The 46,344-nt window shown below is 74.6% G+C and carries 23 protein-coding genes and 1 tRNA gene; 14 read left to right on the forward strand and 10 right to left on the reverse strand.

Annotation, left to right across the window (positions count from 1 at the left end):
- Positions 1 to 37: 37 nt before the first annotated feature.
- Positions 38 to 108 (reverse strand) — tRNA-Lys (locus AB0P17_RS37525).
- Positions 109 to 127: 19 nt separating this feature from the next.
- Here AB0P17_RS37525 and AB0P17_RS37530 point away from each other — a divergent pair.
- The 11 genes from AB0P17_RS37530 (at position 128) to AB0P17_RS37580 (ending at position 32,425) form a co-directional block, all read left to right on the forward strand.
- Positions 128 to 1,156, forward strand: coding sequence for an ATP-binding cassette domain-containing protein (locus AB0P17_RS37530; RefSeq protein ID WP_365818538.1), 1,029 nt, complete (start codon positions 128 to 130; stop codon positions 1,154 to 1,156).
- Positions 1,153 to 2,025: an ABC transporter permease gene (locus tag AB0P17_RS37535; protein ID WP_365818494.1), complete on the forward strand. Its 873-nt coding sequence runs from the start codon at positions 1,153 to 1,155 to the stop codon at positions 2,023 to 2,025. The genes AB0P17_RS37530 and AB0P17_RS37535 overlap by 4 nt, the downstream gene beginning before the upstream one ends.
- A 286-nt stretch (positions 2,026 to 2,311) precedes the next feature.
- Entirely contained in the window at positions 2,312 to 2,608 is a 297-nt protein-coding gene (locus AB0P17_RS37540) for an acyl carrier protein (protein WP_365818496.1), read from the forward strand.
- On the forward strand, positions 2,605 to 3,714 hold the full coding sequence (locus tag AB0P17_RS37545; RefSeq protein ID WP_365818498.1) for an acyl-CoA dehydrogenase family protein: 1,110 nt from the start codon (positions 2,605 to 2,607) through the stop codon (positions 3,712 to 3,714). Before AB0P17_RS37540 ends, AB0P17_RS37545 begins: the two co-directional genes overlap by 4 nt.
- Positions 3,711 to 4,724: a 3-oxoacyl-ACP synthase gene (locus AB0P17_RS37550; protein WP_365818500.1), complete on the forward strand. Its 1,014-nt coding sequence runs from the start codon at positions 3,711 to 3,713 to the stop codon at positions 4,722 to 4,724. Before AB0P17_RS37545 ends, AB0P17_RS37550 begins: the two co-directional genes overlap by 4 nt.
- Positions 4,721 to 5,752 (forward strand): HAD-IIIC family phosphatase, encoded by a 1,032-nt coding sequence (locus AB0P17_RS37555; RefSeq protein ID WP_365818502.1) that lies wholly within the window; start codon positions 4,721 to 4,723, stop codon positions 5,750 to 5,752. Before AB0P17_RS37550 ends, AB0P17_RS37555 begins: the two co-directional genes overlap by 4 nt.
- The gene (locus AB0P17_RS37560; RefSeq protein ID WP_365818504.1) at positions 5,749 to 7,698 is read left to right on the forward strand and encodes a non-ribosomal peptide synthetase; all 1,950 of its coding nucleotides are present in this window, start codon (positions 5,749 to 5,751) and stop codon (positions 7,696 to 7,698) included. The genes AB0P17_RS37555 and AB0P17_RS37560 overlap by 4 nt, the downstream gene beginning before the upstream one ends.
- Positions 7,699 to 7,737: 39 nt before the next feature.
- Positions 7,738 to 12,324 (forward strand): condensation domain-containing protein, encoded by a 4,587-nt coding sequence (locus tag AB0P17_RS37565; RefSeq protein ID WP_365818506.1) that lies wholly within the window; start codon positions 7,738 to 7,740, stop codon positions 12,322 to 12,324.
- Entirely contained in the window at positions 12,321 to 13,190 is an 870-nt protein-coding gene (locus AB0P17_RS37570; RefSeq protein ID WP_365818508.1) for a 3-hydroxyacyl-CoA dehydrogenase family protein, read from the forward strand. The genes AB0P17_RS37565 and AB0P17_RS37570 overlap by 4 nt, the downstream gene beginning before the upstream one ends.
- Entirely contained in the window at positions 13,177 to 21,510 is an 8,334-nt protein-coding gene (locus AB0P17_RS37575; RefSeq protein ID WP_365818510.1) for an amino acid adenylation domain-containing protein, read from the forward strand. The genes AB0P17_RS37570 and AB0P17_RS37575 overlap by 14 nt, the downstream gene beginning before the upstream one ends.
- A 94-nt stretch (positions 21,511 to 21,604) precedes the next feature.
- Positions 21,605 to 32,425, forward strand: coding sequence for an amino acid adenylation domain-containing protein (locus AB0P17_RS37580; RefSeq protein ID WP_365818512.1), 10,821 nt, complete (start codon positions 21,605 to 21,607; stop codon positions 32,423 to 32,425).
- An 85-nt stretch (positions 32,426 to 32,510) separates the two neighbouring features.
- Here AB0P17_RS37580 and AB0P17_RS37585 read toward each other — a convergent pair whose 3' ends face one another.
- The 3 genes from AB0P17_RS37585 to AB0P17_RS37595 form a co-directional block, all read right to left on the reverse strand.
- The gene (locus AB0P17_RS37585; RefSeq protein WP_365818514.1) at positions 32,511 to 33,509 is read right to left on the reverse strand and encodes a HEAT repeat domain-containing protein; all 999 of its coding nucleotides are present in this window, start codon (positions 33,507 to 33,509) and stop codon (positions 32,511 to 32,513) included.
- A 6-nt stretch (positions 33,510 to 33,515) separates the two neighbouring features.
- A complete protein-coding gene (locus AB0P17_RS37590; protein WP_365818516.1) occupies positions 33,516 to 34,184 on the reverse strand; it encodes a HEAT repeat domain-containing protein in 669 nt (222 codons plus the stop codon).
- A 64-nt stretch (positions 34,185 to 34,248) separates the two neighbouring features.
- Positions 34,249 to 35,211 (reverse strand): LysR family transcriptional regulator, encoded by a 963-nt coding sequence (locus tag AB0P17_RS37595; protein WP_365818518.1) that lies wholly within the window; start codon positions 35,209 to 35,211, stop codon positions 34,249 to 34,251.
- Between the two features lie 491 nt (positions 35,212 to 35,702).
- Between AB0P17_RS37595 and AB0P17_RS37600 the strand changes: the two genes are divergently transcribed.
- The gene (locus AB0P17_RS37600; RefSeq protein ID WP_365818520.1) at positions 35,703 to 36,440 is read left to right on the forward strand and encodes a hypothetical protein; all 738 of its coding nucleotides are present in this window, start codon (positions 35,703 to 35,705) and stop codon (positions 36,438 to 36,440) included.
- Positions 36,441 to 36,529: 89 nt separating this feature from the next.
- Positions 36,530 to 37,267 (forward strand): SDR family NAD(P)-dependent oxidoreductase, encoded by a 738-nt coding sequence (locus AB0P17_RS37605; protein WP_365818522.1) that lies wholly within the window; start codon positions 36,530 to 36,532, stop codon positions 37,265 to 37,267.
- 78 nt (positions 37,268 to 37,345) lie between these two features.
- On the opposite strand, the gene AB0P17_RS37610 is transcribed toward AB0P17_RS37605, so the two are convergent.
- The 6 genes from AB0P17_RS37610 to AB0P17_RS37635 form a co-directional block, all read right to left on the reverse strand.
- Complete coding sequence (locus AB0P17_RS37610) at positions 37,346 to 38,389, reverse strand: hypothetical protein (RefSeq protein WP_365818524.1); 1,044 nt, start codon at positions 38,387 to 38,389, stop codon at positions 37,346 to 37,348.
- Between the two features lie 52 nt (positions 38,390 to 38,441).
- Complete coding sequence (locus tag AB0P17_RS37615) at positions 38,442 to 39,728, reverse strand: transporter (protein WP_365818526.1); 1,287 nt, start codon at positions 39,726 to 39,728, stop codon at positions 38,442 to 38,444.
- 3 nt (positions 39,729 to 39,731) lie between these two features.
- The gene (locus tag AB0P17_RS37620; protein WP_365818528.1) at positions 39,732 to 40,325 is read right to left on the reverse strand and encodes a hypothetical protein; all 594 of its coding nucleotides are present in this window, start codon (positions 40,323 to 40,325) and stop codon (positions 39,732 to 39,734) included.
- Complete coding sequence (locus tag AB0P17_RS37625; protein ID WP_365818530.1) at positions 40,322 to 42,451, reverse strand: hydantoinase/oxoprolinase family protein; 2,130 nt, start codon at positions 42,449 to 42,451, stop codon at positions 40,322 to 40,324. The genes AB0P17_RS37620 and AB0P17_RS37625 overlap by 4 nt, the downstream gene beginning before the upstream one ends.
- A gap of 137 nt (positions 42,452 to 42,588) precedes the next feature.
- On the reverse strand, positions 42,589 to 44,199 hold the full coding sequence (locus tag AB0P17_RS37630; protein ID WP_365818532.1) for an FAD-dependent oxidoreductase: 1,611 nt from the start codon (positions 44,197 to 44,199) through the stop codon (positions 42,589 to 42,591).
- Positions 44,200 to 44,281: 82 nt separating this feature from the next.
- Positions 44,282 to 45,382, reverse strand: a complete 1,101-nt coding sequence (locus AB0P17_RS37635) for a LacI family DNA-binding transcriptional regulator (protein WP_365818534.1) — start codon at positions 45,380 to 45,382, stop codon at positions 44,282 to 44,284.
- A 275-nt stretch (positions 45,383 to 45,657) separates the two neighbouring features.
- On the opposite strand from AB0P17_RS37635, the gene AB0P17_RS37640 reads away from it, so the two are divergent.
- A complete protein-coding gene (locus tag AB0P17_RS37640; RefSeq protein WP_365818536.1) occupies positions 45,658 to 46,224 on the forward strand; it encodes a snapalysin family zinc-dependent metalloprotease in 567 nt (188 codons plus the stop codon).
- Positions 46,225 to 46,344: the final 120 nt, after the last annotated feature.

The raw sequence follows: 46,344 nt of genomic DNA on the forward strand, positions 1-46,344 counted from the left end.
GCCCCTTCACAAGCTGTGAAGGGGCTTCCACTCTGCGTGCGCCGCCAGGGACTCGAACCCCGGACCCGCTGATTAAGAGTCAGCTGCTCTAACCACCGTGACCGGCGCCCTCACCGGTCCGCACGCCATGCCCCACTCCCCCGAGCCCGAGTACGCCGTCAGCGCGCGCGGACTGGTCAAGAGCTACCCCGGCCCGCAGGGCACCACCACCCACGCCGTGCGCGGCCTGGACCTGGAGGTGCCCCAGGGCGAGACCTTCGCCTTCCTCGGCCCCAACGGTGCCGGAAAGTCCACCACCATCGCCCTGCTGTGCGCCCTGGCCCGGCCCACCGCCGGTCACGCCACGGTGGCGGGCGCCGATGTGCTCACCCAGCCCCACCAGGTCCGGCGACGGGTCGGCATGCTGTTCCAGCAGAGCGCCCTGGACCCGGATCTGACGGCGGAACAGAACCTCCACATCCACGCACGCCTCTACGGGATGCGGTCCCGTTACGCCCGCGGGCGCGCCACCGAGGTGCTGGAGACGGCCGGACTGGCCGACCGGCGGCGCTCTCCCGTCCGCACGTTGTCCGGCGGTATGCGGCGTCGCCTGGAGATCGCCCGTCAGCTGCTGCACGCTCCCGGTGTGCTGTTCCTGGACGAGCCGACCGCCGGTCTCGACCCGCACGCCCGCGCACAGATCTGGGATCATCTGCGCGCCCTGCGCGAGCGGCACGGCCGCACGGTCTTCGTCACCACCCACTATCTGGACGAGGCGGAGAACTGCGACCGCATCGCCATCATCGACCACGGCCGCGTGGTGGCACAGGGCACGCCCCTCGCGCTGAAGGCGGCGATCGGCGACGACCGGGTCGTGCTGCGCACCGGTGAGGACGCGACGGCACAACAGGTCGTCCGCCGGGTCGTGCCCCCGGAGCACTCCCTCACCGTGGACGCCGACGGGGTCTGTCTGCGGGTGCCCGACGGCAGTTCCTGGATTCCCCGCCTGTGCGCGGCGCTGGCAGGCCACGGCATCGCCGTGCACGCCGCTTCCGCGACCCCGCCCACCCTGGACGACGTCTTCTTCCACCACACCGGCCGCAGCCTGCACGCCACGCAGGCACCGGCCGGCCCCGCCGCGGGTGACACCACGGCAGCGGGCGGGGGCGGCCGATGACGACATCTCCTGGCCGTACCTCGGGTGTTGCCGGCGTCTCCGCTGCCTCCGGCGGTGGACGGCCGGCGCGTCTGCGGCACGAACTCCGCGCGGTCCACGCCCTGGTCTACCGCGATCTGCTCCGCCTGGCCGGCCAGCGCGCCCACACCGCGCTGATGCTCCTCCACCCGGTGCTCTTCCTGCTCATCCTCGGCGGCGGACTGACCGCTCTCATCCCCGACTCGTCCCTGGGGGTGGGCTATCAGACGTACCTCTTCCCCGGCATCCTGATGATGACGGTGCAGGCGCCCGCCATCATGGTCGGCATCCGTCTGATCACCGACCGGCAGAGCGGCTATCTGCGCGAACTCCTGATGGCCCCGGTCGCCCGCGCCACCCTGCTGCTGGGAAGCTGCGCCGGGGGCACCCTGGTCGCCACGGTCCAGGGGGCCGTGCTGCTCGCTCTGGCCGGTGTGGTCGGCCTGCCCTACGACCCGATCCTGCTGGTGCTGCTGCTCAGCAGCATGATCCTGGTCTCCTTCACCATCACCGCCCTCGCCCTGGCCCTGGCCGTCGGCCTCCGCCGAGCCGAGACGTTCCACACGCTCCTCGGCGTGGTGATGATGCCTCTCATGTTCCTCTCCGGAGGCTTCTTCCCCCTCCGGTCCCTGCCCGGCTGGGCCCACGCGCTGGCCGATGTCAATCCGCTCGCCTACGGGGTGGACATGCTCCGCCGCTGCATCGCCCTGCGGGCGCCGGACCAGGCGGCCGCCGGCGGCGTCGAATGGGCCGGCGGGCCGCCTCCGCTCCCCCTCGAAGCCGCCCTGCTCCTGTCCGGTGGCGCGCTGGCCCTGCTGTGGGCCGCCCGCCGCTTCAGCCGTCCGGAATAACCGGCTCCGGGCGACCTCACCAGGCCGTGGGCGCGGACCACGGAAGAGAGCCGGGTCAAACATATTTCATTCACGCCTGAATTCAGTTTTTTCTTTCGGAGCGGACCCGGAAAATGCTTTACCTCCCCGGAAATCGACAACTAGGGTTGCCATTCCGCGGGACGCACTTCGCCACGCTCCCGACGGATTTCGGAGGGGAAATACCATGACGCTTCTCTCCGACAACTACCCATGGCACTAGGCGAGTTGCTCACACCCGCTATACGGAGCGAGATGCCCAGGAGGCATGGTGAACGACATCTCCGAGGTGGCCGCACCCGGCCGGAACGACGAGCTCGTCGTCGAGCTGCGGACATACTTCAGCTCACTTACCGACACGGAACTCGGACCGGACGACGACTACTTCGCGCTCGGGCTCGTCGCCTCTCTGCAGGCGCTGCAGATCGTGACGTACGTCGAGCGGACGTACGGGATCACCGTGGAGGTGGAAGACCTGGACCTGGACAACTTCCGCACCGCCGCGAGGGTCTCCGGCTTCGTACGCCGCAAGCGCGGGGAGCGCCCCGGCGGAGGGGCGTCGTGATCGATGTCGAACCGCTCGTGAAGACCGCGGTGGCCGAGGCGGGCGCCTGGGACGAGACCGGTCTGCCCGCGGAGGCGGTCCGGCTGGCGGCCCGGCTCGGTGTGCTGGGCCTCGACCGGCCCGCCGAGGTCGGCGGGGGCGGTGCGGACGCGCACGAACTGGGTGATGTCGCCGCCCGGTTGGGCGCGGTGTGCACCTCGCTGCGCGCCCTGCTGACGGTCCAGGGGATGGTCGGCGCCGCCGTGGACCGGTGGGGCACCGCCGAGCAGCGTGCCGCGTGGCTGCCCCGCCTGGTGAGCGGTGAGCTGATCGCCGGGCTGGCCGCCACCGAGCCGGGCGCCGGGACCGACCTGTCGGCGGTGACGACCGAGTTCCGGCCGCGGGGCGGTGACCACCGGGTGTCCGGACGCAAGGTCTGGGTGACGTTCGGTCAGGTCGCCGATGTGCTCCTGGTGCTCGGCCGCGCCCCCGGCGGACTGGTGACCGGGCTGGTCGAGACCGGCCGGCGCGGGGTCACGGTCGAGCCGGTGACCGGCCAGCTCGGGATGCGCGGCGCGCGGCTCGCGCACGTCTCCTTCGACGGGGTCGTCCTGCCCGCGAGCCATCTGATCGCGCCGCCCGGGTTCGGGCTCTCGCACGTGACGGGCACCGCGCTCGACCACGGCCGGTACACGGTCGCCTGGGGCTGCGTCGGCATGGCGCGGGCCTGCCTCGACGACGCCGTGGCGCACGCAGGCCGGCGAAGACAGGGCGACACCCTGCTCGCCGGGCATGGGGCGGTACGGGCCGCGCTCGGCCGCTGCTCGGCCGAGACACTCGCGGCCGAGGCGCTGTGCGCGCGTGCGGCCGGACTGCGCCGGGACGGCTCCCCCGACGCGATCCTCGCCTCCGTGATCGCCAAGTACGCCGCCGCCAGGGCCGCCGCGTCGGTCAGCGCCCGGGCGGTGCAGCTGCTCGGCGCCGCCGGCTGCGCGCCGGACAGCCGGGCGGGCCGCTTCTTCAGGGACGCCAAGGTCATGCAGATCATCGAGGGCGCGGACGAGGTCGCCGAGGCCACCATCGGGGACCATCTGCTGGGCCGCCCGCGGGGAGGCGGTGCGCGGTGACCACGCCACGGCGCGTCATCATCGGTCCGGTCGCCACCTGGTTCCCGGAGCGGGAACTCCCCGTCGCCGGACTGCCGGAGCTGGCCGGCCTCCCGGCGGCGCGGCGGGCCCACGCCCTGTCGCTCGGCGTCGACACCGTCCGGGACGCCGCCGGAGCCTCCGAGGTGGACCTGGCGGAACACGCGGCACGCGCGGCGCTGGGCCGGGCGGGGCTCGACGCCGGCGGCCTCGACGCACTGCTGCTGGTGCAGGGCCGGGTCCCGGAGTATCTGCTGGCCTCGGAGGCGACCCGCCTCCAGCACCGGATCGGCGCGCACCGGGCGTTCACGACCGGCGTCGGCGACCTCGGCTGCGTCTCGGTCTCGGCGGCCTTCGCCCTCGGCTCGGCGCTGCTGCGCGGCGACCCCCGGTGCCGTACCGTCCTCGTCGTCACCACGGCCCGGACCCCGACCCGGGCCAGGTACCGGCCGCCGATGACACTGCTCGGCGACGGCGCCGCCGCGGTCCTGCTCACCACGTCGGGCGACGGCACCCACGAACTCGTCGACCAGACCGTCCGCAGCGACGGCGCGTACGCCGACCTGTTCCGCATCGACTACCGCGACATCCCCGAGCGGGAGTGGACCGAGGAGTGCGCGGACGAGCCGACGTACTCGTTCCGGCTCGCCGTGGAGAGCCGCAAGCGCTTCGCCGCGCTCAACGCGGAGCTGCTGGCCCGCAACGGACTGGGCCCGGACCGGATCGCCGCCCGTCTGACGCAGAACCTCGCCGCCGGGGCGTTCGCCTTCTGGCAGGAGGCGCTGGACGCGGATATCGATCCGGTCTGCCGGCGCAACCTCGCGGCGTACGGCCATCTCGGCTCCATGGACGTCCTGGTCAACCTGGCGGACGCCGCCGCCTCCCAGGCTCCGGGCGCCTACTCCCTGGTGATGAACAGCAGTCCCGTGGCGGCCTGGAGCACCTGGCTGCTGCGCCGTCTCGACGACCGGACAGGAGGGGTGATCCGTTGACGCCGACGGTGAAGTGCCTGGTGTGGGACCTGGACGACACCCTCTGGAAGGGGGTCGTGCTGGAGCGGGACGACGCCGCGCCCACACCGGAGGCGCTGCGGGCGCTCAGGACACTCGACGAACGGGGGATCCTGCACGCGGTCGCCAGCCGGGGCGAGTACGGTCCCGCCGCGGCGCATCTGCGCGAGCACGGCGTCGCGGACCTGTTCTGCGCGGTGGAGGTGGGCTGGGGGCCCAAGTCCGCGGCGGTGCGCAGGATCGCGGAAGGGCTGAACATCGGTCTGGACACGGTGGCGTTCGTGGACAACGACCCGGTGGAGCGGGCCGAGGTGGCAGCCGTCCTCCCCGAGGTGCGGTGCTATCCGGCCGACCGGCTCGCCGGACTGCCCGAGCTGCCCGAGTTCACCCCGCCCGTCGTCACCCGGGAGGCGCGGCAGCGCCGGGAGCTGTACCGCGCGGAGCGCCGACGGACCGACGCGGAGGACGGGTTCACCGGGACGGGCACCGCCTTCCTGGCATCGCTGGGCCTGGTGATGACCGTGCGGCGGGCCTCCGAGGAGGATCTGGCCCGGGCCCATGAACTGACGGTCCGTACCCATCAGCTCAACACCACGGGCCGGACGTACGGCATGGCGGAGCTGCGGCGGCTGTGCGCCTCCGACCGGCACGAGGTGCTGGTCGCCGAACTCCGGGACCGCTTCGGCGGCTACGGGACGATCGGACTCACCGTGTCGGAGTTCCGCGGCGCCGACTCCGTGCTGCTCCTGTCGCTGATGTCCTGCCGGGTGATGTCCCGCGGCGTCGGCACCGCGCTGATCGGGCATGCCGTCGGGCGTGCCCGTGCGGCGGGGCGCCGCCCGCTCGCCGAGTTCGTCCCCACCGACGTCAACCGGGTGATGCTGGTGACCCTCAGATTCGCGGGCTTCGCGGTGGCCGGCACGGACGGTGAGCGTGTGCTGCTCGCCCACGACGGCTCCGCACCGCCGCACACCGGTCATGTCACGGTCGTCGGGGAGGAGACCCTGTGACGGGGGCGACGGGCGCGACCGGGACAGTAGGCGCGACGGCGGGGGCCGGGCGCGGGGCGCTCCAGGCGCTCGTGGAGCAGTTCACGCGGGTGCCGGACCGCACCGCGATCGTGGTCGGCGCACAGGCACTCACCTACCGGGAGCTGGACGCGGCGAGCGCCGCGCTCGCCGCCCGGCTGATGGCCGCCGGTGTCCGGCCGGGCCGGACCGTCGTGCTGTACCAGCGGCAGACCGTGCGGACCGTCGTGGGGATGGTCGCGGCGGCACGGATCGGCGCGGCCTGGTGTGTCATGGCGGCCGGGCATCCGTCGCGGCTGGTACGGGCGCTGCTCGACGACATCGACTGCGGGGCCGTCGTCTTCGACCCCGAGGACCCGGCGACCCCGGCCGGCGTCGTGGCCGCGCTGGCCGATCGCGCGCGCGGGCAGGCCCCCGCGGCGCTCGAACAGGACGCGCCGGGGCCCGCGTCGCCCTTCACCGACCCCACGAGGCCCGTGCCGGGAAGCACGCCCGCGTACGTGATCACCACCTCGGGTTCGACGGGTGTGCCCAAGGCCGTGGTCGTCACCGTGGCCAACCTGGAGGCGATGCACGGCTCCCGGAACTACGCCTACGAGGAGTCGCGCCTGGTCACGTTCTCCGCGATGCGGCTGACGTGGGACGGCTCGCTGATGCAGACCCTGTGGGCGATGCGGCTGGGCGGAACGGCCGTGCTCCCCGGCGACGGGGAACTGTCCGACGCGGACGCGGCGGCCCGGCTGGCCGGTACCTGGCGGGCGTCGCACCTGGTGGCCACGCCGTCGTTCTACCGGCTCATGCTGCCCGCCCTGGCGTCCGCCGGTGTCCGCCCGCGGCTGGTCGTCCTCGGCGGCGAGACCGTGTCGACCGCGCTGGCCGAACAGCACCACGCGCTGCTGCCGGGGGCCGAGCTGCGGAACGAGTACGGGCCCACGGAGACGACCGTGAGCTGTGTGACCCACCCCGTCCGGGCGGACGACGAGCCGGTCGTGCCGATCGGCCGGCCCACCAGCGGTTCCACGGCGTACGTCCTGGACGGGCGGCTGGCACCCGTGCGGCCGGGTGAGGTGGGCGAGCTGTACATCGGCGGTCCGCAGGTGGCCGCGGGGTACGCGGCGCGCCCCGCGGAGACCTCGGCGCGGTTCGTCCCCGATCCTTTCACCGGGCGGGCGGGAGCGCGTATGTACCGCACCGGTGACCTGGCCCGGGAGAACCCGGACGGGGATCTGGAGTTCCGGGGCAGGACCGACGGCCAGCTGAAGGTCAGGGGCGCCCGGGTCGAGTGCCGGGCCGTGGAGTCCGCGCTGGAGAGCCATCCCGCCGTGGGCCGGGCGGTGGTGCTCGGCGTGCCCGACGCGCACGCGGAGATCTCGCTCGTCGCGTTCTGGACACCGGCCGGGAACGCCACGCCGCTGCCCGGCACCAAAGAGCTGCTGGCGTTCTGCGCCGAGCGGATGATCCCCGCCGCGGTGCCGGAACGCTTCGTCGCGCTCGGCGGGTTCCCGCTGGGGCCGAGCGGCAAGGCGGACGAGGCCGCGCTCCGGGCGCTGCTGCCGGGCGCCGGGGTGCAGGCCCCCCTCGCCGGGCGGCAGCGGTGGACACCGGCGCAGCGGTCGCTGGCCGAGATGTGGACGGCGGTGCTCCAGCACGACGACTTCGGCCTGCACGACAGGTTCTTCCAGGTGGGCGGGAACTCCCGCCGGGTGGTCGAGCTCCATCTGCGGATGGAGCGCGCCCGGCCCGGGGCGCTGCGGGTCGGGCAGCTCTTCGAACTGCTCACCGTGGCGGAGCAGGCCGCGGCCCTGGACGAGGCCGCGGCGGGGGCGGAGCGGGACAAAAACGACGGCAACGGCGAGTGCGACAGCGACAGCGACAGCCGCGGACGTTCCGGGACGGGCACCGGTGGGCCCGTCCTGTTCGAGATATGACGCTTTTCGGGCTTTGCGGGAGAGGACGGGGGAGCCGGGATGACCGTGCTGCGTACGGGGGCGGACCGCGAGGAGATCGCGATCGTCGGCATCGGCCTGCGGGTCCCGGGGGCGTCGAGCCTGGAGGAGTTCCGGGCCGCACTCGCCGCGGGCCGCGACTCCGTCGGTCCGATGCCGCCCGAGCGTGCCGAGGCCACCGGTCTGGATCCGGCCGGGCGCCTGCTCCCCATGGGGCACATCGAGGACATCCACACGTTCGACCACGCCTTCCACCGGCTCTCCCGGCGGGAGGCCACGCTGATCGACCCGCAGCACCGGATGGCGCTGACCCTCGCCCACCGGGCGATCGACGACGCCGGGTACTCGGCGGCGGGGCTGCGCGGCAGCGAGACCGCCGTGGTGTTCAGCGCCGCGTGGTCCGGCTACCACACCCTGACCGGCGAGGAGGGGGCGCTCGGCACCCTCGGCAACGTCCCGTTCGGGCTCCCCGCCCGGATCGCGCACACGCTCGGCCTCGCCGGACCGTGCCACGCGGTCGACACCGGCTGCAACGGCTCGCTGATCGCCGTGCACCACGCGTGCCGCGAACTCGCCTCCGGTGACGCCGAGTACGCCCTGGCGGGCGGAGTGAGTCTGCGGGTGGCGGGGCTCCCCGCCGCCGAGGCGGCCGGCTTCAGCGAACTGGTGTCGTCGAGCGGCCGGTGCCGGGCCTTCGACGCGGATGCCGACGGAACCGTCTCCGGTGAGGGAGGAGCCGTACTCCTGCTCACCACACTGCGCCGGGCCCGCGCGGACGGGGCCCCGGTCCATGCGGTGATCCGGGGCAGTGCCACACTCCACAACGGGCCCACCGCCGCCACCATCAGCGCGCCGAGCGCGGCGGCCCAGCGGCGTGTCATCGCGAAGGCGTGGGCCGCCGCGGGCGCCGATCCCGTACAGGCCGGCTATCTGGAGGCCCACGGTTCGGGGACGCGGCTCGGCGACGCCGTCGAACTGGAGGCGATCGCCGAGGCGTTCGCCGGCCGCGGGGAACCGCTGCCGATCGGCTCGGTGAAGACGAACATCGGCCACCTCGACCACGCCGCCGGGATCGCCGGACTGGTCAAGGCCGTGCTCAGCGTGGCCCACGGCGAGCTGTACCCCTCCCTCCACTTCGAACGGCCCACCGGTGGCCTCGATCTCGCCGCGGCCGGGATCGACGTGGTCACGAAGGCACGCTCCTGGTCCGCCGAGGACGGCGGGCCCCGGCTCGCCGGGGTGAGTTCGTTCAGCCTCGGCGGTGTCAACGCGCACTGCGTGGTGGCCGAGCCGCCCGCGCCGCCCCGCCCCGGCGCCCGGCGGGCGCCCGCCGGTGAGTCCCGGCTCGTCGGGGTGTCGGCCCGCGGCCCCGAGGCCCTGGCCCTGCTCTGCGGCGATCTGGCGCGGGCGCTGCGGGACGGCGAACCGGACCTGGACGACGTGGTGTTCACCCTCGGCCAGGGCCGTACGCACCACGCGTACCGCACCACGGTCACCGCCCGGAGCACCGCGGAGCTGGCCGGGCGGCTCGCCGACCGGGCGGACCGGCTGCGGGCCGGCGACGGCCGGGCGCGCGGCGGGGAACGGGCTCAGGGCGGAGACCGGGCGCACAGCGAGCGGGCGCACGGTGGCGGACGGGCGCGCGGCGGGGGACGGCCGCCGGCCGTCGCCCTGCTGCTCTCGCCGGACGCGATGCCCGCGGACATGCCGGAGGGCGAACCGCCGTCCGGCATCCCCGCGACCGGGCGGACCGGGCGGGTCCTCGCCGCGCAGCTCGCCGTGTTCCACGCGCTCCGGGACCGCGGCGTCGTCTTCGACGCCGTGCTCGGTGCCGGAGCGTCCCGGTTCGCGGCCCGGCACGCCCTCGGTCTGCTGCCCGCCCGCGTCGAGCCCGCCGAGTTCGACGCCGCGCGGACCGCTCCGGTCGACGCGGACGAACTGGTCCGCGCGGCCGGGGCCCTGCTCGCCGGCGGGCCGGTGCTCTTCCTCGAACCCAGCCCGGACGGGGCGCTCGGCCGGCTGCTCACCGAACGGCTGGCCGGGCAGGAGGGGGCGCTGGTACGGGTCGCCCACCGGTTCACGGACGCCGTCGGGGCGCTGTACGAGCACGGGATCGATGTGGACTGGGCCGCGGTGCAGCCCGCTCCCCCCGGCGCCCGGCGGGTACGGCTGCCCGGCCATCCGATGCTCGGTACGCCGTGCTGGCCCGCGCCCGTACGGTCCGCCGCCGCACGGTCCGTCCCCGTACAGCCCGCTCCGGTACGGCACGCTCCGGCGGCGGCGACCGGCCCCGCCGGGGCCGCGGAGGCCGGGGACGCGGCGGCCGGGGACGGGGTCGGCTGGCTGCGGGAGACGCTGCGGGACCTGCTGCACGCCGAGGAGCCGATCGGTCCCGAGGACGACTTCTCCGGGCTCGGCCTCAACTCCCTCATCGCCCTCCAGCTCGTCGACCGGATCCAGGCCCGGTACGGCGTACGCCCCAAGCTGATCGATGTCTACGAGCGCCCCCGGGCGGCCGATCTCGCCCGGCTGCTCGCCCCGGCCCCCACGGCGCCCGGCGTCCTGCCGCCCGTGGTCCGCGGGGACGCGGCGGTGCTCTCCTTCGGCCAGGAACGAATGTGGTTCCACCACCAGCTGGACCCCGGTACCACCCTCTACAACCTGCCGATGGTCAGCCATGTCCGCGGTCCGCTCGACGTGGCCGCGCTGCGCGGCACCTGGGAGGACCTGGCGGAGCGTCACGAGGTGCTCCGCTCCAACTTCGTCGAGCTGGACGACGGTCCGGCGCTGCGGATCCGGCCGGTGCTCGGGGACTTCTTCCGCTTCACCGACGTCTCGGACGCGCCCGACCCGGTGGCCGCCGCGCGGGCACTGGTGCGCGAGGCCGCGCAGGTCCGGTTCGACCTGGAGCGCGATCCCCTGCTGCGGGTGCTCGTCGTCCGGCTCGGCCGGGACGAGCACGTCGTGCAGGTCACGGTCCACCACGCGGTCAACGACGGCCACTCCCCCAAGGTCTTCCAGCGCGAACTCCCGGTCCTCTACGCCGCGCGCCAGGAGGGACGCCGGGCGGAGCTCGACCCGCCGCGCGTGCGCTACCGGGACTACGCCCGCTGGCAGCGCGACCTCGTGGCACGTTCGGCGCTCGACCACGAACTCGCCTACTGGACCGAGCGGTTGCGGGACGCCCCGGTGCTCGCGCTGCCCACCGACCACCCCAGGCCGCCGCGGAAGAGCTTCGTCGGCGACCTGCGCCCCTTCACCGTCCCGGCGCCGGTGGTGCGGGCGCTCCGGGAGCTGGCCCGCCGCGAGTCCGTGACCCTCTTCGTCGTCCTGCTCACCGGGCTGTACCTGCTGCTCGGCCGGTACAGCGGGCAGCGCGACCTCGTGGTCGGCACACCCACGACCGGCCGCAACCGGCCCGAGCTCGAAGGGCTCATCGGCTTCTTCAACAGCACGGTGGCGCTGCGCGCCGACCTGTCGGGCGGACCGAGCCTGCGCGAACTGCTGCGGCGGGTGCGGTCGGTGGTGCTCGGCGCCCTGGAGAACCAGGAGATCCCCTTCAACCTGGTGGTGAACGCCCTCGGTGTCGAGAAGGACCTGAGCCGCACCCCGCTGTTCGACGTGTTCTACGTGCACCAGCAACTGCCGCCGATCCAGCCGATCGGCGCCGCCGCCGGTGACTTCTTCGACCAGCGCGACACCGTGACCAACCGGTTCGGCGGCATGCCGGCCGGGACCGCCAAGTTCGATCTGACCCTGGTCACCACCGACCGGGAGGGCGAGGAGGACATGGCCGCCTGCCTGGAGTTCAGCACCGAACTGTTCGCCGAGGAGACCGCCGCGGAGCTGACCGCCGCCTACCTCGGCATCCTCGACGACCTCGCCGGGGTGACCGACACCGGCCGTCCCGTCCCCGGGCCGGGGGCCGGGGGGACACCGCGGCCGGAGCCGTACGCACGCTCCGGCCCGGGCCCCCTGCCGGAGGTCCGCGTTCCGGCCGACCGGCCGCGTCCCTCCCGGCCGGTCGACGCGTCCGCCTCGGCCACGGCGGTGGCCGGACGTCCGCTGCCCGCCGGCCAGGAGCCGGACGGTGTCCTGCTCGCCGCCTGGCTGACCCTGCTCGCCTGGTACACCGGCCAGGACGAGGTGGCCGTCCTGGTCCACGCCCCGCGCGGGCCGGCCGCGGTGCGCGCCGACCTGTCCGACGAGCCCTGTCTCACCGAGCTGACGGCCAGACTGGCCCGGGCGCCGTACGAGCCCCTCGCGCCCGGGACCGTACCGCCTCCGGTGCGGTATGCCGGGAACGGCACGGGGGCGGACCGGAGCGGGGCCGAACTCAGCCTGTCCTGGTCCGGATCCGTTTCCGGAGCCGAGTCCGGGGCCGGGGCCAGGTCCGGCGCGACCGGGCCGGCGCTCACCGTCCACTACGCGCCGGAACTCTTCGACGGGAGCACCGCGGCGGCCCTCGCCGCCGACCTGGCGCGCCTGCTGGCCGCGCTGGTGGACCGCCCAGGGGCGCCCGTGCACGAGGTGGCGCTCGACGCCATCGCCAGCTCACAGGACGACCGGTCCGACGACCCCGACAACCCGGCGGAGGCACCACGATGACCAGGAACACCCAGGACAGTGCGGCGGAGCCCACCGGACCGGTCGGCGTCGTCGGCGCCGGGACCATGGGCGTGGGCGTCTGCCACAGCCTGATCCGGGCCGGCTGTGACGTCGTGGTCGTCGAGCCGGACCGCCGCGCCGCCGACGTGGCCCGCGACCGGCTGGCCGAGTCCCTCCGGCTGGCCAGGCTGCTCGGCCGGGGGCCGACCGGGGAGACCGGCCGGGTGCGCTGGGCGACGGCGGTCGGGGAACTGGACGGCACCGGGTTCGTCGTCGAATGCGCCCCGGAGCACCTGGACCTCAAGGAGCGGCTGTTCACGGAACTCGACCGGGTCTGTCCGCCGGACGCGGTGCTCGCGTCCTGCACCTCCGCCATTCCCGTCGCGCTGCTCGCCGCCCGGACGGGACGCCCCGAACGCGTCCTCGGACTCCACTTCATGAACCCCGTGCCGCTGAAGGACACCGTCGAGGTGGTCCGCGCGAAGTCGACCTCCCCGGAGACCATGGACCGGGCGCTGGCCCTGCTGGCCCGCCTGGGCAAGCAGGGCGTCGTGGTCGCGGACGGGCCCGGCTTCGTCCTGAACCGGGTGCTGATGATGTGCGTCGCCGAGGCGGCGGCTCTCGTCGACGAGGGGTCCGTGGACGCCGCGACCGTCGACGCGGTGTTCGAGAAGTGTCTCGGCCATCCCATGGGACCGCTGCGCACGGCGGACCTGATCGGGCTGGACAACGTACTGGACACCCTGACCGTCCTCGGGGAGCAGACCGGCGACGACAGATACCGGCCGCCGTCCTCGTTCACGGATCTCGTCGCGGCCGGGCACCTGGGCCGGAAGACCGGAAGGGGCTTCCATGTCTACGCCTGAACCGGCCCGTCGCGGCGCGCCCGGCGCCGCCTCCGGGGGCGCCGTACCGTACACCGCCCAGTACGTCCGGCTGAGCGGACCGGTGCGGGAGTCCGCGCTGCTCGCCGCGGTGACCGACGCCGGAGCCGGGTGCGAGCTGGTCGACGCCACCGGCGCGGCCGACCCGGACGCCTTCGCCGAGGCGCGGATCGGGCGGGAACTCGGCTCCCCGTACGACGGGGACCGCGCGCCGGACGCCGTCCATCTCGTCTTCCGGCTGGCGGCCGAACGGTACGGATGGTTCCAGCTGCGCCGTGGCCCGTCCGCCGGTGAGGAGGCGATGGACGCGGTGCTGCGCCGGGCCGCCGACGGCTACGGCGCGCGGTGCGCCGCCCCGGCCACCGGCGTCCCGGTCACCGATGCCCCGGCGACCGGCGACCGCGCGGGCCGGGGTCCCCGCGGGGACACGCCCGGTGGCGCGGCCGGTGGCACGCCCGCGGAGGTGACCCGCTTCGACGCGTCCGCGCGGACCCGGGTCACGGCCGGCCCCGCACTGGCCGCGACCGCGCGCCGCGGCGGCGGCGGTCACGCGGCCGTACTGGTCGCCGCGCTCGCCGTCTACGCGTACCGCAGAACCGGGTCGGACGATGTGGTGGTCGGCTGGCGGACCGCCGGTACGACCGTTCCGGTCCGGCTGGCCCTGACGCCCCGCCGGACCTTCGCCGAGGTGGCCGCGGCGGCCGGGGCCCAGCTGCGCCGCGCCCGGCGGGGCGGCGTACGCACCGGGTCCGCCGGTCCGGCACCGATCCCCTCGGCTATCCCCTCGCCGGGCCCCGAGGCGGAACGGGAGGCGGGCCCCGAGCTGGTGTGCGAGCTGGTGGATCACCGCCGTACCGTCGCGTTCGGGCCCTGTGCGGCCACGGTGGTGTCGGTCTGGGCCCCGGCGGGCGGCCTCGACGTGCGGGCGGACGCCGGGGACGACGGCGCGTGGGTGATCGAGGTTCGGGCCGGCGGGGCGGGCGACCACCAGTGCCGGTTCGCGGCCCTCTTCGAGCGGATGGCGCGCGAACCCGGCCTGCCCGTCGCCCGGTTCGACCTCGCGGACGAGGCGGAACTCGGGCGTCTGCGCGAGGAGTTCAACGACACGGCGCGGCCGGTACGGGAGGACACCGTGCCCGGCGCGTTCCTGGCGCAGGCCCGCCGGGCCCCCGGCGCGGTGGCGGTCCGCCACCGGGGAGTCGAGCTGACCTACGCCGAACTCGACGAGCGGGCCGACCGGTTGTCCCGGCTGCTGGCCGAGCGGGGCGCGGCGCCGGAGCGGGTGATCGCCGTCATGATGCCCCGGACGCCGGAGATGGTGGTCGCCGTCCTGGCCGTGCTGAAGTCCGGCGCCGCCTACCTGCCGATCGACCCCGACTACCCGGACGGCCGGATCCGTTACCTCCTCGACGACGCGCGCCCGGCGGCCGTGCTCACCGCCTCCGCGCTGCTGGACCGGCTCCCCGGGACGCTCTCCGTACCCCTGATGGTGGTGGACGGCACGGCGGACGCCACGGGACCGGCGGCCCGCTCCGGCGGCGTACCGGCCCCCGTGGAGCCACGGCCGGGGAACGCCGCCTATGTCATCTACACCTCGGGTTCCACCGGGCGGCCGAAGGGCGTGGTGGTCACCCACCGGAACGTGGTGAACTTCGCCGACTGGTCGGTGGCCGCGCTGGGCGCCCCGGCGTTCGAGCGGGTGCTCGGCTCCACCTCGCTGAGCTTCGACATGTCGGTGTTCGAGATCCTGGTGCCGCTGATGACCGGTGGCGGTGTCGACCTGGTGCCGAACCTGCTGTCGCTGGTCGACACCCCCGACTGGAGCGGCACACTCGTCAACACGGTGCCCACGGTCTACCGGCGGGTGCGGGAGGCGGAGTGGGTGGCCGAGCGGGCGGCGAACTACGTCTTCTGCGGCGAGCCGCTCCCCGCCGAACTGGTGCGGGAGGTGCACCGGCACGCCCCGGACGCCCGCGTGTTCAACCTCTACGGCCCGACCGAGGTCACCGTCTACGCGACCGCCTGGCAGTGCGATCCGCGCTCCCCCGACGACCCGCCGGTCGGCCGCCCGGTGGGCAACGTGCGCTGTCATGTCCTGGACGCGGCGCTGCGCCCGGTGCCGCCCGGCGACGTGGGCGAGCTGTATCTCGCCGGGGAGTATCTGGCCCGCGGCTACGCCCACCGCCGCGGGCTGACCGCGCAGCGGTTCCTCGCCGATCCGTTCTCCGCCGAGCCCGGCGGGCGGATGTACCGGACGGGCGACCTCGCGCGCTGGTCCCCCGAGGGGCTGCTGGAGTTCGCCGGCCGGGCCGACCACCAGGTCAAGGTGCGCGGCCACCGCGTCGAACTCGGTGAGGTCGAGGCCACCCTGCTGCGGCAGCCGGGAGTCGCCCGGGCCGTCGTGGTCGCCACCGGCGACGGTGCGGGCGACCGCCGGCTCACCGCCTTCGTCGTACCGGGGGACGGCGGTTGTCTCCCGGACGCGCTCGAAGGGGCGCTGCGCTCCGAACTGCCCGAGCCGCTGGTGCCGTCCGGGATCCGGACGCTGGACGCGCTGCCGCTGAACCCCAACGGCAAGGCCGATCGGCTCGCGCTGGCCGACTTGGCCGCCGCGGCGGAGCCGGTGCCGCTGCCCGCGCGGGCCGCCGACGGTCCGGTCGAGGTGCTGTGCGGGGTGTTCGCCGCGGTCGTGGGCCGCGCCGAGGTGGGCCCGGACGAGAGTTTCTTCGCGGTGGGCGGCGACAGCATCGCCTCCATCAGGCTGGTGCGCCGGGCCCGCCAGGCCGGTCTGGTCGTCTCCCTCCAGGACGTGTTCGAGCGGGGTACGCCCCGTCTCCTCGCCGAGGTGGCCGTGGAGCTCGCGTCGGTCCCGGAGCCGCCGGCCGGGTCCGGGGAGCGGGCGCTGGTGGAACTGGACACCGCGGAGCGCGCCTGGCTGGCCGAGGCCTGTCCTGGGGTGGAGGAGGTCCTGCCGCTCTCCCCCGTCCAGGAGGGGCTGCTCTTCCACAGCCACCACGACCAGCGCGACCAGGACGTCTATGTCATGCAGGCGGCCCTGGACTTCGCCGGCCCGTTCGATCCCGACGCCCTGCGGCGTGCCGCCGCGCTGCTCTGCCGTCGGCACAGCGGGCTCAGGGCGGGCTTCCTCCGGCTGCCCTCCGGCCGGGCCGTGCAGGTGGTCCGCGCCGACGCGGAACCTCCCCTCACCGTGGTCGATCTGACCGGTGTTCCGGAGGAGCGACAGGAGGCGGAGGCCGAGCGGTTGACCGCGGAGGACCGCACCGCGCCGCTGGACCCGGGCCGGCCGCCGCTGCTCCGGCTGACCCTGATCCGCCGGGCGGGGCGGCGGTTCCGGCTGCTGATCACCACGCACCACATCCTGCTCGACGGCTGGTCGGTGCAGATCGTCGCCCGTGAGCTGTTCCAGCTGTACGCCCGTCCGGAAGCGTCGGCCGCCCTCGGTGACGCGCCGCGGCACCGCGATGTCCTGGCCTGGCTCGCGGAGCGGGACCAGGAGGAGTCCGTACGGGCATGGCGCCGGGCGCTGGAGCCCGTCCGGCCGACCCTGCTCGCCCCCGCGGGGCTGCGCCGCAGCTCCGCCTGGCCCGCGCGGATCCAGCACGAGCTGAGCGCGGAGCGGGTGGCCGGGCTGACCGGGCTGGCGGGCCGGCTCGGTGTCACGGTCAACACGCTGTTCCAGGTCTGCTGGGGGCTGTTGCTGGCGCAGTGGACGGGCCGGAGCGACGCGGTGTTCGGGGTGGCCGTGTCCGGCCGCTCGCCGGAGGTGGCCCGTGTCGAGTCGGTCGTCGGCTTCCTGGTCAACACCGTCCCGATGCGGGTCACCGTGTCCCCGGCCGAGTCGCTGGCCGAGCTGGTGCGCCGGGTGCAGGACGAGCAGGGGCGCCTGCTGCCGCACCATCACCTCGGCCTCACCCGGATCCAGCACGCCGTCGGTGTGGACGCGCTCTTCGACACCGCCATGGTGTTCGAGAACTTCCCGGTCGACCGGGATCCGTGGGCGGACGTCCCCGAACTGTCGTTCCTCGCCGCGCGCAACGAGACCGCGGGGCACTACCCGCTGACCCTGATGGCCGTTCCGCGGTCCACCGGCGGGATGCTGCTGAACCTGCTGCACCGTGCGGACGTCTTCGACCGCGCGACGGCGGAGCGTTTCCTCTCCCGGGCGCTCCGGCTGCTGGACCTGCTGGTCGAGGCGCCCGGGACGCCGCTGTCCGGGGTGGATCTGCTCGACGACGCCGAGCGGGCGGCGCTCGCCTCGTACGGCAGCGGCAGCGGCAGCGACGGCGAGAACGACGAGGTGACGCCGCGTACGGTCACCGCGCTCTTCGCCGCGCAGGCGGCGGCGACGCCCGGCGCGACGGCCGTCCGGAGCGCCGGGGGCGAGGGCGCGGACCTCACGTACGCCGAGCTGTCCGCCGGGGCGAACCGGGTGGCCAGGGAGCTGATCGCCCGTGGCGTCGGTCCCGAGGCGGCGGTGGCACTCGTGCTGCCCCGTTCGGCGCGGACGGTGACGGCGCTGTTCGGGGTGCTCGCGGCGGGCGCCGCGGTGATGCTCGTCGACCCGGACCATCCGGAGGAGCGGCTGCGGCTCGTCCTGGGGGACGTCCGGCCCGCCGTCGTGGTCACCGACCGCGCCCACGCCGTCCGTCCGGAACTGGGCGAGGACCTCCTCGTCCTCGACGATCCGGACACCGCCCGGCGGATCGCCGGGCGCGACAACGGGCCCGTGACCGACGCGGAGCGGACCCGTCCGCTGCTGCCCTCGCACGCCGCCTACATCATCCACACCTCGGGCTCGACCGGGCGGCCCAAGGGCGTTCTCGTCCAGCACACGGGGGTGGCGGGGGTGCTGAGCACCACCGTCGTACGGTCCCGGCTCGGCCCGGGCGCCCGCGTCCTCCAGTTCGCCGCGCCCGCCTTCGACGCCGCGCTGCTGGAGATGTTCGAGGCGCTGTGCAGCGGTTCGGCGCTGGTCGTCGCCGCCCCGGACCGGCTGATGCCGGGCCGGGGGCTCGAACGCCTCGCCCACGAGGAGCGGATCACCGCGCTCACCCTGCCGCCGTCCGCGCTGGCCGTGCTCGATCCCGGCGCGGGACTGCCCGAGGGCTGTGTGATCCGGGTGGCGGGCGAGGCGCTGCCCGCCGAGCTGGTGGCCCGCTGGGCCGCCCGCCATCCGCTGATCAACGCGTACGGGCCGACCGAGGCCACGGTCTGCGCGACCGTCAGCGACGAGCTGACGGGCACCAGGACCACCATCGGCCGGCCCGTCGCCCCCACCCGGATCCATCTGCTGGACGGGGCGCTGCGCCCGGTACCGCCCGGTCTGGAGGGCGAGGTCTACCTGTCGGGCCCCGCCGTGGCCCGCGGGTACATCGGGCAGCCGGCGCGCACCGCGGAGCGCTTCGTGGCCGACCCGTTCGGCGCGCCGGGCCGGCGCATGTACCGCACGGGCGATCTCGCCCGGTGGAACTCCGGCGGTGAGCTGGAGTTCACCGGCCGCTCCGACCGCCAGATCAAGATCCGCGGATTCCGGATCGAGCCCGGCGAGGTGGAGTCGGCGCTGCTGGCGCACGGGTCGGTGGCGCAGGCCGCGGTGCGCGCGTGGACGGGCGGCGCCGGCGGGTCCCGGCTCGTCGCCTACGTCGTGCCCGAGGTGTCCGCCGGGCTCGGCACGGTCACGGAGGAGGATGTGCTCGCCGAGTGGGCGGCGGTGCACGACCGTGTCTACGACATCGAGGCCGGGGCGTACCGGAAGAACCCGGACAGCGCCCCGTTCGGCGACTCCTTCGCCGGGTGGAACAGTTCGTACGACGGTTCGCCGCTGCCCCGCGAGGCGCTGCGGGAGTGGCGGGACGCCGTGGTCGCGCGCGTCCGGGAGCCGGCTCCGCGCCGGGTGCTGGAGATCGGCGCGGGCACCGGGGCGGTCCTCGCCGAGCTGGCCCCGCACTGCGTGAGCTACCACGCGACCGACCTCTCCGCCGTCGCGGTCGAGACCCTCCGCGGGCAGGTGGCGCGGGTGCCCGCGCTGCGCGACAGGGTCACGTTCTCCCACCGGGCGGCCGACGACTTCTCGGGGCTGCCGGAAGGCCACTTCGATGCCGTGGTCCTCAACTCCGTGGTGCAGTACTTCCCTTCACGCGCGTATCTGGAGCGGGTACTGACCGGCGCGTTGCGTCTTCTGGCGCCGGGCGGGGCCGTCTTCGTCGGCGATGTCAGGGACACCAGGAGCCGTTCCGCGCTGTTCACGGCGGCCGGGGTCGGGGCGGCGGGCGCGCTGACGACGGTGGCCCGGGCACGGCTCGCCGCCGGGCGGAAGCTGCTGCTGGACAAGGAGCTGGCGGTGGCGCCGGGGTTCTTCGGCGCCTTCGGGGACGCGGCCGACGTCCGGCTGAAGTCCGGCAGCCACGACAACGAGCTGACCCGCTACCGCTACGACGTGACGCTGTACAAGGCGCCGCTGCCGGGTGTCTCGGCGGCCGGGGCCACCCGGCTCGTCTGGGGCTCCGACGTGGGCGGGACGGCGGAGCTGGCCGCGCTGCTCTCCTCGGCCGGCGGGGTGCTGCCGCTGCGGGTCACGGACATCCCCGACGCCCGGCCCGCCGCGGACCTCGCCGTGGTGCGGGCGCTCGACGCCGCCGCGCCGGGGACCACGATCGGCGCGCTGGACCCGCGGGTCCCCGGGGATCCCGGCGTCCGGCCGGACGAACTGGAGGCGCTGGGACGGGGACTTGGCTACCGGGTGTTCGCCGCGCCGGGCGCCGCGCCCGGCCGCTTCGACGCCGTGCTGCTCCCCGCGCCGTGCGACGGGGTGGTCCGGGACGTGTACGCCGGCGCCGGGGACCCGGCGGACAGCGCGGTGTACGAACCGGCCACGGCGGGCGTGGCGGCGGCGCTCCCGGCGGAGCTGGCGCGGAGCCTGCGCGCCGTGCTGCCCGCCCATCAGGTGCCCGCCGCGGTCGTCGTCCTGCCGGAACTGCCGCTCACCCGCAGCGGCAAGACCGACCATGGCGCGCTGCCGGACCCGGAGGCCGCCGCGGAGCCGGCGGGGCGGGCGCCGCGGACCGTCCAGGAGAAGCATCTGTGCGAGCTGTTCGCCGAGACGCTGGGCCTGCCGGCCGTCGGCATCGACGACAACTTCTTCGATCTGGGCGGTCACTCCCTGCTCGCCGCCCGGCTGGCCCGGCGGATCGAGTCGACCTGGGGCACCGACGTCGACACCGCGACGCTGTTCGTCGCGCCGACGGTGGCGGCGCTCGCCGAGCGGCTGGGCGCCGACGACCAGCGGTTCGCGTTCGACGTGGTGCTGCCGCTGCGGCGGACCGGGGAGCGCCCCGCGCTGTTCTGTGTGCACCCGGCCGGCGGAGTCGGCTGGATGTACTCGGTGCTGATGCGGCGGCTGGGCGCGGATCAGCCGGTCTACGCGCTCCAGGGCCGCGGTCTCGACGGCGACGAGCCGCTCCCCGGTGATGTCGCGGCGATGGCCGACGACTATCTGGAGCAGATCAGGACGATCCAGCCGAAGGGGCCGTACCACCTGCTCGGCTGGTCGTTCGGCGGGGTGGTGGCCCACGCGATGGCGACCCGGTTGCAGGCGGCGGGCGAACAGGTCGGTCTGCTGGCGCTCATCGACGCCTATGTGATGGCGGACCACCCGGCGCCGCCGTCGGAGGAGGAGCTGGGCGGGGCCCGCATGATGTACGCCGCTCTCCTGTCGTTCGCCGGGATCCGGTCGGCCATGCCGCGCCTCGACGAGCTGGACACCGCGCGGTTCCTGGAGATCGTCCGGGAGACCGACAGCCTGCTGTCCGGTTTCACCGAGCGGCATCTGATCGGCATGGGGGAGGTGTACAGCAACAACCTGAAGCTGGGCCGGGTCTTCCGGCCCGATGTCTTCCGGGGCGATGTCCTCTTCTTCGAGAAGCGGGCGGACGACACGTCGGTCCCGATGACCGTCGACTCGTGGCAGCCGTACGTGACGGACGGCCGGATCCGTGTCGTCCCCGGCGAGTTCCGCCATGCCGACATGGGCAGCCCCGATTCGCTGTCCGAGGTGGGCCGAGTGCTGGCCGGTGAACTGGATGAGTCATACCGAAGTAGCGTCGTCCGCCCCCTCGGGGCGGGCGGGGAGGTGTCAGGTGCACTGCACTCGCTCCGCTCGCTCCGTCTCGGCGCACTGAATTTTCCCTCGGATGCCGAGCGCAGCCGCAAGGCGGAGGAGGGAAGCGACGCAGGAGCGGATGGGGTCTCCCCTGGTCGAGCGAAGCCGAGACCTTGGGGATGACCGACGACAACGCGGCGGATGTGCGTGCATGGCGCCTCCCCGCAGACGGGACTTCGGAATGACTCATCCAGGCCGGTTGAAGGGGGAGTAGAGCGTGCCGAGCGAAGCGGGACGGAACCTGTCGGCGGCGCAGTCGGGCCTGTGGTTCGGGCAGGAGCTGGATCCGGAGGGGCTGCGCTACGTCGTCGGACAGTACGTCCACATCCATGGCCCGGTGGACGCGGAACGGTTCGAGCGGGCGCTGCGCGTCGTCGTCGCGGGGAGCGAGACGATGCGCGTACGGTTCGCCGGTACCCCGGACGGCCCGCGCCAGTTCGTGGAGCCGGACCCGGTCTGGGCGCTGCGGCGCCTCGACGTGTCGGGGGAGGAACGGCCGGCGGAGGCCGCGGAGCGGTTCGTCGCGGCGCAGTACGAGCGGCCGTTCGACCTCACGGTGGCTCCGCTGTTCGAGCACGCGCTGGTGAAGGTGTCCGAGAGGGATTACCTGTGGTGCGTGCGCTTCCACCACCTGCTGTGCGACGGCGCCGGGCTCGCGACGTTCCTCCGCCGGGTGGCGGGGGCGTACACCGCGCTGTGCGCCGGACTCCCCGTCGACGACGGGGTCTTCGACCGGGTGGAGACCCTGCTCGCCGAGGACGCCCGCTACCGGGCCTCGGCGCGGTTCGCCGACGACGCCGCGTTCTGGGCGGAGCGGCTCGCGGGCCTGGACGACGCCCCGGTCCTGGCGCAGGGCCCGGTGGAGCCGGGCGCCTCGGGCCATCTCCGGCGTTCCGCCCGGCTGGCGCCGGAGTCGTGGACGCGGCTGCGGGAACGGGCCGCCGCGTGGGACGTACGGTGGCCCGCCCTGGTCTGCGCGACCACCGCCCTGCTGCTGCACGCGGACAGCGGGCGGCGCGATGTCGTCCTCGGCCTCTCGGTGCCGGGCCGGGCCGGCCGGGCGGCGCGCGAGGCGCTCGGCACCGCCTCCAACGTGGTGCCGGTCCGTCTGACGGTGGACCCGGCGCGCCCGGTGGCGGAGCTGGCGCGGGCGGCGGGTGTGGAGATCACGGCCGTGCTCCGGCACCAGCGCTACCGCATGGAGGACATCCTCCGCGACGCCGGCGCGCTCGACGGCGGGCGCCGGATCACCGGCCCGACGGTCAACCTGATGTCCATGGACACCGGCCTGGAGTTCGCCGGGTGCCGGGCGACGGTGCACGAGGGCTCGCCCGGGCGGACCGACGGGCTGGCCGTGGGCGTGTACGACAACGGGGAGCCGGCGCTCCGGGTCGACATCGACGCCTCCGCGGCCCGCCACACCGAGCAGGACGTCGTGGCCCACCGGGACCGGCTGCTCGCGGCGCTGGCCGCGGTCGCCGACGCGCCGGACACGCTGCCGGCCGGCCGGCTCGGGGCGCACGGCCTGCCCGCCGCTCCCGCCCTTCCCTCCCCCGGCGCGGCGCGGCCGGGCCACACCCTCGTCGACCTGTTCGAGCGGCAGGCCGGTGTCCGGGGCGACGCGACGGCCGTCGTCCACGACGGCGTGTCCCTGAGCTACCGGCAGCTCGCGGAGCGGTCGGACGAGGTGGCCCGGAGGATCGCGGGGCGCGGGGTGCTCCCCGGCCGGTTCGTGGCCATCGCGCTGCCCCGTTCCCTCGACCTGGTCGTGGCGATGCTCGGCGTCCTCAAGGCCGGCGCCGCCTACGTACCGCTGAACCCCGCGTACCCCGCCGAGCGGCTGCGCGCGACCCTCGCCGACGCGGCGCCCGCGCTGCTGATCACCCGGGGCGGGGGCGCCTCCCCGCACCCGGACGTGCCGGTCCTGCGGCTGGACGAGCCGTCCGGCGCGGGCGAGGAGCGGCGGCCCGCCCGACGCCCGCGTCCCGGTGACGCCGCCTACACCATCTTCACCTCGGGCTCCACCGGCCGGCCGAAGGGTGTCGTCGTCACCCACGCGAACGTCGTACGGCTGCTGACCTCGACGGAGGAGGCGTTCCGGTTCTCCGCCGACGACGTGTGGACCCTCTTCCACTCCACCGCCTTCGACTTCTCCGTCTGGGAACTGTGGGGCGCCCTGCTGTACGGGGGCCGCCTCGTCGTGGTCGGCGAGGACACCGCCAGGTCCCCGGACGAGTTCCTCGACCTCCTCGTCGCGGAGGGGGTGACGGTGCTCAACCAGACGCCCTCGGCGTTCACCCAGCTCGTCGAGGCCGATGCGCGGCGCCCGTCGGCGGGCGCCCGGCTCGCGCTGCGGTACATCGTCTTCGGCGGCGAGGCGCTGGAGCCGTGGCGGCTGGTCGACTGGTACGCCCGGCACGCCGACACCGCGCCCCGGCTGGTCAACATGTACGGGATCACCGAGACGACGGTCCATGTCACCGCGCGGCACCTCGGTGCCGACGCCGCCGCGGCGGGGGCGGGCAGCCTCATCGGAACGCCCCTGCCCGACCTGCGCGTCCAGGTGCTCGACGCGGCGCTGCGGCCCGTACCGCCGGGTCTTCCGGGCGAGATGTACGTGTCGGGTGCCGGGGTCGCCCGCGGCTACCACGGCCTGCCCGGCCTGACGGCGCGGCGGTTCGTCGCCGACCCGTCGGGCGCGCCCGGCGAGCGGATGTACCGCACCGGCGACCTGGCGCGTCTTCGCGCGGACGGCGGGCTCGAATACCTGGGCCGGGCCGACCGGCAGGTCAAGATCCGCGGTTTCCGGATCGAGCCCGGCGAGGTGGAGGCCGCGCTGAGCGGGCTGCCCGGCGTCACCGCCGCGACCGTGCTGGTGACCGAGGACCGGCCCGGCGACCGGCGTCTCGTCGGCTATGTGGTGGCCGGCGGCGGCGCCCCGGCGGCCGGCGCGCGGGGGCTCCGCGACGCCGTGGCGGCGGTGCTCCCCGCCCATCTGGTGCCGTCCGCCGTGCACGTGGTGGACGCCTTCCCGCTCACCCCCAACGGGAAGCTGGACGAGCGGCGGCTGCGCGCCGGGCGGCCGGATCCGGCGGGGCGGGCCGCCGGGGCGCCGGGGCGGGCCGCCGGGCCCGCCGCCACCGTGTACCGGCTGTTCTCGGAGGTCCTGGGCGGCGGGGAATTCACCGCCGACGACAGCTTCTTCGCGCTCGGCGGGGACTCGCTTCTGGCCAACCGGCTCGCCCGGCTGATCTCCGCGGGGACGGGCGCGGCCGTCTCGGTACGTGACGTGTTCGCGCGACCGACCGTCGCGGGCCTGGCCGCTCTGATCAGCGCCTCCCCCGACGGCTCGACCGGCTCGACCGGTCTGACGGGGGCGGCCCGCGGGCCGGTCGCCGGGCCCCGTCCGGCGCGTGTCCCCGCGTCGTACGCCCAGCGCCGGCTGTGGTTCCTGCACCGGCTGGAGGGCCGGGCCGCCACCTATCTCATCCCGCTGGCCGTCCGGTTGGAGGGTCCCCTGGACCCGGAGGCGCTGCGCGCCGCCTTCGGCGACGTCCAGGACCGGCACGAGAGCCTGCGCACGGTCTTCCCCGACACCGCGGACGAACCCTGCCAGCGGGTGCTGGAGCGGCCGGAGCCGCCGTTCACGGTGCGCGCCGTGCCCGCTGCCGCGCTCGACGCGGCGGTACGTGCCGAAGCCACCCACGGATTCGATCTCACGACCGAACTCCCCTGGCGGGTCACGCTGTTCCGCACCGCGCCCGATGAGCACACGCTGCTGGTCGTCCTGCACCACATCGCGGCCGACGAGCACTCGCTGCGCCCTCTCGCCCGGGATCTGTCCGCCGCCTACGCGGCCGGAACCCGGGGCGGCGCCCCGGCCTGGCCCCCGCTCGCCGTCCAGTACGCCGACTACGCGCTGTGGGAACGGCGGCTGCTCGGCGACGCCGCCCGGCCGGGAAGCGGACTCGCCACCGGACTGGCCCACTGGCGGCGCGTGCTCGCCGGTCTGCCCGACGCCCTCCGGCTGCCCACGGACCACGATCCGGCGCCCGCCCCCGCGCACCGGGGCGACGCCGTCGGCCTCGTGTGGGAACCCGCGCTGGGCCGCCGCGTGGCGGAGCTGGCCGCCGAGCACGGCGCGACCCCGTTCATGGTGCTGCACGCCGCGGTCGCCTGTCTGCTGAGCCGGCTCGGCGCGGGCACCGACATCCCCGTCGGGACCGTGGTGGCCGGCCGCGACGCCGCCGGCCTCGACGACCTCGTCGGGTTCTTCGCCGAGACGGTGGTCCTGCGCACCGATCTCTCCGGCTCCCCCGGCTTCGCCGAGGTGATCGACCGGGCGCGCCACACCGATCTCACGGCCTTCGCCCACCAGATGCCGTTCGACCGGGTCGTCGACGCCGTGGGTCCGCCCCGGGTGCTCGGCCGCCACCCGCTGTTCCAGGTCATGGTCACGCTCCACTCCGGGGCACCGACCGTGCCGGAGCTTCCCGGGCTGCGCTGTTCGCCGCTCGTCCTCGGCCGGTCGATGGCCAAGTTCGGCCTGCTCTTCGAGTTCACGGAGAACGCGGCCGGCGGTTTCGACGTCGTACTGGAGTACGACGCCGAGGCGTTCGAGCGGCGGACCGCCGACCTCCTCCTGCGTGCCCTGGAGCGGCTCGCCGCGGCCGTGGTGGCGGACCCGGAGCGGCCGTACGACGCGGTCACCGTCCTCTCCCCGGAGGAGCGGGACGCCCTGCGCCCGGCGGAGCCCGCCCCGGCCGCCCCGGGCGGGAGCGGGCCGGGCGCCTCCGCCCAGTCCGATTCCTCCGGACCCGCTTCCTCCGGGCCCACGCCCGCGCGGCCTGATTCCTCCGGGCCCGCTTCCGCCCGGCCTGCTCCCTCCGCGCTCTCCTCCGAGGCGCCCGCCACCGAGCTGCTCGTCTCCCTGTTCGGCTCCTTCCTCGGTGTCGAAGGCGTCGGCCCCGACGACGAGTTCTTCCGGCTCGGCGGGGACTCCATCCTCGCCATCCGCCTGGTCAACCGGGCCCGCGCGGCCGGTGTGCTGATCACCCCCCGGGACGTCTTCGAGTGGGGGACCCCGAGAGCGCTGGCGCGGGCCGCCGGGAAGGCCGTGGCGCCCGCCGCGCCCGGGCCCGGCGAGGAGGCGGTCGGCGCGTTCCGCCGTACGCCGGTCATGCACTGGCTCGCCGGTACCGGCGCGCCCGGCGACTCGTTCGCCCAGTCGGTCGTCTGCCGGGTACCTCCCGGGGCCACCACGGCCACTCTGGTCACGGCGCTGCAGTCCCTGCTGGACCACCACGACACCCTGCGTCTGGTCGCGCCCGGCGCCCCGGGCTCCGCGGGCCCGGTCACGATCCGGCCCGTCGGGGCGGTCCGTGCCGAGGCGTGCCTCACCCGGGTGCCGACCGACGAGCCGCGGGCCGAGGCGGAGCGGCAGCGGGAGCAGGCCCGGCGGCGGCTGTCGGCGCGCGGGGGCGCCGTACTGCACGCCGTCTGGCTGGACGACGGCGAGGCGGGGCGGCGGGCACCCGGCGGGGACGGCGGTGGTCTGCTGCTGATGGTGGTTCACCATCTGGCGGTCGACGCGGTGTCCTGGCGCGTCCTCCTGCCCGACCTGGCGACGGCCCACGCCGCCGCCGTCGCCGGACGTCCCGCCGGACTGCCGCCCGTTCCCACCCCGTTCCGCGCCTGGGCCCGCAGGCTCGCCGAGGCGGTCCCGTCGCCGGAAGAGGCCGAACAGTGGGCCGGGATCGTCGCGCGCGCCCCTCAGGACCACCGGTTCGCGGACACCTCGGGGTGCACCGTCGGCGCCACCGGCACCGTGCGCTTCTCCCTCGACGCGGACGCCACCCGGGCCCTGCTCACCGAGGTCCCCCACCGCTTCCACGCCCAGGTCCCGGAGATCCTGCTGACCGCCCTCTCCCTGGCGGTGCACCGCTGGTCCGGCGATCAGGGCGGCGGGCCCGTCCTCGTCGACGTCGAGGGCCACGGCCGCGATCCCGGTCTGGCGGAGGTGGCCGGTCTCGACGTGTCACGCACCGTCGGCTGGTTCACCGTCATCCACCCGGCGCCGCTCGACGCCCGCGCCGACGACTGGGACGGCCTGACGGCCCGGGGCGCGGGCCTGGGCGACGCGGTGCGGCGGATGAAGGAGCGGCTGCGCGCCGTACCGCACCAGGGCGTCGGGTACGGCCTGCTGCGCCACGGCGCCGACCCCGCGCTCCGGGACCGGCTGGCCGGCACCGCGCCGATCGGCTTCAACTATCTGGGCCGCTTCGACACGGAGGACGGCCCCGGCGACGGCGCCTTCGAGCCGCTGCCGGGGTCGCTGCGCGGCGAGGCCGACCCGGCGCTGCCGGTCGCCCACGCCCTGGAGACCGAGGCCTTCGTGGAGCCCGGTGACGACGGCCCCCGGTTCCGTTTCGCCTGCACCTGGGCCGAGGGGGTCCTCGACCGGTCCGGGGCCGAGTCGCTCGCCCGTTCCTGGTGTGCGGCGCTCCGGGCGTTCGCCGAGCACCACGCGGACACCGACGGGGGCGGGCACACCCCGTCGGACTTCCCCCTGGTCTCCGTCACCCAGGCGCGCGTCGACCGTTTCGAGGCCGAGCTGGGCCCCCTCGCGGACCTCCTGCCCACCGCACCGCTCCAGTCGGCGCTGCTGTTCCACGCGCTCACCGCGCTGGAGGACGGCACCGCCCACCACGACCCGTACGTCGTTCAGCTCGTTCTCGGGCTGGAGGGGGTGGAAGGGCTGGAAGGGGACGTCGATCCCGAGCGGCTGCGGGCGGCCGCCGGGTCCCTGCTCCGCCGGCACCCCCATCTCGGCGGTGCCTTCCGGGCCGGCGAGGGGACGGAACCGCTCTGCGTGGTCCCCCTGCGGGTCACCCCGCCCTGGCGGACCCTGGACCCGGAGTCGGGGCCGCTCTCCGCCGAAGCGCTCCGTGAGCACCTGGCGGAGGACCGCCGGCCGTTCTCCCCGGACCGGCCGCCGCTGCTGCGCTTCACCCTGGCCCGGACCGGGGCCCGGCGCTGGTCCCTGGCCTTCACCCATCACCACGCCCTGCTCGACGGCTGGTCGGTGCCGATCCTGCTCCGGGAGCTCTTCGCGCTGTACCACGGCACCGAGCTGCCGCCCGCCGTCCCGTACCGGCGCCATCTGGCGTGGCTGGCGGCCCAGGACGCCGACCGGGCGCGGGAGGTCTGGCGCCGTGAGCTGGCCGGTGCCGAACCGACCCGGGTGGGCGACGGGGACCGGAACGCCGGGCCGGAGCCGTCGACGCCGTACACCTTCACCCTGCCGGAGGAGACGACCGCGGCGCTGACATCGATGGCGGCGCGCCACGGACTCACCGTCAACACCCTGGTGGAGACGGCGTGGGCGCTGGTGCTCGGCCATCTCACCGGCCGGGACGACGTGGTCTTCGGTGTGACGGTCGCCGGCCGGCCCGCCGGACTCGACGGGGCCGAGGAGATGGTCGGCCTGCTGATCAACACCGTGCCCGTCCGGGTACGGCTCCCCGCCGCCCTCCCCCTCCCCGATCTCGCCGCCTCCGTCCAGGCCGCCCGGGTCCGGCTGCTCGGCCACGAGCACCTCGGTCCGGCCGCCGTCGAGGAGGCGGCCGGTTCCGGCGGCCTCTTCGACACGCTTCTCGTCTTCGAGAACTACCCGCTGGAGTCGGAGGAGTTCAGCGATCCCGGACAGGGGCTGCGGGTCACCGGGGTGGAGGTCCACGACTCCACCCACTACCCCCTCGCCCTCGCGGTGCTGCCCCGCGCCGGCCGGCTCGACTTCCGCTGCTACCTCCAGCCCGGACGCCCGGCCCGGTTCGGCGGCGCCGAGGACATCCGGCGGCTCGTCACCGAGGCATGCCGGGCGCTCGCCGGGCCCGGCGCCCCGCGCGTCCGCGATATCGGCCTCCTCGGCCCCGAGGACCGGGAGCGGCTGCCCGCCCGGGGGCGCGGCCCGGACCGCCCGGTGCCGTACGGCTCGCTTCCGGAGGCGTTCGAGGCGGTTGTCCGTGCCGGTCCGGGCCGTCCCGCGCTCTGGTCGGCCGGCCGGACGACCGGCTACGGAGAGCTCAACTCCCGGGCCAATCGGCTCGCCCACCACCTCATGCGCCGCGGCGTGCGCCCCGGCACCCCGGTCGGTGCCCGGCTGGAGCGGTCCGCCGAGGTCGCGGTCGTCTTCCTCGCCCTCGCCAAGCTCGGCGCGGTCTGTGTCCCGCTGCGGGAGGACCTGCCGCCCGCGGCGGCCGGTGACCTGCTGGCCCGGGCCGGCGCGGAACTGGTCCTGGACGGCCCCGGTGTCGCGGCGGCGGAGGCGGCCGGCGGGCCCGCGACCGACCCCGGGCTGCGGATCCCGTCGGACGCGCCCGCCTGTCTGATGTTCACCTCGGGCTCGACCGGGGTCCCCAAGGGGGTCGCGGTCACCCACGGCAACATCCTGGCGCGGGCGTACGACCGTGCCTTCCGCGGTGACGGGCACGCGCGGGTGCTGTTCCACTCCTCGCACAGCTGGGACCCCGTGGTCTACGAGCTGTGGATGCCGCTGCTGACCGGCCGTCAGGCCGTGATCGCTCCCCCGGGCGACCTGGACCTCGACGACTACGCCGCCGTCGTCGCGGCGGGCCGGGTCACCGCTGCCTGGTTCACCGCCGGTCTGTTCGCGCTGATCAGCGAGGAGGCTCCGGGCGTACTCGCCGGACTGCGCGAGGTGTGCACCGGCGGTGACGTCGTCGCGCCCGCCGCCGTCCGCCGTGCCCGGCGGGCGGGCCCCGGCCCACGGGTCGTCAACTACTACGGTCCCGTCGAGACGACCACCTTCGCCCTCGGCCATCCGGTCCCCGAAGGCCCCCTCGGCGACGAGCCGCTGCCCATCGGCGGGCCCATCGACAACACGTCCGTCGCGCTGCTGGACACGGCGCTCCGGCCGGTGCCGACCGGAGCGCCCGGCGAGATCTACCTCACCGGGGCCGGGCTCACGGCCGGGTACCACCGCGCGCCCGCCCTCACCGCGGAACGGTTCGTCGCCGACCCGTACGGCGCGCCCGGCGCGCGCCTGTACCGCACCGGCGACCTCGGGCGCTGGGACGCCGAGGGGCGGCTGCACTTCCTCGGCCGGGCCGACCGGCAGCTCAAGGTCAACGGGTTCCGTGTCGAGCCCGGGACCGTCGAGGCGGCGCTGTGCCGCGAACCCGAGGTCGCCGCCGCGGCCGTGACCGCCCACGCCGCGGGGACCGGCAGGACGCTCACCGCGTACGTCGTCCCCCGTACCCCCGTCGATCCCGCGGCGCTGCGCGACCGGCTCACCGCGGTGCTCCCCGGCTATCTCGTCCCCGCGACCGTCGTCACGGTCGGCGCCCTGCCCCTGACCGCCCACGGCAAGGTCGACACGGCGGCTCTGCCGACGCCCGGCGCGGGGGGCGCCCGCGGTCCGCGCACCCCGCGCCAGGAGGTCATCGCCGCGCTGTTCGCCGAGACGCTCGGGACCGGACCCGTCGCCGCCGACGACGACTTCTTCGCGCTCGGCGGCAACTCGCTCGCGGCGATGCGGCTCGTGGGCCGTCTCCGTACCGGACTGGGGGTACGGGTCGGTGTGCGGGACCTGTTCGACGCGCCCACGGTCTCCGCGCTGGAACGGCGGCTCGCCGGCACTCCGGACGCCCCCGCCGCGGAGGCCGCGTTCCCGGTGCCGCCGCCGGGTCCCCGCCCGGACCGGGCACCGCTCTCCCCCGCGCAGGAACGGCTGTGGACCATCCACTACCTCGCGGACCACCGCCCCGACTACCTCACCACCGCGGCCCTCGATCTGCGGGGGACACTCGACACCGCCGCGCTGCGTGCGGCCCTCGGCGATGTCGTCGACCGCCACGAGGTCCTGCGGACCGTCTACCCCCACACGGAAGGGGGCCCGGTCCAGCGGATCCTGCCGCCCGGGTCCGCGGAGCCCGACCTGAAGGGCGCCGATGTGCCGGCCGCCGGGCTCGACGCCGCGGTCGAGGCCGAACTCCGCACCGGATTCGACCTTCTGCGCCGGCCGCCGTTCCGCGTGCGGCTCTTCCGCGTCGCCGACGGCCGGTACCTGCTGCTCCTGGTCATGCATCACATCGCGGTGGACGGCGAGTCGCTCTCCCCTCTCCTGCGGGACCTCGCGACCGCCTACGGCAGCAGGCTCCGGGGCACGCCCCCCGTCTGGGCCGGGCCCGCCCCGCAGTACGCCGACTACGCCCGGTGGCTGCGCGACCGGGCGGGCGACGAGGCCGACCCGGGCAGTACCGCCGCCTCCGGGGCGCGGTACTGGCGCGCGGCCGTCGCCGGGCTCCCGGACGAACTGCCGCTGCCCCGGGACCGGCCCCGGTCCAGGGCGGCCGGCAAGGACGCGGCCACGCTCGCGTTCTCCGTGGACGCCGAGGTCCACGAGCGGATCCACCGGATCGCACGGGAGTGCGCCGCCACCCCCTACATGGTGTGGCACGCCGCCCTGGCCGCCGCGCTCACCCGCCTCGGCGCGGGTACGGACATTCCGGTCGGCGTGGCCGTCGGCGGCCGGGGTACGGAGGCCCTCGACGGCCTGGTGGGCTGCGCCGTGCACACCGTGGTGCTGCGCACCGCGACCTCCGGGCGGCCGACGGGCCGCGAGCTGATCGGGCGGGTCCGGGACGGTCTGCTGGCCGCGCACGACCACAAGGAGTATCCCTTCGACCAGCTCGTCGAGTTGGTCAACCCGGAGCGCTCCGCCTCGCGGCACCCGCTGTTCCAGGTCGCCGTCACCCACACGGCGCTCCGCGGCGACGAGGCGCCCCGCCTCCCGGGGCTGACGGCCCGGCCGCGCGCCGTACCCGTCCCGCACACCGAGTTCGACCTGCTGTTCCACCTCACGGAGGAGCCCGGCCTCGGCGGTGTCACCGGCACCCTCGTCTATGCCACCGCGCTCTTCGACCGGGCCACCGCGGAGGGAATCAGCACCGAGGTCCTCCGGACGCTGCGGGCGATGATCACGGATCCCGACGGCGTCCCACCGGGCCCGGCCTGAGGCGGCGGCGTCCGGTACGCGCCGATCGCGCCGCGGGGAGGGGACGCCCCGCGGCGCGGTCGGCGTCCTCGGCGTGCCCTGCGGTTCATCGCCGGTCGCGCAGCCCGAGGACGTACGCCGCGGTCAGCGCGACCGTACGGTCTCCGTCCCGTGACAGATCGGCGAGGGCGCGTGCCGCGGTGGCTCCGGGGATGTCCGCGAGCGCCTGTGCCAGTCGCCGGCGTGCGGACGGCTCACCGGTGGCGAGGCGGTCGACAAGCCCGGTGGCGATCCGGTCCGCCTGTACGGAACAGTTCGCGAGCACGCTCAGCGCGTCGGCCGCGTCGACGTCGAGCGTCTCCTCAACGACCATGTCGATGAGCGTCGGCACCGCGTCGGGCACCCCCCGTGTTCCGAGCGCCAGGGCCGCGTACCGGCGGACCACGGGGTCGAGGTGGGTGAGCGCGTCCCGCAGCAGGGCGGTCGCCGCACTGTCCGGAATCTCCACGATGGTCCGGACGGCGCGTCCGCGCACCTCGGCCACGGGTGAGCCGAGGCCCTCCGCCAGCAGCGGCAGCGCTCCGCCGCCCGATTGCGCCAAGGCCCAGCGCAGGGCTCCGGCGACGTGCGGGTCGGTCTCCCTCAGCGCCGCCTCGACCAGTGTCTCCACCGGCAGGGAGCCCTCTTCGACCGAGGACAGGGCCGCGCGCTGTCGTGTCCCGGCGCTCGTCGATCCCAACGCCTGGAGGAGCGAGACGATCTGGAGGACGTCCCTCCAGTCGGCGGGCTCCGCGGCACCGATCCGGCGCAGTCGTGTGAGCAGCGCCGTCTCACCCGCGATACGTTCCCGCGTCTGGCGGATGAGGTCGTCGACGAGTTCGGAGGGCGTGAAGCCGGGGTCGTCCAGCGCGCACCCGACGTCACGCAGCGACAGCCCCAGTGACCGCAGGCTCTCGATGTGGAAGATCCGCCGGATGTCCTCGCCGGAGTACTCCCGGTAGCCGCCGTCGGTACGGCCCGTCGGCCGCACCAGGCCGAGGGAGTCGTAATGCCTGAGCATGCGGGCACTGACCCCGGAACGTCGTGCCACCTCACCGATCAGCACTGCCTGTCACCCCTCCTGGCCGGTCCCGCCGAGGGCCACGATGCGCTTCGCCTCCTCGATCGCGAACTCGAATCCGGCATCCGGGTCGCGCAACAGCCGTTCCGTGGCGATCGCGTGCCGGCGCACGCGGGGCCCGGGATCCGTCATCGCCGCGTGCAGCGCCGGCACCGTTGCCTCACCGAGCGCGATCAGTGCCCGGCTGAGGCTCAGCTGCGTCTCACGTTCACCACGCCCGAGCTGTGTCGACAATACTGCGGCCAGCTCGGGCTCCTCGCCTTCGGGCACGAGCACGACGGCCGCCCGCCAGGCGCTCCGCGCCACCTCGTCGTCGGCGTCGGTCAGAAGCGCCCGGGTGATCGCCGGCCACGCCTGCCGGTCTCCGATCTTGGAGAGCGTGTGCAACGCCTGGCTTCTTGCCTGAGCGTGCTCCGAGAGGACTTCTCGGAGAAGCTCCGGGACCGTCATCGACGGTGGGTGGCGGGTGAGTGCCCAGGTCAGCATTTCCCGCACGTGGAACTCGGGTTCGATCGCGCATCGTGCGATGAGTCCCTCGATGAACCGGGGGTCCGGGGTCGTGCCGACCGCGAGCGCCGCCTGCAGCCGCGTCGACGCGCTGCTGTTCTCCAGCCCCTGGAGAACTCGGATCCTGTCGGTGTCCTGCTTCGGCAAGGTCATCGGGATCACCTCCTCGGCCCCAGTGAAGACGTTGTCACCGTGTCAAGGTCAAGCGCGCGACCTCTTACGCCGCCCCGCCGTCGGCCGCGGGGGTGACGGGGTCCGCGGGGCGGGCGGCCTCCGCGACGGCGACGGCCGTGCGGACGAGGGCGGCGACGGCCGGCGACCGGGACTCCTGGGGCCAGGCGAAGGCGAGGGTGAGCGGCGGAAGGTCGTTGACGGTCCGGTAGACGATGCCGGGGCGGGGGTGGCGGCGGGCGACGGACGCGGGCGGGAACCAGATGATGCTGCCGAGCTCGATGAGGCTGAAGATCTGCGCCAGGTCCATGATCCTCGGCCGGGCCGCGGCGAGCGGCGGCTGCGCGTCGACCGCCGGCTTCCGACGGGGGTCCCCGCCGCCGGTGCCGGGAAGGGGCAGGCCCTCCCCGTCGGCGGGCTTTCCGTCGGGCAGCGTCCGGCCGGCCAGGTCGGCCAGGCGCAGGCCCGGACGGGCGGCCAGCGGATCGGTTGCCGCCAGGGCGACCAGCCGGGGCTCGGTCAGCAGCGGCTCGACGTCCAGGCCCCGGGTGTCACAGGGGATGGGCAGCAGCGCGACGTCCGCCAGGCCGCCGCGCAGTGCGGGCAGTTGCTCGTCCTTGCCGCCCAGCACCAGCTCGACCGGCAGCGCCGCCGCCTCCTGCCGGTACGCGGCGAGGATCCGCGGCAGGAGCCCGCCGTCGTAGTCGGCCTTCAGCGCCAGCCGCAGCCCCGGGTCCGGCCGGCCCGCGTGCCGCGTGCGCCGGACGGCCGCCGCGATGGCGTCGAGCACGGTCCGGGCGTCGCGGAGCAGGACCTCCCCGGCAGGCGTGAGCCGGACCTGACGGGTGGTGCGCTCCAGCAGCGGAACGCCCAACTGCCGCTCCAGGTCCCGGATGGCGCGGGACAGCGGCGGCTGCGCCATGTCCAGGCGTCGTGCCGCCCGCCCGAAGTGCAACTCCTCGGCGACGGTCACGAAGTACCGGAGTTGTCGCACGTGGAGGTCGCTCATACCGTCACGGTATCAATGGCGCTCGGATCGGTCCTTCAGGTTCGCAGGGGTGCCGGGTTGACTGGTCGATGTCCCCGGCGGGCGCACGCCGGGACCACGGCCGCACGACGGCACGTACGGACGGATCCGCCGAGACGCTGCAGACGAGGTCGTGCCTGACCACTCACGCCGATCACAAGGAGAAGTAGCCATGGGCGACCGTCTGAACCGGCGGCAGATGCTGAACACCTCCATGGGCGCGGCGACCGCCCTCGGCCTCGCCGCCACAGGGGCGCTCACCGGCGCCCGGACCGCCGCCGCGGCGCCCGCGAGCGCGGCCGGCTCCGAAGCGCTGCTGACGCAGTTCGCCGACGCGTTCAGCTTCACGCAGCGGTCCCCGATCCTGCATGCGCCGGACGAGCACGGCCTCGACTACGAGGACGTCACCTTCCCCGCCCGGGACGGGGTGCCGCTGGAGGGCTGGTTCATCCCGGCGCGCGGATTCCGACAAGGTGATCATCGCCAACCATCCCATGGGGTTCAGCCGGTCGGGGTTACCCTCCCATCTGGAGCCCTGGCACTCGCTGTGGGCGCCGAGCGGCAACGGGTTCGAGGTCGACCTCACCCCGGACCTCAAGATCCTCCACGACGCCGGCTACAACGTGCTCACCTACGACCTGCGGAACCTGGGCCACAGCGGCGCGGCCAACGGGGGGACGGCCTCCAGCGGCATCTACGAGGCCAGGGACGTCGTCGGTTCGCTGGACTACATACGTGGCCGGCGCGACACGCGCCGCATGAGGATCGGGCTGTTCAGCCGGTGCCTGGGGTGCAGCTCCACGTTCGCCGCGATGACGCAGTTCCCCGAGGCGTTCGCCGGGGTGCGCTGTCTGGTCGGACCCCAGCCGGTGACCGCGAAGACCATCCTCGAACGCCGGCTGGCCATGATCGGCCTCCCCGACGAGATCGACCGGCTCGAAGAGCTCATCGTCCTGCGCACGAGCATCGGCTTCGCGCGGAGGAGCCCGATCGACTGGGCGAAGAACGTCAACGTACCGACCTTCCTCTACCAGGTGCGCGGCGATGTGCTCACCCTGCCGAGCGACGTGCGGGCGATGTTCGACAACATCCCCGTCCCGCGGAAGAAGCTCCAGTGGATCGAGGGCACCACGGCACGCTGGGACGGCTACCTGGAGTTCCAGCGCCGCCCGGAGCCCGTGCTCGCCTGGTTCGCGACCCACTTCGCCTGAGACCGCCCGCCTCCGGCGTGCTCCCGGTCCGCCCGCCGTGCGGGGCCGGACGCCATGTTTCCGCAGCAGTACCCCGACGAAGGGACAGCATGAACCTGGATCTGGCCGGCCGCGTGGTCATCGTCACCGGGGCGTCGTCCGGCATCGGCGAGGCGACCGCGCGCCTGCTCCACCGCGCGGGCGCGCTGCCCGTGCTCGCCGCCCGCCGCGCCGACCGCCTGACCGCCCTGAGCGCCGAACTGGACGGGGCCCTCCCGGTCCCCACCGACATGACCGACCCCGCCCAGGTACGGGGCCTGGTGGACCTCGCGGTGAAGCGGCACGGCCGGGTCGACGGCCTGGTCAACAACGCGGGAGCCGGCTTCCACGGCCGGCTGGAGGAGGTCGATCCCCTCGCGTACGCGCGACTGCTCCAGCTCAACGTCATCGGGGTCCTGTCGGCGATCCAGGCCGTGGTGCCGGTGATGCGGAGCCAGGGTGCCGGGCGGATCGTCGACGTCAGCTCGGGCACGACGGTGATCGCCCCGCCCGGGGCCGGCGCCTACGCCGCGTCCAAGTCGGCGGTGAACATGCTCAGCACCGTGGCGCGCAAGGAGCTCGCCGACGACGGCATCGACGTCTCGCTCGTCCTGCCGTCCGTCACCGCGACCGAATTCGGCGGCGGCATGTTCCGCGACGGCGGCAACGTGCCCTCCGGTCTGGTCGCGCACAGCCCCGAGTACGTCGGCAGGGTCATCCTGCGGGCGCTGCGCACGGGTGAGGAGCGCATCGACATCCCGCACGGCCCCGAACAGCCGGAGTTCCCGGAGCTCTCCGGAGGAGCCTGACCCGCGTGGTGCCGTGTGTCGCGCCGGGCCTTCCCGCACCAGGACACGCCCCGGTGCGGGAAGGCCCGCGTGGTGTGGTCAGCCCCTGGCGACCGCGATGCTGCCCTTGAGGCGTTCACCGGCCTCGTACACCATGTAGGGCACTCCCCCCTCGGTGCCGAAGCTGGGTGCGGCGCTGCGGCCGTTGTCGGGGGCCCCGTTGCCGGAGTCGTAGAAGCGGCCGAGGTGGCGGCGGAGTGTGAAGTCCTTCCCGACCTCGGTGATCATGAGGTCGCCGCCGCTCGCCTTGTCCTTGTTGTAGACGACGAAGGCGCTGCCGTTACGGGTCAGCAGGTGCGGGCCGCCGATGTTGACGGCCGACACGTCGGTGTGCTTGACGAGGGCCTTCTGGTCGAAGGTCCAGTTGCGGCCGTCGGCCGACCAGCCCCAGTGGATGTCCCGGTGGTTGGTTGTGTTGTTCAGCATGAACAACATCACGTAGTGGGCATTCCTCGCGGGGAGTTCGTACGGGAAGACCCGGGCGTACGAGGTCTCGGTGGTGCCCGCGGGCAGCATGGCGGTGGTGAGGACCACCTTGTCGTAGGTGAAGTTGATGCCGTCCTTGGACCGGGCCAGTCGTGTCGTGGTGTTCTCGCCGTGGAAGTAGAGCCACATCTCCTTCGCGCTCTCGTTCCACATCACGTGCGGGGACGAGACGTGGCTCACGGAGTAGTGCGGCTGCCACGTGTGGGAGACGATCGGGTTGCGCGGGTACTCGGTGAAGGGTCCTTCTATGTGGTCCCCGTAGGCGAGGCAGATCCCGCCGGGCGCGTCGTGGGGCGCGTAGTAGAGGTAGTAGCGGCCCAGCGGTGCGGACAGCCGGTCCTTGGTGCCCCGGATGCACGGGAAGATGATCTCGCCGGTGGGGTTGTACTTGAGCTGGCCCGGCGTCAGGAGGGTCTTGACGTAACGGTAGTCGGGGAAACCGCCGGGGGCCGCGGCCGGTTGGGCGGCGAGTGCCGGGGAGGCCCCTGCCCCCGCCGCGAGGGCCGGGGAGGCCGTGGAGCCCGCGGCGAGGGCCGCCGTCGTCGCGACGGCCGACTTGAGGAGGATGCGGCGGCTGGGCTGGGGTGTCTCGTGCATGGAGTACTCCGTCCCGATGGTGGCAGGGGTGTGTGGTGCGGGAGTTGAGCGTTCAGAGGGCGGTGGCCGCGGTGACGCAGAAACCGCCGAGCGCGACGAACCAGACGTAGGGCAGGGTGCGCGTCATCACCTGCGGGGCACCGACCCCCGCGTACTGCGCGCTCCACACGGTCTGCGTGCTGGTGGGGTCGGCGACGCCGAACACCTGGTTGTAGGAGGCGGTGATGCCGAGGACGGCGACGGCCGGGTAGATGCCGGCGGCGATGAGGACGCCCGCGATGCCGGCGCCGAGGCCGTACACGTTGAGCGGCCCGCGGTACAGGCACAGCGGCACCAGCAGGGTGAAGACCACGACGAACAGCACCGGGTTCTGCGGGCTGACGGCCTTGACGAGGGGTTCGAGGGCGTTCACGGCGCCGGGGAGCTTGACCGCGGTGAGCAGGATGCCGATGGCCACGAAGAGGGTGATGGGCGCGGCGGCCACCTCGAAGCCGTTGTAGAGGGTACGCAGCAGCCTGCGGTTCATGTCGCGCGGGCGGGTGGTCGTCACGAGCGCGTAGAGGACCCCGGCCAGCAGCGAGGGGATGATCGCGATCTCGAAGCCGAGGGCCAGCACGAGGGGGACGACCGGGGTGAGCAGCGCGTACCACGGCGCGTCCCCGAGACGGGCGCGCCGCTTGCCGGCCTTGGTGCGCGGCTCCTCGGTGCGGAAGGCCCAGGCGTGTTCGACCCCGCGCCTGCGGGACTCGACGAGGACGAACATGACGGCGGCGGCGAGCGCGAACGGGAAGAGCTTGATCATGAAGTCGCGTACGTCGGAGACCGGCAGGTCGAGGGCGCTGGAGAAGAACTGCCACACCGGCAGTTCGAAGGGGATCCCCGCGGCGATGCCCATGAGGATCGTCCCGGCGGCGGTCACCTTGGGGATGCCGACAGCGATCATGGCGGGGATGCCGATGATGCCGGCGAGCATCGCCGCGGGCGCGGAGCCGGTCACGGTGCCGACGAGGGTCGAGACCATGAGCACGCCGAGCGCGACGACCGTGGGCCGGTCGCCGCCGAACTCGACTATCTTGCGGACGAGGGTGCCGGCGATGCCGGTCTCGTCGAGCAGCTTCCCCAGCCAGGAGCCGAGCAGGATCGCGATCATCGTCGCGGCGAGCGTGGCGACGCCTTCCTGGAGGACCGTGTCGAGGACGCTGTTCTCGCCGGTGACCGGGGCGCCGGAGACGAAGGCGATGGCCACGCCGAGCAGGACGAGCGCGAAGGCGGTGGGGAGCTTCTTGGTGAGCATCGCGGCGACACCGGCCGCCATGATGATCAGGATGACGATGCCCATGACTTACTTCTCTCTTGCCGGGGCGGCGGACGCGGCCAGGGCGGCGGACAGCAGGAGCGGGCTGCGGCCCAGGCCGCAGACGGATTGCGCGTAGGCGTGCGCGGCGAGTTCCTCGGCGCCCGCGACGTGTGCGAGGACCCGCAGCCGCCCGAGGCGCAGCGCGGTGTGACCGAGGGCCTCCTTGAGCGCGGTGCGTTCCGGGCCGTGGTGCAGCCGTTCGTGAACCGCCTCGTGGGCGAGGGCGGCGGCGCGGACCGAGCCGGCCGGGAACCATTCCCGCCAGCCGTACGCGGCCACCAGGCGCTCCGCCGCGTCGACGGAGTCCATGTACAGCTCGACGGTGGGGGGTTTGGAGGTGTAGCGGGCGAGGAGCCCGCGCTCCAGGCCGTCCTCGCGCTCCACGATCCGCAGCGGGGCGGGCGTCCCGGCGGGGGCCAGGGCGGCGCCGAACGCGGCCGCGGTGGCGGCCCAGTGGCGCAGCAGTGCGGGGTCGCGGCCCTCGTGCAGCGTGAGGGAGCCGAGGAAGCGGGCGCCGTACTCGACGTCGTCGACGGCGGCGGGACCGGTGCCCGCGCGGGTGGCGGTACGGCGCGTCATGGCCGCTCCTCCACGATCGCGACGACGGGCTCGTCGCCGGGGCGGCCCTCCATCTCGGTACGGGCCAGCGCGAGCAGGGGCCCCGGATCGAGCACCCCGGAGAGGTCGGCGATGCGGGAGCCGATGAGCAGCCGCAGCGCCGGGGCGCGTACGCCGCCGTCGCCGTAGGCGGTGGCGCCGTCGACGAGGGCGGCGAGGGTCTGCTGCGCGGAGCCGACGACCGTGGTGCGCACACGGGCGTCGGGGGCGTGCAGCCGGACCACGCCGTCGGCGTCGACGACGCGCACCGGGTGGCGCACTCCGCGCAGCCTGCGGCGCTGTTCGGTGCCGTAGACGGTGTAGGCGGGGGTGCCCGCGAGGATGTCGACCCGGTTCTCGGGGACCTTGAGGCTCGCGGCGGCCAGCCGCAGGCGTTCGGCGTCGTCGGCCCGGTGGGCGCGGTCCTGGGTGCGCAGTTCGGTGGCGCCGGTGGCGACGGCGCGCACGGTGCTGGTCTGCGGGTCGACGGTGACCTCCACCTCGACGGCGTCGGCGACGGCTCCCTGGGCGATCACGGCCTGTTCGGCCTCGGAGCGCACCGCGAGGATGTCCTCCTGGCCGGCGCCGGGGATGATCCGCTCGATCTGTTCGCGTACGAGGGCGAGGGCGACCCCGATGGGGCTGATGACCTCGCTGTGGGCGGCGATGCGCCCCTGGAGGCCGGTGGTGGCGGCCAGGTGCGGGGTGACGGAGGCGGCGCCGCCGCCTCCGCCGACGAGCAGGACGGTGTCCTTGTCGAGGCGGTATTCGTCGATCATGCTGTCGACGACGCTCCTGACCTGGGCGACGCCCGCGTCGAGGATCCGGCCCGCGGCCGTGTCGACGTCGGTGCCGAGGAGCGCGGCGAGCGGGGTGACGGCGGCGCGGGCGACCTCGCGGTCGGCGCGCGCGAAGTCGCCCTCGGGGACCCGGCCCAGGGCGTTGGCGGCGCAGGTCAGGGTGAGGGCGTAGCGGCCGCCCGCGGCGTCGAGCACGACGTGGTCCTCGGCGTCCTCGGGCAGCGGGCGGACGGTGGCGACCCGGGCACCCGCGAGGTCCTCGGCGGTGGCGAAGCACGCGTACGGCAGTCCGGCGATGTGCGCGCTGCGCGGGCCGACGGTGGTGATCTTCCCGCCGCTCAGACGGATCATCGAGCCGCCGCCGACGCCCACCGTGCGCACGTCGAGCGCGGAGAGATAGGAGGACCTGCCGAGGAGCGGCACGTGGCGCACCGCGACCTTGCCCCGGCGCACCACGCTGATGTCGGTGGAGGTGCCGCCGGTCTCCAGGAAGACGCCCTCGCTGACGCGTTCCCGCATGAGTGCCCCGGCGACGCCGGCCGCGGGTCCTGAGAGCACGGTCAGCAGCGGGCGGCGGCGCATCTCGTCGAGCGACATGACGCCGCCGTCGCAGCGCATCACCATGAGCGGGGCGGTGATGCCGGCTTTGGTGATGGAGGCGTCCACGAGGTCGGCGGTGGCGAACATCTTCGGCAGGATCGCCGCGTTGACGGCGGCGGTTCTGGTGCGCTTCTGGATGCCGTACAGCGAGGTGATGTCGTGCGCGGCGGTCATCGGCAGGCCACGCTCGGCGGCCACCTTCCGTACCGCGTCCTCCCCTTCGGGGCGGTCCACGCTGAAGGGCTCGGTGGCGACCAGGACCTGGGCGCCGCCGCGCACCACCTCGTCGACGGCGCGTTCGACGGCGGCCCGGTCCCCGGGGTCGGAGACATGGGCGTAGACCAGCGGGAACCGCTTGCCGGGCGTCAGGTCCAGCTTGGCGAGGGCGGCGAGGCGGCGGGTGAAGGCGGCTCCGGCGCCGGTGCCGATGCCGAGCATCCCGACGGTGGTCACATCGCCCTCCAGCAGGGCGTTGGTAGCCTGTGTCGTGCCGTGGGCCAGGAAGGCGACGTCCTCAGGGGCGTGGCCGGTCTGTTCCAGCAGGCGGTCGAGCGCTTCCACGATGCCGTGGGCGACCCCGTCCTCGTGATGGTGGGTGGTGGGAACCTTCACCTGCCCGAGCAGGTCGAGGGTCGTGGCGTCTACGGCCACGGCGTCGGTGAAGGTTCCGCCCACGTCGATGCCGACGCGGATGCGGTGGGTGGTCATGGTCCGGGCACCTCCTTGTGCTGGGTCGGCGCGTACGCGGGCGGTGGGCCGGGCGGGGCAGGTGGAGCTGCTCCCGTCCGGCCGTCCCGCCGCCGGGCGGCCGGGCGCGCCGTACTGCTTCCCGGCCTCCGGTGGGGTCAGTAGCCGCGTACCTGCGGCCAGTGCCGTTCGACTCCGGCGCGGTCGAGGAGGGCGGCGAAGGTCTCGAAGCGTTTGTCCTCGGCCTGCACCTCGCGCGGTTCGACGCCTTCGTCGAGGCAGTGGGCGGCGAGCGCGCCGGCGACTTCGCCGATGTTCCACTCGACGGGGTGCAGCCGGTAGCAGCCGTTGGTGATGTGGGTGGTGCCGATGTTCTTCCCGGCGGGCAGCAGGTTGCGGGTACGGCGCGGGACGAGCGCGCCGAGCGGGATCTCGAAGGGCACGGAGCCGATGTCGATGTAGTTGTCGCCGCCGGTCGAGGGGTGCAGGTCGATGCGGTAGCTGCCGACGCCGACGGAGTCCCGGTGGCGGGTGCCGCCGGTGGGGCCGACGAGGTCGATGGCCACGTCGTGTTCGGTGACGGTCGTGACGGCCTTGATCCGGCGGGACTCGCGTACGTACGGGGCCTTGGCGAGGCCGTCCTCGGTGCCCATGACGTCGGGGCGCAGCCGCAGCCCGGGGAAGCCGGCGCCGCCGTCGGGGCGCGGGGCCTCGGTCTGGAGCCAGTACAGGACGGAGAGCGACAACTGCCTGGCCTCGCGCAGGGCTTCGGCGGTGGTCTGTTCCCCGGCGCCGATCAGCGGCTTGAGCCAGTAGTCGTTGAGCGGCCAGTTGACGAGGGTGATGTCGGAGTCGAAGGCGCCGTCCTGGTGCAGTCCGCGCGCGAGGATGCGGCGGAAGCCGAAGAGTTCCTTGTCCCCGGCGTCGGCGGACTGGTCGGCGCTGACGGCGAGCGGGTCGACGTCCGGGTTCGGTACGAAGGTACGGGGTACCGCCTCCAGGCTGCGCGGGTCGGGGGCGAGGAAGCCGAGCAGCGGGCCGGGCCAGAACTCCGGGGTGTAGCCGCGCCAGAAGTCGTAGTCGGCGGGCTTCTCGATCGTGTGGTCCTCGCCCTCGTGGTGGGAGAGCGCGAAGCAGAAGGTGATGCCCTGCTGGTTGAGCGGGTCGGGCTGCTCGGGGGCGTGCGGTTCGCCGAACTCGTCGCGGCACTCGGCGCCGAGCACGTGCTCGACCCCGGCCAGTTCCAGGAGTTCGCCGGTCTCGGTGGCGTCGAGGACGTACGGGGCGGTGAAGGTGCGGCGGCCACCGCCGCGCAGGTCCTCCAGGGTGACGGACCGTACGGTGTGGCCCTCGGTCTCGGCGGCCACCGGGCGGTGCTCGGTGAGCAGGGTGAGTCGGCCGGCGGAGCGGTGCGGGGCGAGCAGACCCTCCAACGCGGCGAGCGCGACGCGGGGTTCGGCGCACAGCTTGCTGACGCGGCCGGCGCCGGGGTTGAGTCCGGGCAGGGCGGCGGCCTCGGCGCGCAGCGGGTACCAGTCGCGGTAGTAGCCGCGGATGGCCTCGCGCAGCGCGCGGTAGGAGGCGGTGACGCCGAACTGCTCGACCCAGGGGTGCTCGTCCGGCGGGACGGCCTGGGAGGTGAGCTGGCCCCCGATCCAGTCGGTCTCCTCGGTGAGGACGACCGTGCGGCCGGCGCGGCAGGCGGCCAGGGCGGCGGCGACCCCGCCGAGTCCGCCGCCGACGACGAGGATGTCAGGTTGGCTGGTCACGGTTCTCCTTGTGATGCTCTGTGATGCGCGTGACGCGGGTGACGTGGGTGGTGCGGGTGGTGCGGTCGTACGGGCGTGGGGGTCAGGCGCTGTGGGGCGGGGGACCGGCCGTGGCACCGGTCCTGAAGGGGCAGGCCACGAGGGGCTCGTCCGCCTCCTCCCCCGCGACCAGTGCGGCGAGCAGCCGGACGGCGGCGGCGCCGAGTTGGGGGCGGGGGATGTCGAACCCGGTGGGGACCGGCCCGGCCGCGAGATCGGCGGGCGGGCTGCCGAGCAGGGCGAGGCTCAGCTCGCGGGGGCAGTCGAGGCCGGCCCCGTCGACGGCGGTGCGCAGGGCCCGCCACGGGCCGCCGCTGTCGGTCTCCTCGGCGACCAGCGCGGTCACCCCGTCGTCGAGCCAGGCCCGCAGCCGCTCGGGCGGGAGCGCGCGCACGGGGTCCGCGGTGCGGAAGACCGCGCCGGGGCCGGCGGGCAGGCCGGCCGCCTCCAGCCCTTTGAGGAAGCCGTGTTCACGATCGGTGGAGGCGGGCGCGTCGTCGTCCTCGCGGACGAGCACGATGCGCCGGTGCCCGAGCGCGGCGAGCCGGGTGACGACCTCGTGGCTGGCGCTCACGTAGTCGGCACCGACCCAGGCCAGGCCCTCCAGTTCGTCCCTGCGGCCCACGTGCACGAGGGGGAAGCCGTCTCCGACCAGGCGCCGCAGTTCCTCGGTGGGCACGTGCCGCCCCAGGAAGAGGCAGCCGTCGGCGAGCCGGACCCGGCTCAGCGCGTCCGGTCCTGCGGCCCCCGCGCCACCGGTGCTGGAGCCGGTGAAGAGCACGAGGTCGTAGCCGCGGGCGGCCGCCTCCCGCTCCACGCCCACCAGGAAGGGGTAGTACGAGTGCTGCACGTCCGTGGGGAAGGTCGCGGTGAAGCTGAAGACGCCGAGCAGGTCGTTGCGCGCGGCGGCGAGCCTGCGGGCCGCCGGATCGGGTACGTAACCGAGACTGCGGGCCGCGTCGAGCACCTTCTGCCGCGTCTCCGGCGAGATCGCGGCGCCCTGCTTCTTGCCGCCGAGCACGAGCGAGACCGTGGCCTGCGAGACCCCGGCCAGCCGGGCCACCTCGGCCTGGCGAGGCCGTGAGGTACGGCCCGGGGGCGTGGCGGCCCGTCCTGGCTTGGCCCGCTTGCGTGGTTGCTCCACCGGCACTCCTTCTCGGCCCGACTCCGGCGCGTTAATGCGCATTAGTAATGCGCATTAACTGCGTACTCTGGGCCTCGGCCCAGCTCACGTCAAGAGGGTGGACCGGAAGTGTTCCCCGGGCGCCCGGCGTTCGCCTCCCCACCCGGCAACTCCCCTCCCCGCTTCAGGACTTCGGCGTGCTGCCCGGTTGACGGATTGACGGCACCCCTCGCTGGGCAATGAGCAGAGGAATCTCCTGTCATGAGCACGACTAACTCTTCGCAAGGAGGCCGACCATGCACGTTCGCACGGTGACCGGCGGGCTCGCCGCCGCTGTGGCGGTGACGTTCTCCCTGATGGGTGGCCAGGCATCGGCTGCTCCGTCCGCGGCCTCGGACAGCACCTCGGCCGCGCGTGTCGTCACCTACGACGCCAGCGGTTCCGCGGAGTTCAGGTCCGCGGTCGACCGGGGCGCGGCGATCTGGAACGAGAGTGTCGACGCGGTCGAACTGCGGCCCGTCACGGCCGGCCAGCGGGCCAACATACGGGTCCTGGCGGACAACGGCTGGCCACGCGCCATCACCACGTCCCTGGGCAACGGAACCGTCTACATCGGACGGCAGGCCGTGACGGAGGGGCACAACACGATCCGCATCTCCTCCCACGAACTGGGCCACATCCTGGGCCTGCCGGACCGCAAGCCCGGTCCCTGCTCCAGCCTGATGTCCGGGTCCAGCGCGGGAACCACATGCACGAACCCCTACCCCGACACGGCCGAGAAGGCGGAGGTCGAGGGCAACTTCGGCGGCGCCCTCGCCCCGACGGCCGGAGCGGTGCAGTTCCCCGTCACGACCGTGGACTGAGCCCCGGCCGGGCCCGGCGGGTCCCCGGGCGGCGGATCCGCCGCCCTCTGCTCGGCGATGATGTGTTGCACCACGGCGTCCAAGTCCGCACTGCTGCGGTCGTTCAATGTGTAGTCTGCA

The organism is Streptomyces sp. NPDC088124, assembly GCF_040685895.1.
In the GTDB taxonomy this organism is placed as follows: Bacteria; Actinomycetota; Actinomycetes; order Streptomycetales; family Streptomycetaceae; genus Streptomyces.

Bases quoted from the DNA above. Each gene is read 5' to 3' on its own strand.
- AB0P17_RS37575 (WP_365818510.1), top strand. From the start codon at position 13,177: ATGTCTACGCCTGAACCGGCCCGTCGCGGCGCGCCCGGCGCCGCCTCC.
- AB0P17_RS37595 (WP_365818518.1), bottom strand. From the start codon at position 35,211: ATGAGCGACCTCCACGTGCGACAACTCCGGTACTTCGTGACCGTCGCC.
- AB0P17_RS37605 (WP_365818522.1), top strand. From the start codon at position 36,530: ATGAACCTGGATCTGGCCGGCCGCGTGGTCATCGTCACCGGGGCGTCG.
- AB0P17_RS37570 (WP_365818508.1), top strand. From the start codon at position 12,321: ATGACCAGGAACACCCAGGACAGTGCGGCGGAGCCCACCGGACCGGTC.
- AB0P17_RS37540 (WP_365818496.1), top strand. From the start codon at position 2,312: ATGGTGAACGACATCTCCGAGGTGGCCGCACCCGGCCGGAACGACGAG.
- AB0P17_RS37535 (WP_365818494.1), top strand. From the start codon at position 1,153: ATGACGACATCTCCTGGCCGTACCTCGGGTGTTGCCGGCGTCTCCGCT.
- AB0P17_RS37620 (WP_365818528.1), bottom strand. From the start codon at position 40,325: ATGACGCGCCGTACCGCCACCCGCGCGGGCACCGGTCCCGCCGCCGTC.
- AB0P17_RS37530 (WP_365818538.1), top strand. From the start codon at position 128: ATGCCCCACTCCCCCGAGCCCGAGTACGCCGTCAGCGCGCGCGGACTG.
- AB0P17_RS37625 (WP_365818530.1), bottom strand. From the start codon at position 42,451: ATGACCACCCACCGCATCCGCGTCGGCATCGACGTGGGCGGAACCTTC.
- AB0P17_RS37565 (WP_365818506.1), top strand. From the start codon at position 7,738: ATGACCGTGCTGCGTACGGGGGCGGACCGCGAGGAGATCGCGATCGTC.
- AB0P17_RS37615 (WP_365818526.1), bottom strand. From the start codon at position 39,728: ATGGGCATCGTCATCCTGATCATCATGGCGGCCGGTGTCGCCGCGATG.
- AB0P17_RS37610 (WP_365818524.1), bottom strand. From the start codon at position 38,389: ATGCACGAGACACCCCAGCCCAGCCGCCGCATCCTCCTCAAGTCGGCC.
- AB0P17_RS37640 (WP_365818536.1), top strand. From the start codon at position 45,658: ATGCACGTTCGCACGGTGACCGGCGGGCTCGCCGCCGCTGTGGCGGTG.
- AB0P17_RS37590 (WP_365818516.1), bottom strand. From the start codon at position 34,184: ATGACCTTGCCGAAGCAGGACACCGACAGGATCCGAGTTCTCCAGGGG.